Source organism: Halorubrum sp. SD626R (assembly GCF_001261915.1).
Lineage (GTDB): Archaea > Halobacteriota > Halobacteria > Halobacteriales > Haloferacaceae > Halorubrum.
The window spans coordinates 1-43,259 of record NZ_CVRT01000096.1 but is presented as its reverse complement, the minus strand read 5'-3'; the positions used below and the strand labels follow the sequence as shown (position 1 = coordinate 43,259).

Below are 43,259 nucleotides of genomic sequence, written 5' to 3'. Positions count from 1 at the left end.
TCGGTCGTCCGGAGCAACGCGGAGGACGACCGACGAGGCTGGGGAGGCGTGAGGTGCGGTCGCTGTGCGGTGTGGGGTGGGACTCAAAGGGGCAGCCGTGAGGGCGAAGCACACCGACGTAAGGACCGCAGGGAGCGAGCAACGCGAGCGACGGAGGACCGCAGCGAGGTGCGCGAGCACTCACGGCTGGGGCTTTGGAGGCGTTTTCAGCCGATCCGTCGTGAGGTGTTTATAACTGAGCGGCTGGGGCTTCCACCGCGTTTACCGTCGATCCGCCAGCAACTGTCTATTTATAACTGGTCGTCACCTCGGGAGCGTTCGAATCGGCGTCGCTTCCACCCGCCTCCGACACTCCCCTCACGTATGCGGCCCGAAACGGGTATCCGCGCGCGTCCGCAACCCGACACCGATGGAGTGCGACAAGTGCGGGGCCGACGCCGTCCACCACGCCGCCTACTCCGGGGCGCACCTCTGCGGTCACCACCTCCGCCGGTCGGTCGAGAAGCGCGTGAAACGCCGGGTCCGCGAGGACGCCCTCCTCGATCCGGAGGCGACCCCCGACGACCCCGACCGCTGGGTGATCGGGCTCTCGGGCGGGAAGGACAGCGTCGCGCTGACGCGGATCTTAGACGACGTGTTCGGGAAAGACCCCCGCGTCGAGATGCTCGCCCTGACGATCCACGAGGGGATCGAGGGGTACCGCGACGAGAGCCTCGACGCCTGCGTCGAACTCGCCGCGGACCTCTCGCTCCGCCACGAGGTCGTCTCCTACGAGGAGGAGTTCGACGTGCGGATGGACGACGTCGTCGAGAGCGACCCGGAGAACATGGCCGCCTGCGCGTACTGCGGCGTGTTCCGGCGCGACCTCTTAGAGGAGTACGCCGCCGAGTTCGACGCCGACAAGCTGCTCACCGGCCACAACCTCGACGACGAGGCCCAGACGGCGATGATGAACTTCCTCGAAGGCGACGTGCGCCAAGTGGCGAAACACTTCGACGCCTCGCTCGGCCCCTTCGACGAGCGCGAGGGGACCGACGCGTTCGTCCCGCGCGCCAAGCCGCTCCGCGACGTGCCCGAGAAGGAGATCGCCCTCTACTGTCACGTCCGCGACCTCCCGACGCACATGGCCGAGTGCCCCCACTCCTCGGAGGCGTACCGCGGAGAGATCCAGTCGACGATCCACGAGTTGGAGGCGAACCACCCCGGCGCCCGCCACTCGATCATGGCCGGCTACGAGGAGCTGTCCGCGCTCGCCGCCGAGGCGTACCGCGAGGGCGGCGACGCCGCCGCCGACTCGCCCGACCTCGGCGACTGCGAGCGCTGCGGCTCGAAGACGAGCCGCGACGTCTGCCGGAAGTGCCGCTTGCTCGACTCGATCGAGGCGGCGACCTGATCGGCTCGACTCACGCGTCGCCGTCGACCCCCCCGAGCAGGTCGAGCTGGTGGGTGAGGTAAACGAGCTCACCGGCCTCGACCTGTTTGCGGCGGCTTTCGAGCCAGTCGTCGAAGTCGGCGGCCGAGATAGAGCTCCTCGTTTCCCCGTCCGCCGCGAGCACCTCGCCGACCGCCTCCTCGACGGTGTCGAGGATGTGCCGGAGGAAGAACGACTCGTCGCCCGGGTAGCCGTCTTCCCCGTCGATCGGACGCACGACCCAGTCGGAGCCGGCGGCCCCGAGGAGCGTCGAGCCGTCCGCCTCTCGCAACCGCGCGAGCGCGGCGCCGCCGGCGCGGCTGTTCCCACCCGGCTTCTCGTCCATGTGCCGGTGGTAGAGCCGCTCGATCGCCCGGTCGTCGGGGTGTGATGGGCGAAAGCGCGTCCCGCCGTCGAACGCGATCGGGAAGTAGTACGTCCCGCCGGGCGCGAGCGCGCCGAGCAGGGCGTCGAGCCCGTCCAAATCGAGCACGTCGAGCAGCGCCATCCCGATCAGGGCGTCGAACTCCCCCGACCGCTCCCCCGCGAACGCGACCGCGTCGGCGGCGACCGGCTCGACCGCGACGGTGCGCGCGTCGGTTTCGACGACGAACGCGTCACCGTCGGAGTCGTCGACGGACGCCGGTTCCCCCCTACTCGCCGCCCACTCACGGAGGAACGGCTCGGCCCCGGCGAGCGCCCCCGCGTCGCGGTCGACGGCGACGTACCGCGTCTCGCCCGGCGGGAGCACCTCCCAGTCGATCAGCCGGGCGACCATGGTCCCAATCCCGGCCCCGGCCTCCAGCACGCGGAGCGGTCCCGGCGTCGATGCGGTGCGCTCCGCCAATCGCTCGCGGAAGATTCCGAGGAGCCGCCGGTCGATCGCCCGGTCGTCGACGGATCGCTTCGCCCGGAGGTACCACCGGAACGCGGCGGTGTCGGCGGCGATAGCGTCGCCGGCGGACGGGTCTTCGCCGGACCCGGCGTGACCGTCCCTCACGTCGCCACCTCCGGGTCGGCCGCGTCGGGGGCGTCGTCGACGCCGGCGACCTCGGCGAGCAGCCGGCGGACGCGCGCGGTCGACTCCGCCCAGTCCGGGTGGCGCTCGTACCGGCGCCTGGCGGCGCGGCCCATCTCGGCGAGCCGATCGGGGTCGGCCGCGAACTCGTCGAGCGCGCTGGCGACGGCCCCCGGGTCGTCCGGGTCGACGAGGGCGCCCGTCTCGCCGTCCGTGACGGTCTCCGTCGCGCCGCCGGCGCGCGAGGCGATCGCGGGGAGGCCGAAGCTCATCCCCTCCAGGTAGACGATTCCGAACCCCTCGTATCGGGAGGGGACCGCGAGGACGTGGCTTTCGCGGAGGACGTCGGCCAGCGCGGCGTCCGACAGCCGGCCGGCGAATCGCACGCGGTCGCCGAGCCCGCGCTCACTGACCAGTCGCTCGACGTCGGCAACGTGGCCCTCGTCGACGGCTCGACCGACGACGGTGAGGTCGACGGGGGCGTCGGCCAGCGCCACCCCCTCGACGAGCGTGTCCAGCCCCTTCCGCGGCTCGACGTTGCCGACGAAGGCGACCCGGAGGGGACGCTCCGTCGCCCGTTTCCCGACTTCGGCGTCGTCGATCGCGGGGTCGAACCGGTCGCCGGCGGGCGGGGCGACGACGGTCGAAACGGAGTCGACACCGAGCGCCGCGACCGCGTCGCGGGTCGCCGCGCTGTTGCAGACGACGCCGTCGACGGTCGCGAGGTACCGGCGCTCGACGGCGCGGTACAGCGGGGAGAGTCGCCGGGGCTCGCTCGCGCGCAGGTGGTGGACGACGCTCACGATCGGGTACGGCAGGTCGCGGTTGGCGAGACACAGCGAGGGGTGCGCGAGCTCGTCCTGGAGCATCACGTCGACGTCGACGCGGAGCCGGTCGCGGAGCGCAGGACTGGCGTTGTCGAGCAGCCCGCGCGGATACGATCGCCACGGGAGTTCGACGACCTCCACGGCGTCGCCGGCCCGGCGGAGTCCCTCGACCAGCTTCCGGTCGTAGCGGAACCCCCCCGACCGCTCGTCGAGGCTCCCGTACAGCGCGAGGCCGACCCTCATACCGGCGCGTCGTACGTCGCGGCGGCCGTCTCGTCCTCCCAGACGGTCACGGCCAGTTCGGCCACGGTGTCGTCGGTCACGGCGTCGGTCACGCGCTCGAAGATCACGCGGGCGAAGCGCTCGACGCTGGGGTTGTGCCCCTCGAACTCCGGGAGGTCGTTCAGCAGTTCGTCCCGGTAGCGGTCGGCGAGGTCGGCGAGCGCCGCCTCGGCGTCGTCGATGTCGACGAGGTAGTCGTGGGCGTTCAGCTCGGGGCCGCGGAACGTCAGCTCCACCTCGAAGTGGTGGGAGTGCGGGACCCCCTCGGGCCCCGGGTCGGGGACCGTGAGGTAGTGCTGGGCCACGAACTCCGTCAGCACCGTCGTCGCGTACATGGACCGATCCACGGGCGCGACGCACCTAAATCCGGAGGGCGTCGCGGTCGCGCCGTCCGGCGCTCGGCGGGACACCTATACGTCTCCCCGCCTCGGTACGACCGTGAACTGCCTGTTCGTCGGGGCCGGGTCGATCGCGCCGGAGTACGCCGCCGGGCTGTCGGAGAGTTCGCTGTCGCTCGCCGGCGTCGTCGACCTCGACGGGGACCGCGCCGCGGCGCTCGCCGCGGACCACGGTTGCCCGTCGTTCACCGACCTGGAGGCGGCGCTCGCCGCGGTCGACGCGCCGCTCGTGGTGAACCTGACGAGCCACGCCGCCCACGCGCCGGTGACGCGGGCCGCGCTGGAGGCCGACCGCCACGTCTACTCGCAGAAGCCGCTCGCGCTCGACGCCGACGAGGCGCGAGCGCTGGTGGCGCTCGCCCGCGACCGCGGCCTCGCGCTCGGCTGCGCGCCCGGGACGCCGCAGGCGCCCTCGCAGCGCCGCGCGGGCCGACTCCTCGCGGACGGCCGGCTCGGCCCGGTAGGAGTGGGATACGCGCACGCCCACGTCGGTCGCGTGACGGACTGGCACGACCGCCCCGACTCCTTTCTCGAAATCGGGCCGCTGTACGACGGCGCCGTCTACCCGCTCGCGCTGCTGGTCGCGTGGTTCGGCCCGGTCGAGCGCGTCCGCGTCGCCGACGTCCTGGACGTCTGGCCCGAGCGCGAGAATCGGCGGCCGTCGACGCCGAGCCACGTCGAGGCGACGGTGGCGTTCGCGGCGGGGCCGACCGTCAGGCTCACGGCCAGCTTCTACGCGCCCCACCGGAGCCGGGAGTTCTACGGGCTGGAGCTCCACGGCGACGACGGCTCGCTGTACCTGGCGGACGCGGGCGCGACGGCGACCGACCGCGACAGCGTCCGGTTCGGCCGCGTCGGCCGAGAGTACGTGAGCGCGCCGCCGGCGTCACCCGAGGAGCCCTACGCCTACGTCGACGCCGTGGAGCGCCTCGCCGCGTCGGTCGAGTCGGGGTCCCCCTCGCGAGCCGGGGGACGCCGGGGCGCCCACGTCGTCGCCGTCTGCAACGCGATCGAGGCGGCCGCCGAGGGCGGCGGTCCGGCTCCCGTCGACGACTGCGGGGCGACCGCCGACTCGCCCCCGGCGCCGGTGGTGCGGCCGGCGGCGTCTGACGAGCGTAATACGACCGGGAGAGACGGAGCGACGCCGGGCGAGGGGGCCGGGAGGACGCCGGGCGCGGCCGCGATCCGGCTCCCGTCGGTCGGCTTCGGTTGCTCGCGCTACCGCGACGGCGAGTACGTCGAGCGCGACGACTCGATCGCGACCGCGCTCGACGCCGGCTACCGCCTCCTCGACTCCGCCGAGCTGTACGGCAACGAGCACCGGATCGGGGAGCTGCTCGCCGCGCCGGGGGCGCCCGACCGCGAGCGCCTGTTCCTCCTCGGGAAGGCGTGGCGCACGAACCACCGACGCGAGCACCTGCTCGCTGCCTGCGCCGGCAGCCGCGAGGAACTCGGGATCGACGCCTTCGACTGCTACGCGCTCCACTGGCCCTCGGCGCTCGAACACCGGGGCGAGCTGCGCCGGCTCGCAGAGAAACCGGTGGAGCGGCAGGAGGCGCTCACCTTCCCCGAGGACGCGGACGGCGACCTCGCGACCGCGGACGTGTCGCTCGCGACGGCGTGGGCGAACCTGGAGGCCGTTTACGAGAAGGGATGGGCCCGGACGCTCGGGGTCTGTAATGTCTCGCGGGCGCAGCTCGAAACGGTGCTGGAGACGGGCGACGTCGACCCGGCCCTGGTGCAGGTGGAACGCCACCCGTACCGACCCAGGAACGACCTCGTCGCGTCCTGTCACGAGCGCGGGATCCGGGTCGTCGCGCACTCGCCGCTCTCGGCGCCCGGCCTCCTCGACGAGCCCGCCCTGAACGCGATCGGGGCGGATCGGGGGCTCTCGCCAGCCGAGGTCGTGATCGCTTGGAACGCCGCCCGAGGGGTCGTCCCGATCCCGTCCAGCACGACCGAGTCGCACGTCGTCTCGAATCTGGCCGCCGGGGCCGTGCGGCTGACCGCGGAGGAAATCGCGCGCGTCGACGCCCTGCGCGATCCCGACTTCGAGCGGTAGGGCGCCGGAGTCCCCCGGCCGATCGGTCGGTATTCCTATGTGACTGAAGCCTATGTGTGTGGTATGGCAACGACCGAGACGCAGCCCGCGGTCGACGTCGGCTCGCTGAACGCCCTCCACTGGGTGGGGATCGTTGCGGCCCTGGTCACCGCCGCCGTCCACCTCGTCCTCGGCGCCAGGTTCGCTCCCTCCCCGCTGGGGATCAGCTTCGTCCTCGCGGGGCTCGGCTTCGTCGGCGGCGTCGTCCTCCTCGTGATCGACTACCGTCGGCGCGCGGTGTACGCCGTCGGGATCGCCTTCACGGTCGTCCAGATCGTCCTGTGGTACGTCGTCAACTTCGCCGGCGGGGCGAAGTCGTTCCCGGCCGACGTCGGGACGTTCGGCGCCGTGGACAAGGTCGCACAGGTCGTGTTGATCGCCGTGCTGGTCGCCCTCCTGCGGCGGTAGCCGTGCCGACCCCGGACCGTCGAGCGCGACGCTCGCCCGCCGCGCCGGTCGGAGGCGACGCGGACGGGTTCGATCGCGGGGCAAACGCGTTCGATCGCGGCGTAAACGCACGCGACACCGGCGTAAACGTCGCCGTGCGGGTGACGAGGGGTGACGGGTAGATGGCCGAGGCCCCCCAGCGGCGGTCCGTCCACGTCGGGGTCGGGATCGGGCTGCCGCTCGTCGCCGCGGGCGCGCTCGCCGTCCTCCTGTTCCGGCTGTTCCCCGCGGACGCCATGGTCCGGTGGGGGCTCTCGCCGGCCGTCGTCGCCGGCGTCTGCTGGGCCGGGCAGCTCTGGTACGCCGGCTACGGGCTCGACCCGGGGGGACTCGCCGACGGGTTCTGGCGGCGGCTGCTCGGGCTGGCGAACGCGGTCACGCTCGCGCGGGGAGCGCTGTACGCCGTCGTCGCCGGGTTCGTCGTCGTCCCCCCTAGCACGTCGCTCGCATGGGGGCCGGCGCTGTGTTACGGCGCCGGCGTCGCTCTCGACAACCTCGACGGGGCCGTCGCCCGGACGGTCGGCCGGGAGACGGAGATCGGGCGCCGGCTCGACATGGCGTTCGACACGTTCGGGTTCGTCGCCGCGCCGCTGGTGGCGGTGCTGTGGGGACTGCTCCCGGCCTGGTACCTCTCGATCTCCGCCGCGCGGTACGTCTTCCGCGGGGCGGTGTGGCTGCGGCGCGTCCGCGGGCTCCCCGTCGGCGACCTCCCCGACGGCGACCTCAGCAGGTACCTCGCGGGCGTGCAGATGGTCTTCGTGACGGTCGCGCTCCTCCCGCCGACGCCGACGGAGCTGGTGTGGGCGCTCGCGCCCGTCGTCCTCGCGCCGTCGCTGGCGGTGTTTACGCGTGACTACCTCGTCGTCACCGGTCGGCTCTCCGATCGCCGGTGATCGCAGGGAACGATCACGAGTACTCGAAGATCACTTGTACCGCCGCGTCGGGCTCCGAATCGAGCAGCTCGTACGCCTCCGACGCGCGCTCGAAGGGGATCCGGTGGGTGATCAGCTCGTCGGCGGGGATCCGCTCCAGCCGGTCGAGCGCGGCGTCCATGCGCCGGTCGCGGTCCCAGCGCCCGCGGAGCTCGGGGCTGATCGTCGACACCTGACTGGAGACGATGTCGATGCGGTCGCGGTGGAACCGCCCGCCGAGGTCGATCGGCGCGCGCTTGGTCCCGTACCACGAGCCGACGACGATCCGCCCGTCGTAGCCGACGACGCCGATGGCGTCGTCGAGCGCGCTCGGCTGGCCGGAGAGCTCGATCGCGAGGTCGGCGCCGTCGACGGCGGAGTCGGGATCGAGGCCGGGGTCAAAGTCGCCGTCGGCCGTCCCGACCGCGTCGCACTCGCCGAGTTCGGCCGGCGTCGTCGTTCGGTCGGCACCGAGCCGTTCGGCGAGGGCGCGGCGCCGTTCGATCGGGTCGACCACGACGAGCGACTCCAGCGGGAACGCGGCCAGCAGCCGGGTGACACAGAGGCCGATCACGCCGGCGCCGAACACCACGACCCGCTCCCCGAGCCGGGGCGCGGCGTCGAGGACGACGTTCGTCGCGGTCTCGACGGACGGAAGCAGCGAGCCCGCCGCCGGCGTCGTCTCCGGCGGGAGCGCGACCACCGAGTCGGGGGTCGCGCGGAAGCGCGTCTGGTGGGGGACGAACGCGAACACCGACCGGCCGACCCACGCCGGGTCGACGTCGTCGCCGACCTCGCGGACGACGCCGCTCGCGGCGTACCCGTACCGGAGCGGGTACGAGAGGTCGCCGTCGAGCGCGTCGAGCGTCTCGTCGGCCGGGAGGTCGGTCGGCGTCTGGTCGCGGTACACGAGCAGCTCCGTCCCCGCGCTTATCGCCGACGCGCGGGCCTCGACGAGGAGCTCGTCGGCGTCCGGCGGACCGACCGACGTCTCCCGAACCTCGACGGTCTCCGGTCCGGTGAAGTAGAGCGCGGCGTCGGTCATCCCATGGCGCGCGCGGTCCCGTCCCGGTCGACGTCCGAGCGACGCCGCGGGCCTCGGCTCGGCTGGTGGCGTGACACGTACGTCCCCACGGACCGTGCGATGTTAAGTCCTCGCGCCGTCCGGCGGGTTGGAGTCGGAACCGACGAAGAAAACGGAGTCGAAAGCGGGTCGTCGGCTGGCGACGCCTAGCGGATGACGTCGAGGCCGTTGTTCTTCTCGGTCGGCTCGGTGCCGCCGTCGGACTCCCAGGCGCCGCCGTCGGCGCCCCGGGAGGCCGTCGCGCCGGCGGTGCCGTTCGTCTCGGCGGCCCGCGAGCGCGAGTCGCCGAGGTCCTCGGCGCCGGCCGCGGCGCGGGACTTGTCGGCCTGTTTCTGCGTCGACGGGCCGAGCACCTGCGCGCTCTGGACGCCCGTCATGATCGCCATGACGCGGACCTTCCCCTTGTACTCCTCCTGGATGCGGGCGCCCCAGATCACGTTGGCGTTCGCCTCCAGCCGCTCGGTGATGTTGTTCGCGATCCCCTCGGCCTCCTTCAGCGTGAGGTCCGGGCCGCCCGTGATGTGGACGAGCCCGCCGGAGGCGCCGCGGTAGTCGACGTCCAAGAGCGGGTGGTTCATCGCGTCGTTGACCACTTCCTGGGTCTTGTTCTTGTCCTGGGTCTCGCCGACGAGCATGACCGCCACGCCGCCCTGGTTCATGATCGTGGACATGTCGGCGTAGTCCAAGTTGATGAGGCTCGGCTGGGTGATCGTCTCGGAGATCCCCTTGACCGTCTCCGCGATGATCTGGTCCATCACGGAGAACGCCTTCCCGATCGGCAGGTTCGGCACGTAGTCGAGCAGCCGGTTGTTGTCGAGGACGATGATCGAGTCGGCCTCGTTGCGGAGCGTCTCCAGCCCCTCTTCGGCCTTCACCGTGCGGGCGCGCTCGACGTTGAACGGCGTCGAGACCATCCCGACGACGATGGCGCCCTGCTCTTTGGCGATCTTCGAGATGACCGGCGCCGCGCCCGTGCCGGTGCCGCCGCCCATCCCGGCGGTGACGAAGACGAGGTCGGCGTCGCCGAGCACCTCCTTGATCGTGCCCTGCGCCATCTCCGTGGCGCGCTCGCCCATCTTTGGGTCGCCGCCGGCGCCGAGCCCCTGCGTGAGCGACTTGCCCACGAGGATCTTGGTGTCGGCCTCGATCATCTTGAGGTGTTGTTTGTCCGTGTTGACCGCGACGGTGTCGGCGCCGTCGACGCCGATGTTGTACAGTCGGTTGATCGTGTTGTTGCCGGCGCCGCCGGCGCCGACGATGACGATTCGGGGGTCCCCGAACTCGTCGTCCTCCATGTCGACGGAGTCCATGTCGCGCTTCTCCGCCTCCGCGTTGTCGAGGGCGTCCTGAACGAGATCTTGCATCAGTTTACACCTTCGCCCAGTTGCGGTTGCGGCCGCGCTCGTCGTGCTCGCCGTCCTGTTCGTTCAACATGTCGCGGACGGCCGACCGGATCGCCTCGCTCCGGTTCGGGAACTCGCCCGTCTCGACCATCTGTTCGACCTCGTCGATCTGCTGTTTCGGGATTCGTAGTGTCACACGCTCCATTGGTATTCCCCCGGTAAGACGGCGAACACGCGACGCGTGTGTCTTACAGCGGCCGGTCGCCCGTCGGCGGAGTCATCCCCGCCGCGGACGGCAGCTGTAAGACGACCGTCTTACGCAGTTCGAATCACCGAGGCTACCATTATAAAACTATCGGCGAGTGTAAGACACAACCCGAAACGCCGCAATTCCGGCCGCTTACACCCCAACGACGCGTTATCTGTCGTTTAACACGTCCGCAGCGGGCGTCCGACGGCCGCAACCGGGGCAGAACGCCCAGTCGGTGCGCAGCTCGTCGCCGCATTCGCAGAACGCCCTGTGAGACTGCTTTTCGCCGCAGTTCGGGCAGTAGACGTGGTCTTCCGGGACGTTCTCGCCGCAGCCGCCGCAGACGCTTTCGTCCGCGCCCACGCCCGGCGGCGTCTTACGCGGCTCCGCCTCGGCGTCGGCCGACGTCTCACGTGTCACACGCGCGTCGTCAGAATCGGCGTCAGGAGCGTCGAGAGACACGTTCACGTTGATCTCGGCCGGGTTTTCGCGCGCATACGCCGCGTCGGACGGACCGCGCCGCCCGCCGAGCCGGTCGTCCAACGCGGCGTCGAGCCGCCCGGCGATGAGGTCGTCGACGCGGTCGGCGAGCGCGGCGTCGACCGTGTCGTCGGCGGCGTCCCGGCCCGCGTCGCCGGCGGTCGGCCCCGCCTCGGCATCGTCGAGGTGCGCGCGGAGCGCCTCCCGCATCACCTCGCTCTTGGAGGCGTCACACGCTTCCAGCCGCTCGACGAGGGCGTCGTCGGCCCGGAAGGTGATCTTGCTCATACGGACGCCATATCGACCGCACTACAAGTATCTTCCCCCCGATATCGGACGATGGCGGCGCGGCGGTTCTCTCCCCCGAAACGAGCGCGTCGCGCCGCCGCGTTCGACGAGTATCGTGCCACACGGTCACACGTGTGTCTGACGCAGATTTATACGGCCCGCGTGGGCATACGTGTGTATATGAGTAACCGCGTGGAGGACCTCGAACGACAGGTCGCGGAGCTGCAGGCGGCGGTCAACGGGCTCACGGAGGAGCTCGTCGAGATGAAAGAGCGCGTCCGACAGGTCGAGGACGCACAAGAGGTGTCCGTACGGGCGGACGCCGCGGGCGAGGACGCGGGGACCGCCGAGGCCGCGGAGCAGCCGGCCGAGACGGCAGACGCGTCCGGCGGCGAGACGCGGACCCACTCCGACGATCACGTCGAGGTCGTCGAGCGGACGGGCGGCGATGAAAGCGCCGACGAGGCCGCGGGCACGGGCGCCGACGCCGAGGGCGGCGACATGGTCGTCCCCGAGCAGGAGGCGACGACGCCGGACGCCGAGACCGGGGAGTCCGAGGCAGCGGGCGACGACGAGGAGTCGGACAGCGACATCATCGTCGCGTAGTCCTCCTCCGCACCTCCGCGTCACATGCACATCAGCGAAGTCGTTCTGGACGGGTTCAAGAGCTTCGGGCGGACGACGAGGATCCCCTTTTACGACGATTTCACGGTGGTCACGGGCCCGAACGGCTCCGGTAAGTCGAACATCATCGACGGGGTCCTCTTCGCGCTCGGACTGGCGCGCACCCGCGGGATCAGGGCGAAGAAGCTCACCGACCTGATCTACAACCCCGGCCACGACGACGGCGAGGGCTCGGGCGGCCCGAACGAGGCCTCGGTGACGGTCGTGCTCTCGAACGAGGACGGAACCCTCGACCGGTCGCAGGTCGTCTCCGCGGCCGGCACGGAGAACGTCGGCGACGTCTCCGAGATCACGATCAAGCGGCGCGTGAAGGAGACCGAGGACAACTACTACTCGTACTACTACCTCAACGGGCGCTCGGTGAACCTCTCGGACGTGCAGGACCTGCTGGCGGCCGCCGGCGTGACGCCGGAGGGGTACAACGTGGTGATGCAGGGCGACGTCACCGAGATCATCAACATGACCCCCTACCAGCGCCGGGGGATCGTCGACGAGATCGCGGGCGTCGCCGAGTTCGACGAGAAGAAGGAGGCGGCCTACGAGGAGCTCGACACGGTCGAGGAGCGCATCGGCGAGGCGGACCTCCGGATCGGCGAGAAGGAGGACCGGCTCGACCGGCTGTCCGACGAGCGCGAGACCGCCCTCCAGTACCAACAGTTCCGCGAGGAGCTGGAGGAGTACCGCGGCTTCCTCAAGGCCTCGGAGCTGGAGGAGAAGCGCGAGGCGCTCGACGGCGTCGAGGACGACATCGACGCGGCGGAAGACGAGCTCGCGGAGCTCCGCGAGGAGCTCGACGCGAGACAGGGGAGGCTCACCCGCTTAGAGGAGGATCTCGCCGACCTCAACCACGAGATCGAGACGAAGGGCGAGGACGAGCAGATCCAGATCCGGTCGGAGATCGAGGAGGTCAAAGGCGAGATCTCGCGGCTGGAGGACAGGATCGAGGCGGCCGAAGAGCGCGCCGCGGAGGCCGAGACGGAGCGGCGCGACGCGTTCGTCCAGATCGACCGGAAAGAGGAGACGATCGAGGAGATCGAATCCGAGATCCGGGAGGCGAAAGTCGAGAAGGCGTCGGTCAAGTCCGAGATCGCCACGAAGCGGTCCGAGCTGGCGGACGTCGAGGCCGAGATCGAGGGCGTCGACACCGAGTTCGACGAGCTGAAAGCCGAGCTCGCGGAGAAGAAGGAGGCGATCGAGTCGCTGCGCGAGGAGAAGAACGAGACCCAGCGCGAGAAGGACCGCCTCCTCGACGAGGCGCGCCGGCGCTCGAACGCGGTGAGCGAGGCGCGGACCGACTTAGAGGAGGCCCGCGAGTCGCTGCCGGATCACAAGGCCCGGATCTCCGAGCTCCGCAGCGAGCTCGACAAGGCCGAGAAGAACGAGGAGAAGATCGAGGAGGTCGTCGCGGACCTCTTCTCTGAGAAGGCTGAGCGGAGCGAGGACCTCGAGACGGTCGAGGAGGAGCTCCGCGAGAAGCAGAACGAGTACGCGAAGCTGGAGGCCGCCGCCGACGAGCGCGGCGACGCCTCCTGGCCCCGCGCGGTGACCGAGGTGAAGAACGGCGGTATCGACGGGGTCCACGGCGCGGTCGGCGAGCTGGGGTCGGTCGAGGCCGAGTACGCCGAGGCCTGCGAGACGGCCGCCGGCGGCCGACTCGCGAACGTCGTCGTCGACGACGACGGCGTCGGTTCGACGTGTATTGACTACCTCAAGCGGCGGAACGCGGGCCGGGCAACCTTCCTCCCCATCACGGAGATGGACGACCGGAGCCTCCCGCGGAAGCCCTCGCTGCCGGGCGTCGTCGACTTCGCGCGGAACCTCGTCGACTACGACGCCGAGTACGCCTCGATCTTCTCGTACGTGCTCGGCTCGACGCTCGTCGTCGAGGACATGGACACCGCCCGCGAGCTGATGGGCGACTACCGGATGGTCACCCTCGACGGAGACCTCGTTGAGAAGTCCGGCGCGATGACGGGCGGCTCCGGCGGCGGCTCGCGGTACGCGTTCACGAAGTCCGGCGGCGGGAAGCTCGAACGGCTCGCGACCGAGATCTCGGAGCTCGAAGACGAGCGGCAGTCGCTACAGGCCGAGATCGACGCCCTCGAAGACGACATCGACGACGCGCGCGACCGGAAGGCGGACGCCGCCGAGCGCGTCCGGTCGCTGGAGGCCGACGTGGAGCGCGCCGAGGACGACCTGACGGACGCCGAGGAGCGCATCGACGAGCTGGAGACCGAGCTCGAGGAGCTGGAGGCCGAACGCGAGTCGGTCGACGAGGAGATGAGCGAGATCGACGCGGAGCTCGACGAGCTCGACGAGGAGATCGCGGAGCTGGAGGGCGAGATCGACGAGATCGAGGCGGAGCTCGCGGACTCGAAGATCCCGGAGCTCTCCGAGCGCGCCGACGACATCCGCGACGAGATCGCGGAGCTGGAAGACCGGATGAGCTCGCTCGACGGGCGGCAGAACGAGCTGGAGTTGGAGAAGGGGTACGCCGAGGACGCGGTCGACGAGCTCCACGACACCGTCGAAGCGGCCCAGAACCGGAAGGCCGAGGCCGAGGAGGCGGTCGCCGAGCACGAGGCCGCGATCGAGGAGAAGGAGAGCGAGCTCGAGGCGAAGCGGGAGGCGATCGCCGACTTAGAGGAGGAGCTGACGGAGCTGAAGGCCGACCGCGAGGACCTCCGCGAGGAGATCAAGGAAGCGACCCGCGAGCGCGACGAGCAGCGCTCGCTCGTCGCCGAGTCCGAGTCCGACCTGGAGGACCTGACCGACCGCCGCGACCGGCTGGCGTGGGAGATCGACGAGCTGGAGTCGCAGGTCGGCGAGTACGACGCCGAGGAGATCCCGGACCTCGACGAGGTCGAGTCGCGGATCGAGGAGCTGGAGGCCGAGATGGAGGCGCTCGAACCCGTCAACATGCTCGCGATAGACGAGTACGACGAGGTTCGAGAGGCGCTCGACCAGCTGCAGGAGCGCCGGGACGTCTTGGTCGAGGAGCGCGACGCGATCGAGGAGCGCATCGAGGGGTACGAGGCGGCGAAGAAGGAGACGTTCATGCAGACGTTCGAGTCGATCAACGACCACTTCGAGGACATCTTCGCGCGCCTCTCCGCCGGCAGCGGCGAGCTCCTCTTGGAGAACCCCGAGGACCCGTTCGAGGAGGGGCTGACGATGCGGGCGCAGCCGGCGGACAAGCCGGTCCAGCGGCTCGACGCGATGAGCGGCGGCGAGAAGTCGCTGACCGCGCTCTCCTTCATCTTCGCCGTTCAGCGCCACAACCCCGCGCCGTTCTACGCGCTCGACGAGATCGACGCGTTCCTCGACGCGGTCAACGCCGAGCGCGTCGGCGAGATGATCGAGGAGCTGGCCGCGGAGGCGCAGTTCGTCGTCGTCGGCCACCGCTCGGCGCTGCTGGAGCGCTCCGACCGCGCCATCGGCGTCACGATGCAGGGCGACAACCTCTCGGCGGTCACCGGGATGCAGTTCGGCGACGACGCCGACGACGGCGACGGGGAGGTGACGGCGGATGACTGAGCCGCCGGAGTCGGCGGGGGGGCGCGGCGGCTCGGACGACGGCGTCCCGGACCTCGACCTGACGAGCGAGCGCGACGGCGGGGCGCGTGACGGGGCGACACCGGAGGTACCCGGAAGCGACGAGAGCGACGCGGACGCCGGAGGCGACGTCGCCGCGGAGGAGGAGACCGAGCGCGGAGCGCCCGACGAGGACGGCGAGGTCGAGCCCGTCGAGCTCCTCGTCCAGCTCGCCGAGGAGGGCGAGATCGAGCCGTGGGACATCGACATCGTGCAGGTGACCGACGCCTTCTTGGAGCGGCTCGACGAGACGGACCTCCGGACGACGGGGCGGGCGCTGTTCTACGCCAGCGTCCTGCTCCGGATGAAGAGCGACGGGATGTTGACCGACGACGACGAGGACGAGGAGCCCGAACCCGAGCCGTGGGAGGTCGCGATGGAGGGCGGCGCACCCGACCCCGCCGACGGCGACTTCGACCCGGTCGACGAGCTGGAGGCGGAGATGGACCGGCGGCTCGACCGGAAGAGCACCCGGGGATCGCCCGAGACGCTCGACGAGCTGGTCCGCGAACTCCGCGAGGCGGAGCGCGGCTCGTGGTGGAAGGACTCCCGCGAGTACGACACCTCGGAGTCGCCGCACGGGTACGACCGCGGGACGCAGACGCTCGACTACCACACGGGCGACGAGTTCCGGCGCGACGGCGAGCCGACCGCGGGCGAGGCGACCGACCGCACCCACGACGAGGACATCGAGGAGGTGATCGTGGAGATCGATAACGCCCTCCGAACCCACTTTGATCGCGGGCGCACGGAGGTGCTGTTCGCGGAGATCGAGACCGCCGGCGGCCGCCCGTTCATGACCTACCTCGCGCTGCTGTTCATGGCCCACCGGGGGTCGGTCCGGCTCCAGCAGGACGACTTCTTCGGCGACCTGTGGGTGAAAGACCCCGCGGCGACGACCGGGGAGTCGGAGGCGATCGCGGACTGACCGGGGACGTCCGTCGCGTTCGGATCCGCGTCGAGGGCCCTCCCGCGGTGCGGCCGCGTTTCGATACCGGTGCGTTGATTGTCACGAGCGATCGATAAGGGGCGTGATCGAGTTCGTCACGGATAGTCCCGTCCTCGCGGTCGTCGTCGCGGCCCTGTGGGTCGCGCTGGCCCTGTACGGCGCCTCGTCGGCGTGGTGGCTCTTCGAGTCCGTCGTCCTCGCCCGTGGCGGCCGGGTCGACCCCGAGGAGGTCAAGTGGGGATACGACGACATCCAAGTTCGGATTCTCACCGTCGACGCCGAGGGGGTCGTCCAGGCCACGGTGAACGCGGTGCCGGACGGACTCGACGACGTGCGCGTGATCGCGGAGGAGCCGATCGACGTCGACGGCGCGGACGTCCACGTCGTCCCCGATTCCTTCGAGTGCGCCGCGACGAACAAGGGGCGGGCGGTCGAGTGGGCCCGCCGCGAGGTACCCTGCGACCGCGAGTACGTCTTATACCTCGACGAGGACACCATCATGGCCGGCTTCGAGGGGCTCCCCGACGCCGACGTGGTCCAGTTCACCGAGAAGCCGCTGTACACGGGGTCGCGGCTGACGTATCTGAGCGAGATCTTTCGCGTCGGCTACCAGTACGAGCAGTTCGCGTTCCACCGCCTGCGGTACCCGCTGTACGCATGGGGCGGCGGCGTCGCGGTCCGGCACTCGCTGGAGGACGAGATCACGTGGGACGTCGCGACGATCACCGAGGACACGAACTTCATCTGGCGGGCCGCCGACCGCGCGAGCGTCTCCTTCGCCGTCCTCGACGTGCGCTTCCGGAACCAGGCGCCCCCCTCGCTGCGCGCGATGGCCAAGCAGCGCCGCCGGTGGATCTCCGGGACGCGCGCCGACGGGGGCCTCCTCCCCCTCGCCTACCGTCCCGTGTATTACACGCGCATCGTCGCGTGGGCGTTCTCGCCGCTCGTGCCGCTCCTTGCGCTCGCGTCGATACTCCTCCCGGGCACCGCGCCGGCGATGGCGTGGTACCAGACCGCGTCCCTGGCGCTGGTCGGCGTCCTGTTCGTCTACAAACTCGTCGGGACCGCTAGGTACGACAAACACCCGCTCACGTGGCCGGTTTACCTCGTCCTCACGCCGATCGCCTTCTTCGCGCACTCGATCGGCGCCGTCTGGGGGCTGGTCAGCCCGGTGACGACGTTCGAGGTGACGGAGAAGCTGGCGCCGGCGGAGGTCGAGCACGTCCACGACTCGATGGACGAGGGACAGCTGCGCGACCACGACGGCTCCGAGCGACTAACTCGGGAGTCCGACTCCGAGTTCACGTTCGGCGTGTTCGACGACTAGGTTGTGTACACCGTGGTTGCTCGGCACGTCGTTTCTTGAAAATCGGCGGCGACCACCTCCAAAGCCCCAGTCGCTCTGCGATACGCTGCTCCCTGAAAACCAGCGGGGAACACCGCCAAAGCCCCAGTCACGAGGGCTCGCGCGACTCGCTGCGCACTTCACTCGGTCGCTCACTGCGTTCGCTCCCTCGTTCCAGTGCTTGCGTCGTCGTGCTTCGCCCTCGCGACTGCCCCTTTGAGTCCCACCCGACGCGACCGCACCGCACCTCACGCCTCCCCAGCCTCGCGGTTCGCTCGGGCTCCCTTCGGTCGCCCTCGCTCACCGCGTCCCTCGCGCGTGCTGTCTCGCGGCCTCCGCTTCGCTCCGGCCGCTCGCAGGCACGCGCCGCCGCACCGCAGGACCTGTCTACAGGTAGTCGCCGAGCAGCGGCTCGACGCGCTCTTTCGTCTCGTCGGGGATCGCCTCCGTCGGCGTGTTGACGGTGCCTTCGAGCGACGTGTGCGCGTCGCACTCCAAGTCGTCGGGAAGCGTCCGGACCGCCTCCTCGACGGCGGCCTTGATCGCCGTCTGATTCTTTTCGGCGTTCTCTAAGACCTCTTCGAGCGTTACCTCGCTGTCCCCCTTCCAGACGTCGTAGTCGGTGACGCCGGCGATCGTGGCGTAGGCGATCTCGGCCTCGCGGGCCAGCTTCGCCTCCGGGATCGCGGTCATGCCGACGAGGTCCCACCCCTGGCTCTTGTAGAACTCCGACTCGGCGCGCGTCGAGTACTGCGGCCCCTCGATACAGACGTAGGTGCCGCCCTTCACGACCTTCGTGTCGGCGGGCGCGGCGGACCCCGCGGCCTCGGTCAGGTGGTCGACCAGCTCCGGGCTGTACGGATCCGCGAACGGCTGGTGGACGACGACGCCGTCGCCGTAGAAGGAGAGGTCGCGGTGCTTCGTCCGGTCATAGATCTGGTCCGGGACGACGAGCGTGCCGGGCTCCAGCTCCTCCCTCAGGCTGCCGACCGCGTTCGACGCGAAGACGTGGGTGACGCCGGCCTGCTTGAGGGCGTACATGTTCGCGCGGTACGGGAGGTCGGTGGGCGAGACGCCGTGGTTCGAGCCGTGTCGGGGGAGGAAGGCGACCTCCGTCCCGGTGTCCGCGAACTCGCCGATCGTGATCGCGTCGCTGGGCTCGCCGTAGGGCGTGTCGTATTCGACCTCGCGCACGTCGTTCAGGGGCAGCGCCTCGTAGATGCCGCTGCCGCCGATGAAACCGATGGTGCTCATACGCGAACTGCGTCCGCGCGCTACTTATACGGAGTGAACGCGGGCGCGGCGCGCGGTCGACGCCGCCGCGCGGCGACTCACAGCAGCCACCGCACCGCCGCCAGCGCGAGCGCGCTCACGACGAGCAGGTGGACGAGGACGGCGCCGACGGCGGCCCCGCCCACCTCGCGCATCTCGCGGAGCCGGATCGAGAGCCCGAGGCCGACGAACGCCAGGGTGAACAGGGCGTCCGAGGCGCGCCCGATCGACGCCAGCGCGGCCGGCGAGAGGAGCCCGCTGTTCGCGACCGCGGCGACCGCGAGGAAGCCGAGGAGGAACTTCGGGAACTCCGCCCAGATCCGGCGGACGCCCGGATCGGTCGCCGAGCGCGCGGTGTACGCCAGCGAGTAGGCGACGGCGACGCCACCCAGCAGGGCGTTGCGCGCGAGCTTCGTCACGGTCGCCCACTGGCCGGCCTCCGGCGAGTGCGCGAACCCCGCGGCCGCGACGGGGCCGGTCGAGAACATGCTCACGCCGGCCCAGACGCCGAACTGCCGGCCGGTGAGCCCGAGCCACTCGCCGGCGATCGGGAACGCGACGAGCGTGACGGCGTCGAACAGGAGCACGGTCGCCGCCGCGAAGGTGATCGCCGAGCCGCGCGCGTCGAGCACGCGTCCGATCGCGACCACCGCGGAGACGCCGCAGATGCTCGCGCCCGCGGCGAGCAGCGAGGGCGTTTCCCCGTCGAGCCGGAAGAGCACGCGGGCGATCAGCTCGGCGAGCAGCAGGCCGCCGCCGACGGTGACGACGACCATCCCGAGCACGGTCGGTCCCGCGGCGAGGAACTCCTCGACGACGACTGCGGCGCCGAGCAGGACGATCCCGGTCTCCAAGAAGAGCTTGTCGACGCCGACGCCCGGTTCCGCCGCGTCGGGCGTCCCGACCGCGTTGCCGACGAGCGCGCCGAGCGCGACCGCGACGACGAGCGGGGAGAGGCCGTCGACCGCGCCGGCGACGAGGCGGGCGCAGAGCGCCCCGGCGGAAAGTAGCGCGAGGCCGGGGAGGTACGACCGGGCGGCGGCGACGACGCCCATCAGAGGAGGCCCGCGGCCTGTCCCGCGGCGTGGAGGGCGACGATCCCCAGCCCGAGCGCGAGCGCCTGCCAGCCGCGGTCGAGGGCGACCCACCGGTCGACGAGCGGGGAGCCGGTCTCGCGGGCGGGAGCGGTGTCGTCCCCGCCGTCGGCGGCGCGAGCCGCGTCGTCGCCGGGTTCCGATGCCATGCCCGCGGCTCGGCGCGCTCGATACTTATATGGACGGACTCTGGCGGTGCGCGGGGGAGCCGCGCGCGACCGAAAGAGGCAGGTTCCGGGCGGTCGTCTCAGCGACAATCGGATGCCGACCACGCAGATCAAAGACCCCGTCCACGGCTACGTGGAGCTGCCGGACGCGCTCGTCGACGGCGTCGTCGACACCCGCCCGTTCCAGCGGCTGCGGTACGTCCGCCAGCTCTCGGCGACGCACCTCGTCTACCCCGGGGCGAACCACACGCGGTTCGAGCACTCGCTCGGGGTCTACCACCTCGGGCGGACCGTCTTCGAGAACCTCCGCCGCCAGCCGTACTTCGCGCGCGGCGCGACGACCGACGAGCTAGAGGAGATCCAGCGCACGCTGGAGTGCGCCTGCCTGCTCCACGACGTGGGCCACCCGCCCTTCTCGCACCTCTCGGAGGGGTTCCTCGACGAGGGGATACTACGGGAGCGGGTCGCCGACGCCGGGCTGGTCGACGCCTTCGACCGGGCGGGCGTCGGCGGGGCACCGCTCCGGTCGGCGAGCCCGCACGAGCTGCTCGGCTGCGTCCTCATCGCCGAGGAGTACGGCGACGCCCTGCGCTCGTTCGACGTGGATCCCTTCGAGGTGTGCGCGTACGTCCTCGGCTACAGCCTCGCGTACGAGCGCGGCGAGCCCTGGCAGTACGGGGTCGGCGCGCAGCTGCTCCACTCCCCCATCGACGTCGACCGGCTCGACTACATCACCCGCGACAACCGCATGACCGGCGCGGGCGTGTTGAGCTTCGACGTCGACCGCATGGTCGACGCCTACACCGCCCACCCCGAGGCCGGGCTCGCGCTCACCGAGAAGGCGCTTTCGACCATCGGGAACTACCTCGAAGGCCGGATCGCGCTGTACATGTGGGTCACCCAGCACCACAAGGCCGTCTACGCCAACCGACTCCTCCAGGAGCTGCTGGGCGAGTACGAGCGCGTGACCGGCGAGAGCCCGGTGACGGTCGACGGCGTGCTCTCGCGGGAACTCGACGACAACGCGGTGCTCGAACGGCTCAAGGCCGCCGCCCGCGACCACCCCGACTCGACGCTGGCGTCGATGTACGACCGGTTCCGCGGGCGCCGCTTCCCGGCCACCTGTTGGAAGCACCGGATCGCGCTCGCCGACCGGATCGGCGGCGACCTCGACGACTTCACGGCGTGGCTCACCGAGGGCGACGACCGCCTGGAGCGGCTCCTCGCCGACGCGCTCGACGTGCCCGTCCACGAGGTGTGGATCGACCGGTCGTACGTCCCCGCGTACGACCCCGACGAGCTGGAGGACATCCCCATCGCCTACGGCGGGACGACCCGGTCGGTCGGGGACTGGGGGCTGTACGGCGACCGCGCGTTCGACGTGCCGATCCCCTTCGTCTTCGTCCCCGACGGGACGAAGCGGCGGGCGATCCGCGTGCTCCGGGAGGCGTTCGGGCGGGAGGTCGGCTCCGACGGGACCGTCCCGTCGGGGACGTAGAACGCGTCGGCGGCGCCGTCGGACCGCAGTAGAGAACCCGAAAAACGGATACCGAGAGGCCACGTGCTCACACGGAGACACCGCGCCCTCCGGAACGAACACATGGACCTCAACTCGAACGCGACCCTCCGGCGAGCGCTCCTCGGCTCGCAGTCGTCGCCGAGACGGCTGGGCGCCGCGGCGGGCGCGGGGCTGTTCGGTGCGACCGGACTGTTCGCGTTCGGGTCACACGCCGCTTTCGACGCGATACCCGAGGCGGTCCTGTTACTGTTCGTCCTGCTCGGTACGCTGCTCGCGGTGGGCGCCGCGTACGCCGGAAGCGGGCTGCTCGTCAGTGCCGGGCTGGTGGTCGGACCGGCCTACGGTCCGCTGACGTTCTACGCGTGGTTGATCTCGACGCGGGAGGCGGCGCCCGTGGCGTTCGTGCTGTCGTTCTACGGACACGGCGCGCCGGCGCTCTGGGCGCCGGTTGCGGCCGTGCTCGCCGCGGCCAGTTACGCGATCGGAGCGCTCGCTCGACGGTTCGGAGACCGTCTCGGACTCCGGTGAGTCGGAGGCGCGCGGGCGAGTCCGACCGCAACACCCTTTCGCGAGTTCCGCGAACGTCGGCCCACATGACCGACCCGTCCGACTCGGACGCGTCCCCGCTGTTGGAGGCGAAGGGGTTCGACGAACCGTCCGTGTTCGCGCCGAGCGCCCTGCTGGAGAACGCCCGCCGTCAGAAGGAACTCCCGGAGCGCTCGGTCCCGGAGGTCTGCGTCCTCGATCCGGACGGAGACGTCGTGCGCCGGCTGCGGGCGGCCGGAGAGGCGGAGCGGGACGAGACGTGGCCGGGGTACCACACCGAGCTCTATCGGTTCGAGCGGAACGGCGAGGAGTTCGGGATCGTCGGGTGCGCCGTCGGGGCGTCGTTCGCGGTCCTCGTCGCGGAGCAGCTGTTCGCCGCCGGCTGCGAGTTCCTCGTCAGCGTCACCTCCTCGGGGCGGATCGTCCCGAGAGACGACCCGCCCTACTTCGTGCTCATCGAGCGCGCGCTCCGCGACGAGGGGACGAGCCACCACTACCGACCGCCGGACCGCTACGCGTCTCTCGATCCCGAGCTCTTGGGACCGGTCGAGCGCGAGTGCGAGGCGGTGCCCAGACCGGTGTACACGGGGGCGTCGTGGACGACGGACGCGCCCTTCCGAGAGACGGAGACCGCGATCGAACGCGCCCGGTCGGAGGGGATTCTCGCGGTCGAGATGGAGGCGGCGGGCCTCTACGCGTTCGCGAACGCCCGGGACCGACCGGTCGTCTGCTTCGCGCACGTGACGAACCAGATGGGCCAGACCAAGGAGGAGTTCGAGAAGGGGGACGCGAACGGCAGCGAGGACGCGCTGGCGGTGATCGACGCGGCCGTCGCCGCGTGGCGCGCGTCGGACTGAGCGCTCACTCGCCGTCCCGAGCCGCCCGATACCGATCGCGGAGGCGAGCGAACAGCGCGTTCCCGGTCTCGGTCCGCAGCCGCGGCTCGGCCGTCGCGAAGAACTCGTCGAGGTCGTCGTACTCGCGGAAGGCGTCCGGGTCGCCGTCGGCGGGGTCGTACCGGGCGTCGCGCTCGTAGATCACCGCCTGGAGGCAGACGTCGAGGAGGTCGCACTCCTTGACGAGGACCGCCTCCGGCGAGTGGCGGGCCTCGTACGCCTCCCACGCGTCGCGCACGCGGTCCGGGAGCGGCCCGGCGAGGTCGGCCATCGCCTCGCGCTCGGCGGCCTCCTTTGCGGCCGGGTCGACGGGGTCCGCGGTCGAGTCGGCGCGGGTCGCGACGTCGCCCGTCTCCGCCTCGGCGACGTCGTGGACCACCGCGAGCCGGAGCGCGCGGTCGAGGTCGAGTCCGGGGAGGTCCCCGCGGAACCGGTCGCCGAGGGCGAGGACGAGGTAGGCGACGCCCCAGGCGTGGGCGGCGACCGACTCGGGGTCGGCGACCCCGCGGAGCTGCCAGCCCGTGCGCCGCTCGTCCTTGAGCGCGTAGGCGTCGAGGAGGGCGTCTATCGAGGATGCTGGGTCGGGGCTCGGTTCGTTGCCGGCCATCGCAGGGGAGTTACTCGGCCAGCGTCCAGGCGTCGTCACCGGCGGACGCGGCCACGTCGCGCCGGACCATCTCGTCGAGCACCTCGTCGAGGCGGCCGGGCTGGGCGACCTCCATCTCGATGCGGCCGATGCTGTGGTACTCGTCGAGGTAGTGGCGGAGGTCCTCGCGGTCGAACGTCTCCTGCTCGGCGCGCTCCATCGCGCCCTCGGTGAGGTCGATCATGTCTTCGAGGAAGTTCCACGGGTAGACGACCCACGTCCACTGTTCGAGCCGCTCGCCGACGAAGTCCGGCTGGAACTCGGAGGTGCCGAGCAGCTGGAGCGTCGCGGTGCGGATCTCGGCCGCGTCCCGGTCGTCGACGTACTCCTCGGCGCGGCGGATCGAGCCGCCGGTGTCCGCGATATCGTCGATGATCAGGACGTCTTTCCCCTCGACGCTCCCCTCCGGCATCGGGTAGCGGATCTGGGGCTCGCCGCTCTTCTCCGCGGTTCCGACGTAGTGCTCCATCTTGAGGCTCGTCAGGTCGTTGAGACCGAGGAAGTCGCAGACGCACCGCCCCGCGAACCAACCGCCCCGCGCCAGCGCGACGACCACGTCCGGCTCGAAGTCGGCCCGTTTCACCTCGTTCGAGACGTTTCGGCAGAGCCCGTAGATGTACTCCCAGTTGGTGAGGGTGCAGTCGAAGTCGTCCGGGAGGTCGCTCATACGGCCGTTCATCCCACCCGCGCGCTCATAAGGGTTTAGCAACGGTCCCGGAGGGGAGACCGGCGCGAGTACCTCGGCACGATTTCTCGGGAACGGCTGCGGTGGCGCGCGCCTGCGAGCGCCCTCCGGGCGCGAGCAGCGCGTGCGAGGGAGTCGGTCGCCCGGAGCGACGCGGAGGGCGACCGACGAGGCTGGGGAGGCGTGAGGCTGCGGTGCCGTGCTGGGCGGGGGAGGACTCAAAGGGGCAGCCGCGAGGACGGCGCAGGCGATGCAAGCACCGCAAGGAGCGAACGACGTGAGCGACTGAGGAGCGTGGTTCGAGAGAGCAAAGCTCTCTCGTCATCACGAGACGCCGAAGGCGTCTCGAACGACAGCGAGCGTGCGCCGTCCTCGTGGCTGGGGCTTTAGAGGTGGTCGCCGACGATCCGGGATCGGTCGCGTATCACCGAGCGGCTGGGGCTTTGGAGGTGGTCCCCAACGATCCATTGTCGCCGACGGCAACGACGTATCGCCGGGAACCGCGAAAACGAATTCCGGAAATCACGTCGACTCGACGCGGGTACGCCACGTATCGGTCCCGACACGATTTAGGTGACCCGCTCACAACGCTCCGGTAATGAGCACTCAGGCCGCGACGGAGGAGCGGACGGTCGTGATCGGGCTGGAGGTCCACGTCCAGCTCGAGACCGACACGAAGATCTTCTGCGGCTGCTCGACGGAGCCCGAAGACGGGGAGGAGCCGAACACGCGCACCTGCCCGACCTGTCTCGGGCTGCCGGGCGCGCTGCCGGTCCTCAACGAGGCCGCCGTCGAGGCCGCCGTGAAGGTGGGGAAGGCGATCGACGCCGACATCCCCGAGACGACGACGTTCCACCGGAAGAACTACTACTACCCGGATCTCCCGAAGAACTTCCAGCTCACGCAGTACGACGCCCCGATCTGTCAGTCCGGCGAGCTCGAAGTGCGCGTCGACAGCGAGCCCCGGACGATCGGGATCACCCGGGCGCACTTGGAGGAGGACCCCGGGAGCCTCCAGCACGCCGGCGGCTCCATCGAGTCGGCGACGCACACCCTCGTGAACTACAACCGCGCCGGGACGCCCCTGATGGAGATCGTCACCGAGCCCGACTTCCGGTCGCCGGCGGAGACGCGGGCGTTCCTCGCGAAGCTGGAGGAGGTCCTCGAATACCTCGGCGTCTTCGACCCGACCCGCGACGGGAGCCTGCGCGTCGACGCCAACGTCTCGCTCGTCCCCGGAGACCGGGTCGCCGACGACGGAGCGATCACCGACGACGCCCTCGCGGACGTGAACCGCGCCGAGGTGAAGAACATCTCCAGTCACAAGGGCGCCGAGCAGGCGCTCGCGTACGAGGTCACCAGACAGGAGAACGTGCTCCGGCGCGGCCGCGAGATCGAGCAGGAGACGCGTCACTGGGACGAGTCGCGCGGCGTCACCGTCTCGATGCGCTCGAAGGAGGCCGAGAAGGACTACCGCTACTTCCGGGAGGCCGACCTCCCCGCGCTGGAGGTGTCGGACTGGAAGGAGTCGATCCCGATCCCGGAGCTACCGGACGCGCGCCGCGAGCGCTTCCGGGAGGCGTACGGGCTCGACCGCGAGTCGGCCTCGAAGCTCACCTCCACGAAGGCGGTCGCCGACTTCTTCGAGGACGTGGCCGAGTCGTTCGACCCCGAACTCGCCGCGACGTGGGTCGCCGACAACCTGCTCGGCGAGCTCAACTACCGCGAGATGCAGATCACGGACGTCGAGGACCGCCTCGACGAGTTCAAACGCCTGATCGAGCTGGTCGCCGACGAGGAGCTCACGGTGAAGAACGCCGAGGAGGTCGTCCTCCGCGAGATGCTCGACGCGGGCGAGGACCCCGAGACCGTTATCGAGCGCGAGGGGCTCGGCGTCGCCGACTCCGGCGAGGTCGAGGCCGCCGTCGACGCCGCGATCGACGACAACCCGGACGCCGTGAGCGACTACCACGACGGCGACGAGGGCGCGATCAACTTCCTCGTCGGACAGGTGATGCAGGAGACGGGCGGCAGCGCCGACCCCGGCGAGGTGAACGGGCTGCTCCGCGAGCGGCTAGAGGGGTAGGTCCCGGATGCGCGTCACCGTCGAGGTCGTCGGCGAGGGGGTCTCCGAGTGCGACCTCGACGACGGCGCCACTTACGACGACCTCATCCGCGAGGCAGGCTACCACCCGCAGGAGGCGTCGGCGCTGGTCGACGGCTCACCGGTCCCGGGCGACCGCGTCGTCGACGCCGAGGAGGTGCGTGTCCTCCGGCTGATCAAGGGCGGCGCGACGAGAGACGGGGCGTGACCGGCTCGCCCGATCCGGGGGACGCGTCCGACCGCCCTGGCCCCCGCGACCTCGCTGACCCGCCCGAAGACGTGACAGTCGAGCGGGCGACGCCCGACGACCGTCTCGACGTCCTCCGGATCCTCGACGCCGCGATGCTGGAGACCGACGCGGCGACCGTCGACGACCGGACCGCCGCCGGCGACGTTCTCGTCGCGCGGTCGACGCGGACCGGCGGCGTCGTCGGCGCGCTGGTCGCCGTGCGCCCCGATTCCGACCGGCTCCACGTCGACGCCGTCGCGGTCAGGCGAGCGCGTCGCGGCCGCGGGATCGGCTCCGCGCTCGTCGCCGCGGCCGTGCGACGCGCCGAGCGCGACGCCGATCCCGCGGCCGTCACCGCCGCGTTCGATCCGGACCTGGCGGGGCTGTACGCGGACCTCGGGTTCGAACTCGATCGCGGGGACGACGCGCGTCGGACTGACCGGGTGCGCGGGCAGCGCCAGGTTGGGACGGCCAGCGAGGGCGGCGACCGCGGATCCGGTGAACGACGCCGATAAACGGCCGGACGGTCTACGAGGGCGCAATGAGTGGAAAAGACGAGTACTACAACAAGTCGAAACAGCAGGGGTACCGCGCCCGATCGGCCTACAAGCTGAAACAGATCGACGAGGAGTCGGACCTCTTCGAGCGCGGCGACACCGTCGTCGACCTCGGCGCCGCCCCGGGCGGGTGGCTTCAGGTCGCGGCCGAGGAGGTGGGCGAGTCGGGCACCGTCGTCGGCGTCGACCTCCAGCGCATCGACGACCTCGACGAGCACGACGCCGAGACGATCCGCGGCGACATGACGGAGGAGCGCACCCGCCACTACCTGCGCGAGGCGGTCGGCGAGCGCGGCGCCGACGTGGTGCTCTCGGACATGGCCCCGAACATGACCGGCGAGTACTCCCTCGATCACGCCCGGTCGGTCCACCTCGCGCGGCAGGCGTTCGACGTGGCCGAGGAGCTGCTCGCGCCCGGCGGCGACTTCGTCGTGAAGGTCTTCCAGGGCGAGGACCTCGACGCCTTCCGTGAGGACGTCCGCTCGGAGTTCCAGTACCTCCGGACCGTCTCGCCGCCGGCCTCCCGCGACTCCTCCTCTGAGGTGTATCTCGTCGCCAAGGGGCTGAACACGGCTCCCGTCGCGGCGGGCGACCGGGTGGAGGTGACCGTCGAGGAGCTCGGCGACGAGGGCGACGGGATCGCGTACGTCGAGGGGTACTCGCTGTTCGTCCCCGACGCCGACGTGGGCGACACGGTGACCGTCGAGGTCGACGAGGCCAAGCCCCGGTTCGGCTTCGCCGAGCGCGTCGACGGCGGTTCCGACGCCGAGGGCGACGACGCTCGCGGCGGCTGAATCGATCGCGCTCGCGCCGACCGAACGCTCGATTCTGCCTCAGTCGGTCGCGTCCCGCTCGACCGTCACCCCGCGAACGACGTACCGGACGCCGGCGTCGTGTCCGGCGTCCGGCTCCACGGTCCACCCTTCGATCCGGGCGAGCGCGCGGACGTTCGGCAGCGACATGCCGGCCTCGGCGCTCGGCTCGGCGCTCTCGTACTCGAAGAAGAGCGCGGCGTCCGCCCCGTCGCCCGCGGTGAACCGACCGTCGTCGGCGATCGCGAAGCCGTCGTCGGTCAGGGAGACGGTCACCGCGGTCGCCCCGTTGAACGCGGCGAAGTCGAACGCGTTCTTGAACACCTGCTTGAGGCGCGTCGGAGTCGCGAGCACCCGGCCGCTCCCGTCGACGGTCACCGCGACGTCGGCGTCGGAAGCGGACTCGGCGTCGGCCACCGCCGCCTCGAAGTCGACGAGCGAGGGCTCGCCGAAGTCGCGGGCGTGGCGCACCAGCGTGTGGAGGTCCTCGACGACGCCGCCGATCCGGTCGACGCGGCGGCGCGCGACCGCGACCGACTCGGCCGCGCCCGCCGCGTCGCCGTCGGCGACCCGCTCCGCTGCGTCCGCGAGGTAGCCGTCGGCGACGGCGACGGAGTTCCGGAGCTCGTGAGCGATCGCGCCGGCCATGTCGCCGAGCTGTTCCTCGTGGCGTTCGAGCCGCTCGCGCTGCCGCTCGATGGCGGTCACGTCCTGGACGAGCAGCGCCCAGCCGAACTCCGCCTCGCCGACCGAGAGCGACTCGCTCGTGACGCAGTAGGTCCGCTCGTCCCCGCCAGCGTCGACGACGTCGACGAGGACGGGGCGCCCCTTTCGATACGCGTCGGCGACGCCCCGCGAGATCTCCTCGATGCGAGTCGCCCCGGTCGCGATCGCGGGGAACAGCTCCGCGGCCCGCTCGTTGTGGTCGCGGAGCCGGCCGTCGGCGTCGAGGACGAGGACGCCGCCGGCGGTGCGCTCGACGAACGAGCGCGTCGCCGTGCGCTCGACCGCGAGGAAGGTGTCCTCGACGAGGTAGACGATTCCGACCGCGAAGACGGCGACGCCGAGCGGCTCGTAGCTCAGCGACGGCAACAGGGACGGCGCCGCCTGGGCGACCGCGTTCGGAACGACCGCCAGTCCCGTCGCCGCGAACAGCCCGGCGAGCGTCCACGAGGAGCGCTCCGACTCTCGGAAGAGCCGATACAGGAGGTAGAAGCCGACGAGCGACAGCGCGTACGCGAGGGCGAGCGACCCCCAGTACAGCGCCCCCTCGTCGATGAGGAGGCGGCGGACGGGGTCGGTGCGGAACGACGCGCTGAAGTACCGACCGTGGATCGGGTTCGTGAGCTTCGCCGCGACGACGGCGACGTAGACCCCGAGGCCCGCTCGCCGGTACGCCGGCCGGCGGTGGTAGTCCCGGCCGGCGTACGCGGAGGCGAAGTACAGCCACGCGAACGGCGTGGCGAAGCCGACGATGAGCGCGAGGACGTACAGCGCGATCGCTGTCGGCTCCCGGCCCGCGAGCAGCACCCCGGCCTGAAGCAGCCCCCAGACGCCGACGAGGACCAGGAGCCAGCGGAGCCCGCGCCTGGCGTCGTCGTTCCGCAGGCGGGACCCGTGGAGCACGGCCGCGAAGCAGGCCGCACCCGAGAGCGCGAACAGGCCGACGAGCCACCACGAGGCCGCCATCTATCGAGATAGCTGACGGTCCACGTCCACTTAGTTTGGTCGCCTGATTCGGGGACGGCCGGGGGACGGGAGACAGTCGACTGACACGTCACGGGCGACGCGCCGGCTCACGTCACGGACGATCTGCCGGCTCACGCCGCGTCCGCGCGCCGGACCCACTCGCGGAGGGTGAACCCCTCGTAGTCCGTCTCGTCGGCCACGCGCCACTCCGACTCGTCCCACGCCGGGAACCGGGTGTCGCCCTCGTAAGCGCCGTCGACGTGGCTGAGGGCCATCCGGTCGACGTGCGGCTGGAACAGCTCGTAGATCGTCCCGCCGCCGAGGACGTAGACGGAGGCGTCGGCGATATCCGGAGCGTCGTCGGCCGGCGCCGTGTCGGGAGGCGACGTCTCACCGGCGACGTCGGCCGCCGAGCGCGACCCACCGGCGCCGACGTCGGCCGATCCGGCGCTGACGCCCTCGCCGACGAGTTCGCGGGCGAGTTCGATCGCCGCGTCGACGCCGTCGGCGACGGCCGCGGTCGGCTCGTCCACCGCGTCGACGCTGCGGCTCACGACGATCTGGCGGCGGCCGGGGAGGTCGCCGCGCATCGACTCGAAGGTCCGACGGCCGAGGATCACCGGCGAGCCCGCGACGCGGTCGCGGTACTGGCGGACGTCCTCGGGGAGGTCCGGCCACGGGACGCCGCCGTCGTTCCCGATCACCCGGTTCTCCGCGAGCGCGGCGACGCTGACGAGTTGCACGGGATCGATACGGGCGGGAGCGATAAAAAGGCCGTCGCGGTTACTCCGCGAGTCCGAGCAGGTCGAATGGGTAGCCGTTGTCGACCTCGTCGGCCTGCTCGTAGACGACGCGGGCGGCCGCGACGTCCTGGATCGCGAGGCCGGTGGAGTCGAAGACGGTGACGCCCGAGACGCCCTCATCGCCGGTCGCGGGGGCGTTCCCCCCGGCGTCGACCCCGGCCCTGCCCGGGCGGGCGCCGACGACGATCTCGCCGATCTCGCCGTAGATGTCGTCGTCAGTGAGCGTCCCCGCCGTGTAGGGGACGTTGATCTCGCCGGAGTGGGTGCACTGCTCGCGGTCGTCGATGACGACCGTCGCGTCGAGCAGGAGCTCGTCCGCCAGCTCGTGTTTGCCCGCGGCGTCGGCGCCCATCGCGTTGATGTGGGTGTGCTCGCCCACGTCGTCGGGCCCGACGATCGGGTCCTCGACGGGCGTCACCGTCGAGAGCACGTCGCAGTGCCCGGCCTCCGCGATCGAGCCCGCCCGGACGTCGAACCGGTCGCCGAAGGCGTCGATGAAGTCGGCGACGCGCTCCTCGTCGAGGTCGCTCACGACGACCTCGTCGATATCGCGCACCTCGGCGATGGCCTCCAGCTGCGTGTACGACTGGACGCCCGCGCCGACGATCCCGAGCGAGGTCGCGTCGGGCACCGCGAGGTGGTCGGTGGCGACCGCTGCCGCCGCGCCCGTGCGCTTCATCGTGAGCGTCGTGCCGTCGAGGATCGCCAGCGGGAACGCCGTCTCGGGGTCGGAGTAGATCATCGTCCCCATCACCGTCGGGAGGTCGTGGTCGGCGGGGTTGTTCGGGTGCGCGTTCACCCACTTGATCCCCGCCGCGTCCCACCCGTCGCCGTCCGCCGTCTCCTCGGCGGTGTCCGCCTCGCGCACGTCGAGGTAGGCGGGCATCGACCGGAAGTCGCCGTCGTACTCCGGGAGGTCGATGTACGACTTCGCCGGCATCTTCGCGTTCCCGCGCTCGTAGGCCGTGAACGCGCCCCGCACCGCGTCGATGACGCGGTCCATGCGAGCGTTCTCGTCGACGTCGTCGGCGTTCAGAAGCAGCGTCTGCATGCCGCGAGTTTTGCCGGTGGGGTACTTGAACCCTGCTGGATCGACAGCGGGCTCGGGGGCGATCGGTGCGACCGGTCACCGCGGTGGCGCGTGCCTCCGAGCGCCCGGAGGGCGCGAGGAGCGCGCGCGAGGGAGTCGCGAGGGAGAGGGCGAGCGACGGGAGCCCCGACCGAGCGACGAGGCCGGGGAGGCGTGAGGCGCGGTCGCTGTGCGGTCGGGCGGGGCTTAACTGGGCAGTCGTCGAGGACGGCGCAGGCGACGTAGGCACTGGAGGGAGCGAGCAACGCGAGCGATCGAAGCGCGCAACGAGCGTGCGCCGTCCTCGACGACTGGGGCTTTGGCGGTGTTCGCCGCAGTCGGCGCCACACCAGCAACGACGCGGAACCCTCGGGAACACGATTATATCGCCGCCCCGCCCACGTCAACCCATGAGTCTCTCGCTCGACGCCGACCAGCTCGACCGGTACTCCAGGCACGTCATCATGGACGAGGTGGGCCCGGAGGGACAGCGACGCCTCCTCGACGGCCGCGCCCTCGTCATCGGGGCGGGCGGGCTCGGCGCGCCCGTCATCCAGTACCTCGCCGCCGCGGGGGTCGGGACGGTCGGGATCGTCGACGACGACGTCGTCGAGCGCTCGAACCTCCAGCGGCAGGTGATCCACGGCGACGCCGACGTGGGCGAGCCGAAGGTCGAGTCGGCGGCGCGGTACGTCGACCGCCTCAACCCCGACATCGACGTGGAGACGCACGAGACGCGCCTCGACGAGGGGAACGTGCGCGACCTGCTCGCCGGGCACGACGTCGTCGTCGACTGCGCGGACAACTTCCGGACGCGGTACGTCGTCAACGACGCCGCCCGGATCGAGGGGCTGCCAGTCGTCCACGGCGCGATCTATAAGTTCGAGGGGCAGGCGACGACGCTCGTCCCCGACGGCCCCTGCTACCGGTGTCTGTTCCCCGAGGCCCCCGAGCCCGGCACGGTGCCCGACTGCGCGGCGACCGGCGTGCTCGGTGTGCTCCCCGGCACGGTCGGGTGTATCCAGGCGACCGAGGCGATCAAGCTCCTGCTCGGCGCGGGCGAGACGCTCGACGGGCGGCTCCTCTTCTACGACGCGATGGATCTGAGCTTCGAGACGGTCCCCTACCGCCGGAATCCGGACTGCCCGGTGTGCGGCGACGACGGCATCGAGACGATCGACGGGATCGACTACTCCGGCGGCTGTCGCGTGGACGCGGACTAGCGCCGATCGGGGTCGGACCGATCGCGCTCACAGCGAGCGCTCGGTCACCGCCGACCCCCCGGCGGCGCCCGACCCGTCGGCAGCGAACCCCGACCGGACGCACCACCGGCAGTAGCGGAAGTCGGGGCGGTTCTCGGCCCCGCAGTGCCGGCAGGCGACGGTCTCGCCGTCGGCGTCGAGCGGCGGCGGGTCGCCGTCCGGGTCGGTCCCGGTCGCCGTCGATCCGGCGTCGGCGCCCACGGCGAACTCCGGACCGGCGGCCGCGGCGCCGTCGGCGTCGGAGTCATCCTCCAGGACCGACTCCGACGGCGACGAGTCGCCGGGGGAACCGAGCGCTTCGGGCGGGTCCCAGTCCCGTCTCGCGAGGAGCCACGCGAGCGCGACGTTGGCGGCGAGCACCCCGACGAACACCGCGGCGACCGGAAGGACGTTGCCACCCGTCATATGGCGAGCGTTAGCAGGCGAGGAATATATGCCCAACGGCGGTCGGAGCGGGAGTCCGCCCCGGTCCCCGGCACTCTTATGACGGCCCGCCGAACGGGGAGGCGCATGAAGGAGATCGTTCACACCGACGCGGCGCCCGAGGCGGTCGGGGCGTACAGCCAGGCCACGACGAACGGCGAGCTGGTCTTCACGGCCGGGCAGATCCCGCTGACGCCCGACGGCGAACTCCTCGACGACGCGCCGATCGCGGAACAGACGGAGCGGGCCCTCGACAACCTCGTCGCCGTGCTCAACGAGGCGGGCGCGGCGCCGGCGGACGTGTTGAAGACGACCGTCTTCCTCGCCGACATCAACGACTTCGACGAGATGAACGCGACGTACGCAGGCTACTTCGAGGAGTCGCCGCCGGCGCGGTCGGCGGTACAGGCGGGCGCGCTCCCGAAGGGCGTCGGCGTCGAGATTGAGGCGGTCGCCGTCGTCGAGTAGATGGCTACCGAGGGCGACGAGGGCGGGAGTGAGGGCGGCAAACGCGAGACCGGAGATCGCTCGGGCGACCCCGCCGCGCGGCCGACGAAGCGCGCCAGAGCGAAGTCGGCGGCGCTGTGGGGACTCGTCGGCGGATTCGCGTTCGTCGTGCTCGCGCAGGGGTTCCTGATCGTCGCGGGCGACCTCCCGGTCGGGTACGGCGGCGTGGTCGGTCTCGCCGTGGCCGTCGCCGTCGCGTCCGGCGGAATCGCCTACGCGACGGAACACCGCCTGCGGGCGAAGCGCGTGAAAAGAAGGACTTAACAGTCGCACCGGATTATCTCGGCGTGAGCCAGGATGGCCGAGTGGTAAGGCGCACGCCTGGAAAGCGTGTTCCCTTCCGGGATCGGGGGTTCAAATCCCTCTCCTGGCGCTTCGCTGTCGCAACAACGAGCGAGGAGCGACAGCGACGAGCGAGTACCGCGACAGCGAAGCGCGGACGGATTTGAACCCAATCAGTCGCGCGCAGCGAACGAAGTGAGCGAGCATGTCTGACTTCGGTTCAAATCCCTCTCCTGGCGTTTTTGTCGACGCCGATCGCGAGTGAGGAGTGGAGCGACGAGCGAGTCCGGCGTCGACGAACCCGGACAAGGATTTGAGCCCAATCAGTCGGGCGCAGCGAACGAAGTGAGCGAGCACGTCTGATTTCGGTTCAAATCCCTCTCCTAGCGTTTTCGACGAATACGACCCGCGTAGCCGTGATTCCGTCCCCGTCGTCGTCTCCGACGTTCTCAGATGCCGACATAAGACTCATATGTGTGGGTATTGTTGTCACGGGTGACGATGCCAGACACGAAATCGGGTCGCGAGCGGAAAGGGAGAGACAAGCGCCGGCAGCTGGAGAGTCGGCTCAACGAACGCGAGCTCAGCGCCGCCGACGAGCCGCCGGAGCCGACGCTCGACGAGGTCGACTCGGAGTACCTCGACGAGGACGAGCTCGATCGGTGAGCGCTCGCGACCGAACGCCGTCTTCGATTTTGCGTCCGTAGTCACTCGCCGAGAGCGACCCGTCCGCCGTCTCACGCTCCGAGAGCGGCGCTCCTCCCATCGATCTGCTTTCCGCCGCGCCGAGAGAGTATATAAATAATGCCGCAGAGACGACAGAGTCGCCGTGGAGTGCCATGCTAACTACTCGCATAAAAACGGATCAATAACGGCGTAGTCGGGCGTTTTTCGAGAATGACACACCGTCGACCACGGCGACGCTCGATCGCCTCCCAACGACGGATTTATATAGAATCACAATCAATCAAACGCTGTATGAGTCAGCGAATGCAGCAGGGTCAGCCGATGATCATCATGGGCGACGACGCCCAGCGCGTCCAGGACAAGGACGCACAGGAGTACAACATCTCCGCGGCGCGCGGCGTCGCCGAGTCCGTACGCTCGACGCTCGGGCCGAAAGGGATGGACAAGATGCTCGTCGACTCGACGGGCGACGTCACCATCACGAACGACGGCGTCACCATCCTGCAGACGATGGACATCGACAACCCGACCGCCGAGATGATCGTCGAGGTCGCCGAAACCCAGGAGGACGAGGCCGGCGACGGCACGACGAGCGCGGTCGCGATCGCGGGCGAGCTCCTCAAGAACGCCGAGGACCTCCTCGAACAGGACATCCACCCGACGGCGGTGATCAAGGGCTTCAACCTCGCGAGCGAGTACGCCCGCGAGCAGGTCGACGAGGTCGCCACCGCGGTCGAACCCGACGACACGGAGACGCTCAAGAACGTCGCCGAGACGTCGATGACCGGCAAGGGCGCCGAGCTCGACAAGGAGACCCTCGCCGACCTCGTCGTCCGCGCCGTTCAGGGCGTCACCGTCGAGGCCGACGACGGCTCTCACGTCGTCGACCTCGCGAACCTCAACATCGAGACCCGCACCGGCCGCGCGGCCGGCGAGTCCGAGCTCCTCTCGGGCGCGGTGATCGACAAGGACCCGGTCCACGACGACATGCCGATCGACTTCGAGTCGGCCGACGTCCTCCTCCTCAACGACGCGATCGAGGTCGAGGAGGCCGACGTCGACACCTCCGTCAACGTCGACTCCCCCGACCAGCTCCAGAAGTTCCTCGACCAGGAGGAGAAGCAGCTCCGCGAGAAGGTCGACCGGATCGTCGAGAGCGGGGCCGACGTGGTCTTCTGTCAGAAGGGGATCGACGACCTCGCCCAGCACTACCTCGCGAAGGAGGGAATCTTAGCGGTCCGCCGGACGAAGAAGTCCGACCTGAGCTTCCTCAAGAACGTGCTCGGCGCGCCCATCGTCACCGACCTCGACTCGCTCACCGCCGAGGACCTCGCGGTCGGCTCGATCGAGCGCGACGAGGAGGAGGGCCTGTTCTACGTCGAGGGCGAGGACGCCCACGGCGTCACCCTCCTGCTGTACGGCACCACTGACCACGTCGTCGACGAGCTCGAACGCGGCATCGAGGACGCCATCGACGTCGTCTCGACGACCGTCTCCGACGGGCGCACCCTGCCCGGCGGCGGCGCCGTCGAGGTCGAGCTCGCCCGCCGGCTGCGGGACTACGCCGACTCCGTCTCCGGCCGCGAGCAGCTCGCCGTCGAGGCGTTCGCCGACTCGCTAGAGCTCATCCCCCGCGTGCTCGCCGAGAACGCCGGGCTCGACGCCATCGACCTGCTCGTCGACCTGCGCGCGGCCCACGAGGCCGGCGACGAGCACGCCGGGCTCAACGTCTTCTCCGGCGAGGTCGAGGACACCGCCGAGGCCGGCGTCGTGGAGACGGCGCAGGCGAAGGAGCAGGCGATCTCATCGGCCGCCGAGGCCGCGAACCTCGTCCTGAAAATCGACGACATCATCTCCGCGGGCGACCTGTCGACCGCCGGCGACGGCGACGAGGGCGGCGCGCCCGGCGGCGGCATGGGCGGCATGGGCGGCATGGGCGGTGCAATGTGACGATTCAGTAGGTCACAGCTCCCCCATACCCGCTCCGACCGCGCACTGTCACCCGAATACGCACGCTCGCGTTCCCCTGATTTCGTTTTTTGACGCTGTTGAGGTCCGTAGCAGTTGAGATAACTAGTCTAGCAAAGAGGATACGATATTTATTGCTCCATGAGCGACGGCGACAATCAGTTATGAAACGAACGCGGTGGCGTGCGCCTGCGAGCGCCCGGAGGGCGCGAGCAGCCCGCGCGAGGGAGTCGGTGGTCCGGAGCAACGCGGAGGACCACCGACGAGGCTGGGGAGGCGTGAGGTGCGGTTGCTGTGCGGGGCGGGTGGGACTCAAAAGGGCAGCCGCGAGGGCGGCGCAGGCGACGTAAGCACCGCAAGGAGTGAGCGAAGCGAACGACTGAGGAGCGCAGCGAGCGTGCGCCCGCCTCGCCGGCTGGGGCTTTGGGAGTCTCCTCCGCAAAGTCGTCGATCAATTATAAACAGCCGACAGCAACACCACTGAGTCATTTATAAATGACCTCACTCGCGACGTACGGTACTTACTCCCGAGATAAATCCCACTCACCGTGTATAACTACCTGCACTCGGTCAGTACCGCCGCTAGGCGACTGATAAACGAGAGAAGTCGATCGCGACCGCGGGCGGCTGACCGTTACTTGCCCTGGCGGTCGTTGCCGGTGACGCTCGGGCGGGTCTTCTCCGTGCCCTTGCCGCGTTTGCGCTGGCCGCGGCCCTTCGTGCCGGCCGAGGTGAGCCCGCGGAAGGCGCGCCCGCGGTGGTCGTCGGAGGTGATCCAGCCGAGGTCGTCGTCGTTCTCGATCGCGGGGTGGGCGGGGTCCACGAGGATGACCTCGTGCCACTTCTGCGAGCCGTCCTCGCCGACCCAGTAGGAGTTGAGCACGCGGAGGTTGCGGTACTTCCGCGAGGCGCGCTCCTCGGCGATGCGCTGGATCGACTTGCGGCGCGAGAGGCGGTTGACGCCCTGGCGCTTCGAGCGGCGACCCGCCTTGTGTCGCTGTTTGCGCGAGCCGCCCTTCCGGACGCTCACGCGGGCGACGATGACGCCCTGTTTGGCCTTGTAGCCTAGCTCGCGGGCCTTGTCCAGCCGTGTGGGACGCTCGATGCGCTCGATGGCGCCCTCGTCGCGCCACTCCTGTTTGCGCTGCCACTGCAGCTCCGCCAGTTTCCCCTCCTTGGGGGACCGCCACGCCTCTTTGATGTGCGAGTAGAAGCTTCGTGCCATATGTTGTCCGCGGACGGTTGCGATTCAGCCGCGAGGCGGCCACATCTCGTCTCGTCCCGGGGCGTCGACGGCGACGTTCGCGTCGACGTCGACGGGAGCCCGGCGGCGAGTGCCCGCTGTGTCCGCACCAGCGAGTTGCCCGTACTTCCCGCGGTTCGCTCTTAACCGCTTCGCTACGGCGTTCGCGTGGGTGGCGGTGGCACGGCCGGAACAACAGCCGCAGACGAGCCGAAGGGGGCGGATAGCGAGAGAACGGGGCCGTCGAGGCCCAAAGGCGCACCCCACGGATGTCAGGGCCGCGGGACGCGCCGTAGTGGGTCGCTCACGGGCGGCGTGGGGGTAACGGGCGCGTCCCACAGGGAGCGGGACACACCGTCGGTGACGAGTACCGCGCAACCGTCGCCGATGGCGGCGTCGACCATCGGCGTTCGATCGTTACGACGGGAGTTCGATAAGCCCGGCCCCCCGACACCGTGGGGCTTTTTGCGTCCGTCGGAGCGCGAGGAGAGAACCCCCCGGTATCGCGTGCCGACCCCGTCCGCGCGCCCCGCCCGTCGGTCGCGTCCGTACCGGCGGCGCATCCGAGCGCTCACAGCGCCGCCTGCATCGCCTCGACGGTCGCCAGCACGCCGAAGTAGAGAACGTACAGCAGTATCAGGACGATCGGGACCCGGAGCAGCCAGATCCACACCGCGCCGAGCGCGTCGCCGCCGCGCATCCCCGTCAGGAGCTCCTCGGTCCCCTCGGCGGCGTACGCCCAGCCGACGAAGACCGCGAGCAGGAGCCCGCCGCCGATGAGCAGCACCTGGTTGGCGAGGACGTCGTACGCGGTGAGGTAGCGTAAGTCGATCGCCGTCGGGACGCCCAGGAGGAAGATCGCGACCGCGATGCCGACGGTCGCGGGCTTCCGGTCGACGTCGAACGTCTCGGTGACGTAGGCGACGATCACTTCGAGGATGCTGAACGCGCTCGTGACCGCGGCCATGAACAGCGCGACGTAGAACACCGTGCCGACGATCTGACCGGCCGGGAACTCCGCGAACGCGGTCCCGAGCGCCACGAACACCGTTCCCGGGCCGCCCGTGCCCGGGTCGACGCCCTGCGAGAACAGGAACGGGAAGATGGCGAGGCCGGCCAGGAGCGCGATGGACGTGTCGACGACGAGGATGATTAGACCGTCGTTGAGCAGGCTGCGGTCCTCGCCGAGGTAGGAGGCGTACGTGACCATCACGCCCATCCCGAGCGAGAGAGTGAAAAAGGCCTGTCCGGCCGCGTCGGGCAGCAGCGCGAGCGCGTCGCCGAGCAGCGTCGAGACGTCCGGCGAGAGGTAGAAGGCGTACCCTTCGGCCGCGCCCTCCAGCGTCGCGCCGTAGCCGGCGAGGACCACGAGCAGGACGACGACGCTCGGGATCATGAACTTCGCCGCGCGTTCGAGGCCGTTGCGAACGCCGAGGACGACGATGGCGGCGACGAACGCCATGAACAGCGCGTCGAAGGCGATCGCGTTCATCCCGACCGATACCGACTCGAAGTACCCCGCGGGGTCGCTGGTGTACGCCCCCGTGACGCTCGCGATGATATACTGGATCACCCAGCCGCCGACCACGCTGTAGTACGACAGGATAACGAACCCGGCGAGCGCGCCGAGTCCGCCGATGAACCGCCAGTTCGAGCGGCCGAGCGCCTCGAACGCGCCGATCACGTTGCGGTTCGACCGCCGTCCGATCACGAACTCCGCCAGCACGAGCGGCAGCCCTACCCCGACGACGAGCAGGAGGTACGCGACGAGGAACGCCGCGCCCCCGGACTCGGCGGTGAGGAAGGGAAACCGCCAGATGTTCCCGAGCCCCACGGCGCTGCCCGCCGCCGCGAGGATGAATCCCGCCCGCGTCGCCCACGATTCCCGTTGGACCATTGTCGGCGGATATCGACCATCGGGGCTATGAAAACCGTTCGATCGGAGCGCGCCGTCGGAGCGTCCCGCGATCCGCCGACGGTATCGAACCCGGCGATTCGACGGTGTCGCGTCCGGAACGGTGCGCTTTAATCACCCCGTCGATAATCCAGTGATAGTATCATGAGAGTATCGCAGCGGCAGGAGACGGTCGAGCGGACGACCGCGGCCCCGGAGAGTGAGTGACCCGTGCCCAAGATCAGCGTCGAGATCCCCGGCGAGCTGCTCGACGACCTCGACGAGCACGTCGGCGACGACGGGAAGTTCGTGAACCGCAGCGACGCGGTCCGCGCGTCGATCCGCAAGACGCTCGACCGCCTGGACGAGATCGACGCGCGGCACGGCCGGCTCGACGCCGGCGGCGTCGACGGGAGCGACGCCGATCGCGGCGACGAGGCGAGCGATGAGTAGCCGGACCCGAAAGGAGAGCCGGGCCGACGGCCCCTTCGCGGTCGACCCGCTCGACCGCTCCGCGGTGGTCGCGGTCGGGCTGATCACCCTGTTCGTCGTCGCCCTGGCGACCGCGCAGCTCACCGCCGCGAAGGTGATCGCCCTGCCGCTGCCGGTCGCGCTCCCGGTCGTCGGCGCCGAGGTCACCCTGCCGGGCGCCGCGCTCGCGTACGCGCTGACGTTCCTCGCGTCCGACTGCTACGCCGAGCTGTACGGCCGCCGGGCGACGCAGGTGGTCGTCAACGTCGCGTTCCTCGCGAACTTCCTCGTGCTCGCGCTGGTCTGGTCGACGCTGGCCGCTCCCGGCGTGAATCCCGAGATATCGGCCGCGTTCGACACCGCCCTCGCGCCGGCGACGGGCGTCGTCGCCGGCAGCCTGCTCGCGTACGTCGTGAGCCAGAACTGGGACGTGTTCGTCTTCCACGCGATCCGCGAGCGGACCGGCCCCGGGATGCTGTGGCTGCGGAACATCGCCTCGACCGCGACGAGTCAGGCGATCGATACCGTGATCTTCGTCGGCGTCGCGTTCTACGCCGCGCCGGTCCTGCTCGGGACCGGGGAGCCGTTCGCGCCGTCACTGCTCCTCGCGCTCGGCCTCGGCCAGTACCTCCTCAAGCTCGCGATCGCCGTCCTCGACACCCCGATCGTCTACCTCGTCGTGGGCGCCGTGCGCGAGTAGGCGACCGCCTCGCTCGGCGATCCGCGCCGAGGGGCGCAAGAAACTTACCGACCGCCGTCGTGTGAACTGTACGCATGGATCTCCGCGTGCAGGGTGACGTTCCCCCCGATCCGTTCCTCGGCGCCGCCGACCTGTTCGAGACCGAGTGCTCGCTCGCCGACCCCGTTCACGTGAAGGTGCGCGAGGACCCCGACGAGCGGACGTGGGCCGGCCACTACGACGGCTACCACGTCCTCAACGTCTCGAAGCGCGCCGCCACCAGCGCGATGGCCCGCGAGCTGGCCGTCCACGAGCTCTCGCACATGGCCCGCTACGAGGAGGGGCACGCCTCTCACGTCCAGTCGACGGAGGAGGCGCTGTACCTGGGCCTCTCGGGCGAGAAAGTGGAGCGCCGCAAGCTCGCGCACTGCTATCAGATCGCGAACCATATGAAAGACATCTACGCCGACGATATCACCCTCTCCGTCGCGCCCGCGGACAAGCTCCTCGGATTCCTGGAGTCCACCCTCGCGGCCGCGGTCGCCGACCGCCCCGCCGTCTCGCGGGACGGATCGCCGCCCGTGACGGCCGGCGCCGACCCGGAGATCACCGCGGTCAACGCCGCGTTCGCGCTCGCGCTCGTCGAGCGCCACGACATCGCCGGGCGGGACCACCGGATCTACGACCTCGCGCGCGCCGCCGGCAGCGACACCGACGCGGTCGACGTCGACGCGTTTAAAAAGCGCTTCCTCGCGCTCGGTCCCGACCCCTCCGAGAGCGACTACCGGAAGGCGCTCGTCGCGGCCGCCCGGGCGTACGCGGTGTGAGAGGCGATGAGAGGCTGAGCGAGGGAGGTTCGGAAACGGTACGGGCGAACGGCCACGACTGTTTATAAATAGATAACGCGGTGGCGCGTGCCTGCGAGCGGCCGCCGAAGGCGGTCGCGAGGAGCACGCGCGAGGGAGTCGCGACCGAAGGGAGCGACGAGGCTGGGGAGGCGTGAGGCTGCGGTGCGGTCGTGGTCGGGGAGGGACTCAAAGGGGCAGCCGTGAACAGGTCGCAGGCGACGAAAGGACCGCAAGGAGGGAGCGATAGCGACCGACTGCGGACCTCAGCGAGCGTGCGACCTGCTCACGGCTGGGGCTTTGGAGGTGTGTACCACACCAGCGACAGCAACGACTCACAAATGATCGCCGCCGCCCGAACGATGCGTACGAGCTAGTTATACCGCGTCGTCGGGCGCCGTCTCGGCCTCCCCGGCCTCGCCCTCCTCGACCCCTTCCTCGTCGACGTCGAGCACCGTCACGCGCGCCGACATGATCCGGGTGTTGTCGACGCGTTCGATCCGGATGCGGACCCCGTCGAACTCGATCTCCTCGCCCTCCTCGACGAGGCGGCCGGCGCGGTTGAAGACGAAGCCGGCGAGCGTCTCGAACTCCTCGCCCTCCGGGAGGTCGATGCCGAGGATCTCGTTGACCTCGTCGATGTTCACCTCGCCCTGGACGACGGCGACGTTTTGTTCGAGGAATTCGACGGGCGCCTCCTCGTCGCCCTCCAAGATCTCGCCGACGATCTCCTCGACCATGTCCTCCAGCGTGATGATCCCCTCGGTGGTGCCGAACTCGTCGATGACGGTGACCATCTGGAGGCGGTTCTCCTGCATCTCCGCGAGCAGCTCGTCGGCGTTCTTCGACTCGGGGACGTGCAGCGTCGGCTTGACGACCCGCGCCAGCGACGGCTCGCCCTCGGAGTAGCGCAGCTCGCGGACCAGGTCCCGGACGGTCACCACGCCGATGATGTTGTCGAGGTTCCCCTCGTAGACGGGGACGCGCTCGTGGTCGGCCTGAATGCACGTCTCGATCGCCTCCTCGACCGGCTGTTCTTTCGCGACCGCGGTGACGTCAAGGCGGGGCGTCATCACCTCCTTGGCGATGGTGTTGTTGAACCGGAAGATCCGGTCGAGCATCTCCCGCTCCTCCTCCTCGATGACGCCCTCGCGCTCGCCCGTCTCGATGATGTCCTGGATCTCGTCGCGGGTGACGTACGTCGACTCGATCGCCGCCGACCCGCCGATGACGCTGTTGACCCCCTTCACGATGTAGTCGAACAGCACCACTAAGGGGTAGAGCGCGTACTCCGAGGCCTTCAGCGGGCGCGCGATCTTGAGCGCCCACGACTCGGTGTTCTCGACGGCGTAGGACTTCGGGGCGCTCTCGCCGAAGATCAGCACCAGCGTCGTGATCCCGAACGTCGTCGCCAGCACGGACTGCCCGCTGGAGAGGAAGAAGCCGAACAGCGCGGTCGCGATGGAGGTCATCGCGACGTTGACGATGTTGTTGCCGA

The 43,259-nt window shown here is 70.4% G+C and carries 42 protein-coding genes and 1 tRNA gene; 24 read left to right on the top strand and 19 right to left on the bottom strand.

The genetic code is table 11. The features are described 5' to 3' along the window. Positions 1-409 precede the first annotated feature (409 nt). Positions 410-1,393 carry a tRNA 2-thiolation protein NcsA gene (locus SD626R_RS10440; protein ID WP_092566307.1) on the top strand — a complete coding sequence of 328 codons (984 nt, stop codon included), beginning with the start codon at positions 410-412 and terminating at the stop codon, positions 1,391-1,393. A gap of 10 nt (positions 1,394-1,403) precedes the next feature. On the opposite strand, the gene SD626R_RS10435 is transcribed toward SD626R_RS10440, so the two are convergent. From SD626R_RS10435 to SD626R_RS10425, 3 genes are read right to left on the bottom strand one after another with little or no spacing between them, the layout of a single operon-like run. Further along, entirely contained in the window at positions 1,404-2,411 is a 1,008-nt protein-coding gene (locus SD626R_RS10435) for a hypothetical protein (protein WP_092566306.1), read from the bottom strand. Further along, positions 2,408-3,499: a glycosyltransferase family 4 protein gene (locus SD626R_RS10430; RefSeq protein ID WP_092566305.1), complete on the bottom strand. Its 1,092-nt coding sequence runs from the start codon at positions 3,497-3,499 to the stop codon at positions 2,408-2,410. Before SD626R_RS10430 ends, SD626R_RS10435 begins: the two co-directional genes overlap by 4 nt. Then, a complete protein-coding gene (locus tag SD626R_RS10425) occupies positions 3,496-3,873 on the bottom strand; it encodes a 6-pyruvoyl trahydropterin synthase family protein (RefSeq protein ID WP_092566304.1) in 378 nt (125 codons plus the stop codon). Before SD626R_RS10425 ends, SD626R_RS10430 begins: the two co-directional genes overlap by 4 nt. 103 nt (positions 3,874-3,976) lie before the next feature. On the opposite strand from SD626R_RS10425, the gene SD626R_RS10420 reads away from it, so the two are divergent. The 3 genes from SD626R_RS10420 (at position 3,977) to SD626R_RS10410 (ending at position 7,377) form a co-directional block, all read left to right on the top strand. Then, positions 3,977-5,998 (top strand): aldo/keto reductase, encoded by a 2,022-nt coding sequence (locus tag SD626R_RS10420; protein WP_092566303.1) that lies wholly within the window; start codon positions 3,977-3,979, stop codon positions 5,996-5,998. Between the two features lie 63 nt (positions 5,999-6,061). Beyond that, positions 6,062-6,445: a DUF7475 family protein gene (locus SD626R_RS10415; RefSeq protein ID WP_092566302.1), complete on the top strand. Its 384-nt coding sequence runs from the start codon at positions 6,062-6,064 to the stop codon at positions 6,443-6,445. 161 nt (positions 6,446-6,606) lie between these two features. After that, entirely contained in the window at positions 6,607-7,377 is a 771-nt protein-coding gene (locus SD626R_RS10410) for a CDP-alcohol phosphatidyltransferase family protein (RefSeq protein ID WP_092566301.1), read from the top strand. A 13-nt stretch (positions 7,378-7,390) separates the two neighbouring features. Here the strand turns inward: SD626R_RS10410 and SD626R_RS10405 are convergent, their stop codons facing one another. From SD626R_RS10405 to SD626R_RS10390, 4 genes are all read right to left on the bottom strand, one after another. Then, positions 7,391-8,440, bottom strand: coding sequence for a zinc-dependent alcohol dehydrogenase (locus SD626R_RS10405; RefSeq protein WP_092566300.1), 1,050 nt, complete (start codon positions 8,438-8,440; stop codon positions 7,391-7,393). A gap of 185 nt (positions 8,441-8,625) precedes the next feature. Beyond that, entirely contained in the window at positions 8,626-9,843 is a 1,218-nt protein-coding gene (ftsZ, locus tag SD626R_RS10400) for a cell division protein FtsZ (RefSeq protein ID WP_092566299.1), read from the bottom strand. 4 nt (positions 9,844-9,847) lie between these two features. Beyond that, the gene (locus SD626R_RS10395) at positions 9,848-10,027 is read right to left on the bottom strand and encodes a ribbon-helix-helix domain-containing protein (RefSeq protein WP_092566298.1); all 180 of its coding nucleotides are present in this window, start codon (positions 10,025-10,027) and stop codon (positions 9,848-9,850) included. A 213-nt stretch (positions 10,028-10,240) separates the two neighbouring features. Continuing rightward, on the bottom strand, positions 10,241-10,840 hold the full coding sequence (locus tag SD626R_RS10390; RefSeq protein ID WP_092566297.1) for a double zinc ribbon domain-containing protein: 600 nt from the start codon (positions 10,838-10,840) through the stop codon (positions 10,241-10,243). Between the two features lie 180 nt (positions 10,841-11,020). On the opposite strand from SD626R_RS10390, the gene SD626R_RS10385 reads away from it, so the two are divergent. From SD626R_RS10385 to SD626R_RS10370, 4 genes are all read left to right on the top strand, one after another. Next, positions 11,021-11,446, top strand: a complete 426-nt coding sequence (locus SD626R_RS10385) for a DUF7518 family protein (RefSeq protein ID WP_092566296.1) — start codon at positions 11,021-11,023, stop codon at positions 11,444-11,446. A 24-nt stretch (positions 11,447-11,470) separates the two neighbouring features. Beyond that, the gene (smc, locus tag SD626R_RS10380; RefSeq protein WP_092566295.1) at positions 11,471-15,061 is read left to right on the top strand and encodes a chromosome segregation protein SMC; all 3,591 of its coding nucleotides are present in this window, start codon (positions 11,471-11,473) and stop codon (positions 15,059-15,061) included. Next, on the top strand, positions 15,054-16,046 hold the full coding sequence (locus SD626R_RS10375; protein ID WP_092566294.1) for a segregation and condensation protein A: 993 nt from the start codon (positions 15,054-15,056) through the stop codon (positions 16,044-16,046). The genes smc and SD626R_RS10375 overlap by 8 nt, the downstream gene beginning before the upstream one ends. A 103-nt stretch (positions 16,047-16,149) precedes the next feature. After that, a complete protein-coding gene (locus tag SD626R_RS10370; RefSeq protein WP_092566293.1) occupies positions 16,150-17,394 on the top strand; it encodes a glycosyltransferase family 2 protein in 1,245 nt (414 codons plus the stop codon). Between the two features lie 405 nt (positions 17,395-17,799). Here the strand turns inward: SD626R_RS10370 and mtnP are convergent, their stop codons facing one another. The 3 genes from mtnP to SD626R_RS10355 all read right to left on the bottom strand — a co-directional run bounded on the left by mtnP (position 17,800) and on the right by SD626R_RS10355 (position 19,927). Beyond that, positions 17,800-18,666, bottom strand: coding sequence for an S-methyl-5'-thioadenosine phosphorylase (gene mtnP, locus SD626R_RS10365; protein WP_092566292.1), 867 nt, complete (start codon positions 18,664-18,666; stop codon positions 17,800-17,802). Between the two features lie 77 nt (positions 18,667-18,743). Continuing rightward, on the bottom strand, positions 18,744-19,739 hold the full coding sequence (locus tag SD626R_RS10360; RefSeq protein WP_092566291.1) for a YeiH family protein: 996 nt from the start codon (positions 19,737-19,739) through the stop codon (positions 18,744-18,746). After that, entirely contained in the window at positions 19,739-19,927 is a 189-nt protein-coding gene (locus SD626R_RS10355; RefSeq protein ID WP_092566290.1) for a hypothetical protein, read from the bottom strand. Before SD626R_RS10355 ends, SD626R_RS10360 begins: the two co-directional genes overlap by 1 nt. Positions 19,928-20,039: 112 nt before the next feature. Between SD626R_RS10355 and SD626R_RS10350 the strand changes: the two genes are divergently transcribed. The 3 genes from SD626R_RS10350 (at position 20,040) to SD626R_RS10340 (ending at position 22,867) form a co-directional block, all read left to right on the top strand. Next, positions 20,040-21,443 (top strand): HD domain-containing protein, encoded by a 1,404-nt coding sequence (locus tag SD626R_RS10350; protein WP_092566289.1) that lies wholly within the window; start codon positions 20,040-20,042, stop codon positions 21,441-21,443. A gap of 102 nt (positions 21,444-21,545) precedes the next feature. Further along, the gene (locus tag SD626R_RS10345; protein WP_092566288.1) at positions 21,546-21,992 is read left to right on the top strand and encodes a hypothetical protein; all 447 of its coding nucleotides are present in this window, start codon (positions 21,546-21,548) and stop codon (positions 21,990-21,992) included. A 65-nt stretch (positions 21,993-22,057) separates the two neighbouring features. After that, entirely contained in the window at positions 22,058-22,867 is an 810-nt protein-coding gene (locus SD626R_RS10340) for a nucleoside phosphorylase (RefSeq protein ID WP_092566287.1), read from the top strand. A 4-nt stretch (positions 22,868-22,871) separates the two neighbouring features. Here SD626R_RS10340 and SD626R_RS10335 read toward each other — a convergent pair whose 3' ends face one another. Continuing rightward, positions 22,872-23,513 (bottom strand): HD domain-containing protein, encoded by a 642-nt coding sequence (locus tag SD626R_RS10335; RefSeq protein ID WP_092566286.1) that lies wholly within the window; start codon positions 23,511-23,513, stop codon positions 22,872-22,874. Between the two features lie 10 nt (positions 23,514-23,523). Beyond that, a complete protein-coding gene (locus SD626R_RS10330) occupies positions 23,524-24,219 on the bottom strand; it encodes a phosphoribosyltransferase (protein ID WP_092566285.1) in 696 nt (231 codons plus the stop codon). A gap of 616 nt (positions 24,220-24,835) precedes the next feature. Here SD626R_RS10330 and gatB point away from each other — a divergent pair. From gatB to SD626R_RS10310, 4 genes are read left to right on the top strand one after another with little or no spacing between them, the layout of a single operon-like run. Beyond that, positions 24,836-26,323, top strand: coding sequence for an Asp-tRNA(Asn)/Glu-tRNA(Gln) amidotransferase subunit GatB (gene gatB, locus SD626R_RS10325; protein ID WP_092566284.1), 1,488 nt, complete (start codon positions 24,836-24,838; stop codon positions 26,321-26,323). A 7-nt stretch (positions 26,324-26,330) separates the two neighbouring features. Further along, the gene (locus tag SD626R_RS10320; RefSeq protein ID WP_092566283.1) at positions 26,331-26,549 is read left to right on the top strand and encodes a ubiquitin-like small modifier protein SAMP2; all 219 of its coding nucleotides are present in this window, start codon (positions 26,331-26,333) and stop codon (positions 26,547-26,549) included. Next, a complete protein-coding gene (locus tag SD626R_RS10315) occupies positions 26,546-27,085 on the top strand; it encodes a GNAT family N-acetyltransferase (protein ID WP_092566282.1) in 540 nt (179 codons plus the stop codon). The genes SD626R_RS10320 and SD626R_RS10315 overlap by 4 nt, the downstream gene beginning before the upstream one ends. 26 nt (positions 27,086-27,111) lie before the next feature. Further along, complete coding sequence (locus SD626R_RS10310) at positions 27,112-27,921, top strand: RlmE family RNA methyltransferase (protein ID WP_092566281.1); 810 nt, start codon at positions 27,112-27,114, stop codon at positions 27,919-27,921. A gap of 39 nt (positions 27,922-27,960) precedes the next feature. On the opposite strand, the gene SD626R_RS10305 is transcribed toward SD626R_RS10310, so the two are convergent. The 3 genes from SD626R_RS10305 to SD626R_RS10295 all read right to left on the bottom strand — a co-directional run bounded on the left by SD626R_RS10305 (position 27,961) and on the right by SD626R_RS10295 (position 31,482). Further along, positions 27,961-29,628 carry a histidine kinase N-terminal 7TM domain-containing protein gene (locus SD626R_RS10305; RefSeq protein WP_092566280.1) on the bottom strand — a complete coding sequence of 556 codons (1,668 nt, stop codon included), beginning with the start codon at positions 29,626-29,628 and terminating at the stop codon, positions 27,961-27,963. Between the two features lie 131 nt (positions 29,629-29,759). Continuing rightward, the gene (locus tag SD626R_RS10300; protein ID WP_092566279.1) at positions 29,760-30,371 is read right to left on the bottom strand and encodes a dihydrofolate reductase; all 612 of its coding nucleotides are present in this window, start codon (positions 30,369-30,371) and stop codon (positions 29,760-29,762) included. A gap of 40 nt (positions 30,372-30,411) precedes the next feature. Next, a complete protein-coding gene (locus SD626R_RS10295; protein WP_092566278.1) occupies positions 30,412-31,482 on the bottom strand; it encodes an ornithine cyclodeaminase family protein in 1,071 nt (356 codons plus the stop codon). A 428-nt stretch (positions 31,483-31,910) separates the two neighbouring features. Here SD626R_RS10295 and SD626R_RS10290 point away from each other — a divergent pair, with 428 nt between their 5' ends. After that, entirely contained in the window at positions 31,911-32,723 is an 813-nt protein-coding gene (locus tag SD626R_RS10290; protein WP_092566277.1) for an SAMP-activating enzyme E1, read from the top strand. Positions 32,724-32,750: 27 nt separating this feature from the next. Here the strand turns inward: SD626R_RS10290 and SD626R_RS10285 are convergent, their stop codons facing one another. Then, positions 32,751-33,167: a zinc ribbon domain-containing protein gene (locus SD626R_RS10285; RefSeq protein ID WP_092566276.1), complete on the bottom strand. Its 417-nt coding sequence runs from the start codon at positions 33,165-33,167 to the stop codon at positions 32,751-32,753. Between the two features lie 105 nt (positions 33,168-33,272). Between SD626R_RS10285 and SD626R_RS10280 the strand changes: the two genes are divergently transcribed. The 5 genes from SD626R_RS10280 to thsB all read left to right on the top strand — a co-directional run bounded on the left by SD626R_RS10280 (position 33,273) and on the right by thsB (position 36,611). After that, complete coding sequence (locus tag SD626R_RS10280; RefSeq protein WP_092566275.1) at positions 33,273-33,653, top strand: Rid family detoxifying hydrolase; 381 nt, start codon at positions 33,273-33,275, stop codon at positions 33,651-33,653. Further along, positions 33,654-33,956 (top strand): DUF7981 family protein, encoded by a 303-nt coding sequence (locus SD626R_RS10275; RefSeq protein WP_092566274.1) that lies wholly within the window; start codon positions 33,654-33,656, stop codon positions 33,954-33,956. A 27-nt stretch (positions 33,957-33,983) separates the two neighbouring features. Then, a tRNA-Ser gene (locus SD626R_RS10270) sits at positions 33,984-34,065 on the top strand. A 410-nt stretch (positions 34,066-34,475) separates the two neighbouring features. Then, positions 34,476-34,640: a hypothetical protein gene (locus tag SD626R_RS16835; RefSeq protein ID WP_176697308.1), complete on the top strand. Its 165-nt coding sequence runs from the start codon at positions 34,476-34,478 to the stop codon at positions 34,638-34,640. A gap of 324 nt (positions 34,641-34,964) precedes the next feature. Beyond that, positions 34,965-36,611 carry a thermosome subunit beta gene (gene thsB / locus SD626R_RS10265; RefSeq protein WP_092566308.1) on the top strand — a complete coding sequence of 549 codons (1,647 nt, stop codon included), beginning with the start codon at positions 34,965-34,967 and terminating at the stop codon, positions 36,609-36,611. Between the two features lie 652 nt (positions 36,612-37,263). On the opposite strand, the gene SD626R_RS10260 is transcribed toward thsB, so the two are convergent. Continuing rightward, positions 37,264-37,854: a 50S ribosomal protein L15e gene (locus tag SD626R_RS10260; protein ID WP_092566273.1), complete on the bottom strand. Its 591-nt coding sequence runs from the start codon at positions 37,852-37,854 to the stop codon at positions 37,264-37,266. Between the two features lie 589 nt (positions 37,855-38,443). Further along, complete coding sequence (locus tag SD626R_RS10255; RefSeq protein WP_092566272.1) at positions 38,444-39,769, bottom strand: sodium-dependent transporter; 1,326 nt, start codon at positions 39,767-39,769, stop codon at positions 38,444-38,446. Between the two features lie 228 nt (positions 39,770-39,997). On the opposite strand from SD626R_RS10255, the gene SD626R_RS10250 reads away from it, so the two are divergent. From SD626R_RS10250 to SD626R_RS10240, 3 genes are all read left to right on the top strand, one after another. Continuing rightward, positions 39,998-40,219 carry a ribbon-helix-helix domain-containing protein gene (locus SD626R_RS10250; protein ID WP_092566271.1) on the top strand — a complete coding sequence of 74 codons (222 nt, stop codon included), beginning with the start codon at positions 39,998-40,000 and terminating at the stop codon, positions 40,217-40,219. Continuing rightward, positions 40,212-40,937 carry a queuosine precursor transporter gene (locus tag SD626R_RS10245; protein WP_092566270.1) on the top strand — a complete coding sequence of 242 codons (726 nt, stop codon included), beginning with the start codon at positions 40,212-40,214 and terminating at the stop codon, positions 40,935-40,937. The genes SD626R_RS10250 and SD626R_RS10245 overlap by 8 nt, the downstream gene beginning before the upstream one ends. Positions 40,938-41,011: 74 nt before the next feature. Beyond that, positions 41,012-41,743 carry a DUF5781 family protein gene (locus tag SD626R_RS10240; protein WP_092566269.1) on the top strand — a complete coding sequence of 244 codons (732 nt, stop codon included), beginning with the start codon at positions 41,012-41,014 and terminating at the stop codon, positions 41,741-41,743. A gap of 395 nt (positions 41,744-42,138) precedes the next feature. Here the strand turns inward: SD626R_RS10240 and SD626R_RS10235 are convergent. Next, a partial coding sequence (locus tag SD626R_RS10235) for a hemolysin family protein (RefSeq protein WP_092566268.1) occupies positions 42,139-43,259 on the bottom strand: 1,121 nt, incomplete at its 5' end.

Coding starts and splice junctions, on each gene's coding strand:
- SD626R_RS10440 (WP_092566307.1), top strand. CDS start 410: ATGGAGTGCGACAAGTGCGGGGCCGACGCCGTCCACCACGCCGCCTAC.
- SD626R_RS10430 (WP_092566305.1), bottom strand. CDS start 3,499: ATGAGGGTCGGCCTCGCGCTGTACGGGAGCCTCGACGAGCGGTCGGGG.
- SD626R_RS10425 (WP_092566304.1), bottom strand. CDS start 3,873: ATGTACGCGACGACGGTGCTGACGGAGTTCGTGGCCCAGCACTACCTC.
- SD626R_RS10415 (WP_092566302.1), top strand. CDS start 6,062: ATGGCAACGACCGAGACGCAGCCCGCGGTCGACGTCGGCTCGCTGAAC.
- SD626R_RS10410 (WP_092566301.1), top strand. CDS start 6,607: ATGGCCGAGGCCCCCCAGCGGCGGTCCGTCCACGTCGGGGTCGGGATC.
- SD626R_RS10405 (WP_092566300.1), bottom strand. CDS start 8,440: ATGACCGACGCCGCGCTCTACTTCACCGGACCGGAGACCGTCGAGGTT.
- ftsZ (WP_092566299.1), bottom strand. CDS start 9,843: ATGCAAGATCTCGTTCAGGACGCCCTCGACAACGCGGAGGCGGAGAAG.
- SD626R_RS10395 (WP_092566298.1), bottom strand. CDS start 10,027: ATGGAGCGTGTGACACTACGAATCCCGAAACAGCAGATCGACGAGGTC.
- SD626R_RS10390 (WP_092566297.1), bottom strand. CDS start 10,840: ATGAGCAAGATCACCTTCCGGGCCGACGACGCCCTCGTCGAGCGGCTG.
- SD626R_RS10385 (WP_092566296.1), top strand. CDS start 11,021: ATGAGTAACCGCGTGGAGGACCTCGAACGACAGGTCGCGGAGCTGCAG.
- smc (WP_092566295.1), top strand. CDS start 11,471: ATGCACATCAGCGAAGTCGTTCTGGACGGGTTCAAGAGCTTCGGGCGG.
- SD626R_RS10375 (WP_092566294.1), top strand. CDS start 15,054: ATGACTGAGCCGCCGGAGTCGGCGGGGGGGCGCGGCGGCTCGGACGAC.
- mtnP (WP_092566292.1), bottom strand. CDS start 18,666: ATGAGCACCATCGGTTTCATCGGCGGCAGCGGCATCTACGAGGCGCTG.
- SD626R_RS10360 (WP_092566291.1), bottom strand. CDS start 19,739: ATGGGCGTCGTCGCCGCCGCCCGGTCGTACCTCCCCGGCCTCGCGCTA.
- SD626R_RS10355 (WP_092566290.1), bottom strand. CDS start 19,927: ATGGCATCGGAACCCGGCGACGACGCGGCTCGCGCCGCCGACGGCGGG.
- SD626R_RS10350 (WP_092566289.1), top strand. CDS start 20,040: ATGCCGACCACGCAGATCAAAGACCCCGTCCACGGCTACGTGGAGCTG.
- SD626R_RS10345 (WP_092566288.1), top strand. CDS start 21,546: ATGGACCTCAACTCGAACGCGACCCTCCGGCGAGCGCTCCTCGGCTCG.
- SD626R_RS10340 (WP_092566287.1), top strand. CDS start 22,058: ATGACCGACCCGTCCGACTCGGACGCGTCCCCGCTGTTGGAGGCGAAG.
- SD626R_RS10335 (WP_092566286.1), bottom strand. CDS start 23,513: ATGGCCGGCAACGAACCGAGCCCCGACCCAGCATCCTCGATAGACGCC.
- SD626R_RS10330 (WP_092566285.1), bottom strand. CDS start 24,219: ATGAGCGACCTCCCGGACGACTTCGACTGCACCCTCACCAACTGGGAG.
- gatB (WP_092566284.1), top strand. CDS start 24,836: ATGAGCACTCAGGCCGCGACGGAGGAGCGGACGGTCGTGATCGGGCTG.
- SD626R_RS10320 (WP_092566283.1), top strand. CDS start 26,331: ATGCGCGTCACCGTCGAGGTCGTCGGCGAGGGGGTCTCCGAGTGCGAC.
- SD626R_RS10310 (WP_092566281.1), top strand. CDS start 27,112: ATGAGTGGAAAAGACGAGTACTACAACAAGTCGAAACAGCAGGGGTAC.
- SD626R_RS10305 (WP_092566280.1), bottom strand. CDS start 29,628: ATGGCGGCCTCGTGGTGGCTCGTCGGCCTGTTCGCGCTCTCGGGTGCG.
- SD626R_RS10295 (WP_092566278.1), bottom strand. CDS start 31,482: ATGCAGACGCTGCTTCTGAACGCCGACGACGTCGACGAGAACGCTCGC.
- SD626R_RS10290 (WP_092566277.1), top strand. CDS start 31,911: ATGAGTCTCTCGCTCGACGCCGACCAGCTCGACCGGTACTCCAGGCAC.
- SD626R_RS10285 (WP_092566276.1), bottom strand. CDS start 33,167: ATGACGGGTGGCAACGTCCTTCCGGTCGCCGCGGTGTTCGTCGGGGTG.
- SD626R_RS10280 (WP_092566275.1), top strand. CDS start 33,273: ATGAAGGAGATCGTTCACACCGACGCGGCGCCCGAGGCGGTCGGGGCG.
- SD626R_RS10275 (WP_092566274.1), top strand. CDS start 33,654: ATGGCTACCGAGGGCGACGAGGGCGGGAGTGAGGGCGGCAAACGCGAG.
- SD626R_RS16835 (WP_176697308.1), top strand. CDS start 34,476: ATGCCAGACACGAAATCGGGTCGCGAGCGGAAAGGGAGAGACAAGCGC.
- thsB (WP_092566308.1), top strand. CDS start 34,965: ATGCAGCAGGGTCAGCCGATGATCATCATGGGCGACGACGCCCAGCGC.
- SD626R_RS10260 (WP_092566273.1), bottom strand. CDS start 37,854: ATGGCACGAAGCTTCTACTCGCACATCAAAGAGGCGTGGCGGTCCCCC.
- SD626R_RS10255 (WP_092566272.1), bottom strand. CDS start 39,769: ATGGTCCAACGGGAATCGTGGGCGACGCGGGCGGGATTCATCCTCGCG.
- SD626R_RS10245 (WP_092566270.1), top strand. CDS start 40,212: ATGAGTAGCCGGACCCGAAAGGAGAGCCGGGCCGACGGCCCCTTCGCG.
- SD626R_RS10240 (WP_092566269.1), top strand. CDS start 41,012: ATGGATCTCCGCGTGCAGGGTGACGTTCCCCCCGATCCGTTCCTCGGC.